The sequence below is a fragment of the Stenotrophomonas sp. TWI1151 genome (genome assembly GCF_039673135.1).
GTDB lineage: Bacteria > Pseudomonadota > Gammaproteobacteria > Xanthomonadales > Xanthomonadaceae > Stenotrophomonas.
Window position 1 is genome coordinate 56,263 of record NZ_JBDJLA010000004.1, and the last position, 57,671, is coordinate 113,933.

The following is a 57,671-nucleotide window of genomic DNA, read 5'->3' on the forward strand; positions in this document are numbered from 1 at the left end:
GCGCTGCTCGCCGCGGTATTCCTGGGTGGTGTTCTGCGGGCCATCGCTGGCGGTCAGGCCCCACACGTTCTGGCCGTAATCCTTCCAGTTCATCGGGTTGGCGATCGCGTACTCGCGCTGCGCCAGGGCAGCCGAACGGCTGTTGAGGAAGTAGGTGCTGCCCCGCTCGCGCATGTAGGCATCCTGGATGTCGCGGAAGTCCACCCAAACATGCGTGTACTGGTGCCCGAACAGCGGGCCGAAGGACAGGTATTCCTGGCCCTGGTAGACGCCCCAGTCGTTGTCGTAGGTACGCGTCCAGACCGTCCAGGCGTCCGGGCTGACCGGGTGGGTCGGCGAGCCGAGCGCGAGGATGTAGACCATCATCGCCTCGTTGTAGCCCATCCAGTCGTGGTCGATGAAGCCGCTCTCCGGGAACCAGCCCATCGAGATCAGCGGCGCGCGCTGCTGCAGCCACGGCCAGTCCACGCGCTTGTACAGCGTATCGGCGATCTCGCGGATCTCTTTTTCGCGTGCGTCGTCACCATCGTAATAGGACTGCGCGAACAGCACGCCCATCATCAGCAGCGCGGTATCCACGCTGGACAGTTCCACCCAGCTGTCGTAGCGGCGGCCTTCCTGCATGTCCAGGAAGTGGTAGTAGAAGCCTTTGTAGCCGCCTTTGCCGGTGCGCTGCGGGCCCATCGGCAGGTCGCGGAAGAACTTCAGCGTCAGCAGGGTGCGGTCGATCGCCTGGTTGCGGCTGACCCAGCCGTTCTCGATGCCGATCGGATAGGCGGTCAGCGCATAGCCCACCGAGGCGATGCTGGCGAACGGGCGCGACGGGTAACGGTCCGGGCTGAGCCCGTTGACCTCGTTGGTGGTATCCCAGAAGAACTGGAAGGTGCGGCGCTCGATATCGTCGAACAGCGGCGGCAGCTCCGGCTTCATCGGCCGCGGCGGCACATCCGCCTCGACCAGGATCACGGGCGGCTTGGGCTTGGCCGGCTCCTGCTGGGCCTGCGGCTGGCAGGCAGCGACGGCGAGACTGATCGTCGCAGCGGTCAACAGGTGGCGTGCCTGCATGGGCCAACTCCTTGTGCGTTGTTCGTGACTGGGAAGCATAACGTCCAATGACCTGAAATCGTTTACAGAACGCGTCCTTAAAAAACCACGCAGGCGTGGTCCAGAGCCGCGGGTCATTGCCCAGGCCGCTGCCACCCTCCGTGGCACCGGCCTGGACAATGGACTGGCCCGAAGGCCAGCCATTGCCATGAAACCGGCCCCGTCCGAAGACGGGGCCGTTGTTGCATCAGAAGCGGAAGCCGACTTCTGCCTTCACCTGACGCGGCGTACCGATGATGTCGCCGGTCTCGTTGTAGCTGGCCTGCAGCTTGCCGTTGGTCTTGACGTAGTTGTAGGTGGAGAAGTTGTCGAAGTTGAACACGTTGATGATGTCGATGCGCGCGTACAGCTCGGTCTCGCCCGGCATCTTGAACGTCTTCGTCGCCTGCAGATCGACCGAACGGTAGCCGAAGATCTTGCCACCCAGCAGGAACTTGCCATTGGCGTTGGGCACCGCGGCCTGCGGGGTCGGCAGGTTGTAGCCACTGGCCTGCGGCACGCCGTACCAGTCATTGACGGCAGTCGGGGTGGCCAGGGTGACCTTGCCACCGAAGGTGATGCCCCAGAAGCCCGCGTACGAACCGGTGACCACCAGGCGGTGGCGCGGCGCGCCGTTGGAACGGATGGTCGGGTAATCCTCGATCAGGCCGCGGTCGAACGCGTACTTCTCGTTGATGTCGCGGTTGTGGCGCGCGGTGGTCCAGGTGTAGGCCACCGAGGTACCCCAGCCGCTTTCCTGGGTGAACGGCTTCTGCGCCGACAGCAGGACCTGGGTCGCACGGGTCTTGATGCCCTGCTGACCGATGATCAGGCTGCCGAAGCCCGGCACGTTGCAGCTCCAGGCCTGGCTCAGGCCAGGGTCGGTGCCGCCGCACAGGCGCGGGTCATCGAAGAACTGGCCGGTCGGGTAACGGTTGCCCAGGGTGAAGGCGAAGCCGTCGTAGCTCAGGGTGCGGGAGATGGTGGCATCGGTCAGCCACTCACCCACCTGGTTGCTCATGCCGAAGCTGAACTGATCCGAGTACGGCACCTTGAGGTTGTTGTTCAGCAGATCGACTTCCAGACCGGCATTGCTGGTCGAGCCGACCAGGGTCTGCAGGTTGCCGATCCCGTTGAGCAGGTTCGGGTTCCAGTCGTAGCAGGCGGCCTGACCGTTGATGCAGGTGCCGGTCGACGGATTGCGGAAGTAGATGGTCGGCTGCGGCAGGGCCAGCTTGGTGGTTTCCAGCTGCAGGTTGTCGAACAGGTCGCGATCGTACGAACGACCGGCACCACCGTGGAACACGTGCTGCTCGTCGGCGTTGAGGTCATACGAGAAGCCCAGGCGCGGCTGCCAGGCATCCTTGAACGCCTTGCGGTTCTTGCCGGTGCTGATGTAATCGCCGATGTTCAGGCCACCCAGCGCCAGCGAATCGGCGTAGGTCTGGCCAGCGGCCGCACGCGGATCCTGCGAGTAGATCGCGTCGACCACCTGCTGCGGGGTGACGAAGTCCAGGTACGACGGGGTCTTCTCGTAGTCCCAGCGCAGGCCGAGGTTGAGCTGCAGGTGATCGTTGACCTGCCAGTCGTCCTGGATGAACAAGCCGATCTGCTTGGACTTCGAACGCACTTCGCCCGACACGCCCGACACGCCGGTCACCGGCTTGACGAACTGCGCCTTGTAGGGGATGGAATCCGGGAAGTCCGGATCGCCCAGGGTGTAGGTGAAGGTCGGGTTGATCTGCGCCGCGTCAGATGCGTACAGGTCGATCTGCTTGTACTTGGCGCCCATCTTGATGGTGTGATCGCCGGCCCACTGGATGCCATCCAGGGTCAGGTTGTCTTCGATCGACCAGCCCTTCTGGCCCTTCACCTGCGAATCCAGCGCCGATGCGCCACCGATCTTCACCACGGTGCGGTCTTCGGTGCCGTCCGGTGCGGTGTAGGTGATGCCGTTGGCCAGGGTCAGCGGGGTCGGGTTGTTGAACGAATCTTCATGGGTGACCATCAGTTCGTTGTAGTAACGCTCGCCGCTGTGGTTCCAGCGCAGGGCGTAACGACGGTCGGTGTTGACCACTTCACGGCCGGCTTCCGGCGCGGTCTGGCCGCTGAACTGCGACTGGGTTTCATCGCGATCCTGGAAGGTCAGCTCGATGCGATCGTTGTCGGTCGGCTCGAAGTCGACCTTGGCGAAGATCAGATCCTGCTGGAACGGCTGGCTGGCCGGGCCGAGACCGGCGGCGCCTTCCGGCGGCAGCAGGGCGGCAGCACGGCCGACCGCGCCGTCAGGCGCGATGGTGACCGGCAGGTCGAAGCGCTTGGCTTCATAGGTCACGAAGAAGTGAGCCTTGTCCTGGATGATCGGACCACCCAATGCAAACCCGTATTCCTTCTCGGCCGATGCCTCCTTCGTCTGGCCAGCCTGACGCTCGGCCGGGGTCTTGGCGCGCATGTCTTCGTTGGTGTAACGGTAGAAGGTTTCACCCTTGAACTCGTTGGTGCCGGACTTGGTGGCCGCGGTCACGGCCGCGCTCGACACCTGGCCGTATTCGGCCTTGTAGTTGCCGCTGATGACCTTGTATTCGCCGATCGCCAGCTGCGGGAACGGGTTGCCGGCGCTGCCGGACTGGCCGGCCACGCCGCCGCCCTTGACGTAGCTCTTCTGGCCCACGCCGTCGATGTAGACGTTGGTGCCGTCGGAGTTGGTGGCACCGCCACGCAGGGAGGTGTTGCCCTTGGCATCACGGGTGAAGATCAGGCCCGGCACCGCATCGGCGAATTCCAGGAAGTTGCGCGACACCTGCGGGGTGGTCTGGATCTGCTGCAGGCTGACGGTCTTGCCCACTTCGGAGGTACGCACTTCCTGCAGCAGGGTCGGTGCAATGACGTTGACCGTGTCCAGGTTGGTGGCGTTGGCGGTGCTGCCGTTGGCCGGCGCGCCGCTGAAGTTCAGGGTCGCGGTCGAGGCCACGGTGACGGTCACCTTCTGCGTCTGGCCATTGGCCACGACGTTGTAGGTGCCCGGGTCCAGGCCCATCAGCGAGTAGCTGCCATCGGCACGGGTGGTGGCGCGGCGCACGGTGCCGCTGGCCACGTTGGTGGCGGTGACTTCGGTGCCGGCGGCAGCCTCGGCGACCTGGCCGCGCAGCGACGAGGTGGCCGACTGCGCCATCACGCTCGGGGCGGCGCCCAGCATCAGGCAGGTGACCAGCGCGCTGGACAACAGACTGCGGGCGGGCGCGCGGTTGCGGTGATTGGAATACGTCATGTAACTCTCCGGGTGGTGGTGGCCGTCTTTGCGGCCCCTGTCGTTTTATGTGGTGCGTTGTTTTAGGGCGTCACGACCAACGGTCGTGACCTACTGCTAGGTTCTGGCTTTGCTCGAATCACGCACGATCAGGGTCGGCACGAGCGTCTGCTTGTCGCCGGCCCCTTCTGTGTTGTTGCCATCCATCAACTGCAACAGGCGCGTCGCGGCCTTATCGCCGAGGTCGGCGATACTCACCTGCATCGTTGTCAACGATGGGTGAACGAAACGTGCCAGCGGAATGTCATCGAAACCCGCCAAGGCGACATCGGTCGGCACACGGACACCTGCCTGCGCGAACGCATACAGACACCCCAGCGCCATCATGTCGTTGGCGGCGAACACCGCATCGGGCAGCGTGCCGGCTGCCAGCAACTCCTGTCCGGCGCGATGGCCGGAAGCTTCGTCAAAGTCACCGGGCAACTCGATCCCTTCGGCAGCATCGCCGAAGGCCGCCAGCGCATCGCGGAAACCGCGCAGGCGCTCACGGGCGTCGTAGTTGAGATCCGGACCGGAAATGAAGGCGATGCGCCGATGCCCGACGTCCAGCAGGTGACGGGTCATGGCCATCGCGCCGGCATGGTCATCGATGCTCAGCACCGGATGATCCTGCTCGGGCAGGTACGTGTTGATCAGCACCGTGGGCAACGACTGCGGCAGGTTGTCGGTCAGGAAGCCCGGGCTCTCGGCATACGGCGAAAGCACCAGCAACCCATCGACACGGCCGCGCATGGCCCGCAGGGCCGCGCCCTGCTGCTCCTGGTCACCGTGGTAACTGGACACGAGCAGATGCTGGCGACGCTCGCGGGCCACCCCGTCGATGCCACGCATCAGTTCGGAAAAGAATTCGCCATAGAGATCGGGCAACACCACGCCAATGGTGTTGGTCCGCCGGCTGCTCAGGCTCCGGGCCGCTGCATGCGGGGTGTAGCGCAGTCGCGCTGCCACCTCCAGCACCAGCTTGCGCACGGGCTCGGCAACATTTTCATGGCCATTGAGTGCGCGCGAGACCGTGGCAACAGAGACACGGGCCTCACGGGCGACATCTTTGATAGTGATCGCTGCCTTGTTCACTTCGCCGCCCTCCACGGCTTAGAGATCTGGGCTTGGCGCGGAATGTAAGCGTTTTCAAACCCGGATGTAAACACTACGTTAGCCTCATGTCGTACGGCGGTAACCAAAAGCTGTCCATGGCGGCCCCTTTCGGGACTGGCCAGGACAAGGCGGGACAAGGGTTTCAGCGGTTTTTGACCGGTGTCTCGGCTCGGATGGACAACGCATGGATATCGGTCTCCATCATCGTCCCCAGGGCCGCATAGACGGCCCGGTGGCGCGCCAGCGGGAGCTTTCCTTCGAAGGCGGCGCTGACCACGTGCACCTTGAAGTGCCCCCGGCCGTCACGCGCGCCCTCATGGCCGGCGTGGCGGTGGCTGTCGTCCTTGACCTCCAGCAGCTCCGGATCCAGTGCCTGCTGCAGCGCCTCGCGGATGCGCTCGACCCGGTTCACGGCAGGACCTTGCGGAACGGACGCACCTGGACACGAACATAGACGCCCGCCTCTACATAAGGATCGGCGGCGGCCCAGTCCTGGGCGTGGGTCAGCGAATCGAACGCGGCGATCACCACGCTGCCACTGAAGCCGGCCGGGCCGGGATCTTCGCTGTCGATGGCCGGGCACGGGCCGGCCAGCAGCAGCCGCCCCTCGTCCTGCAGGGCCTGCAGCCGGGCCAGGTGAGCCGGGCGCGACGCCAGACGGGCCGCCAGCACATCCGTGCCGTCATAGCCTTCAATCACATACCACACGGGCAACTCCGAGGTCTTGTTGAATCAATCCCGGGCATTCTAGCGGGCTGGCTGGACACTGGCGCGGCAACCCCGTAGTCTTATGTCCATTGCACGTGGCTGGATGCAGCGCCCCGTCGGCAACCGGCTCCACCGCCAGCCGACGACCGATCCACTGCCCCACACCAGCACACGTAGACGACCTCCCCGTAGTTCTGTCGCTGCCCATCGCGGCGCGCCTTGCTGTTTGAAGTGTGGAATCGCGCCGACCCAGGCGTGTCATGGCTTGCCATCCTGCCGCCCGGGACCGTTCCGGACGCTGGCATGGTGCGGCGACCGGTCCGTTGCAATACTGACGTCTATTTGATGACTGCCGAACTCGCGCCCGACGCGAACCCGCCAATCCGAGTGCCCGCCCCACAGCAGCAGGAAATGCCGCTGGCCGTGGTGCATGGACAGCCGGTCCTGCAGATTCCGCAGGACCTGTACATCCCGCCGGACGCGCTGGAAGTCATCCTGGATGCGTTCGAGGGTCCGCTGGACCTGCTGCTGTACCTGATCCGCCGGCAGAACCTGGACATCCTGGATATCCCGGTCGCCGAGATCACCCGCCAGTACGTCGAATACATCAACGTCATGCAGGAGCTGCGCTTCGAACTGGCGGCCGAGTACCTGGTGATGGCGGCGATCCTGGCCGAAGTGAAGTCGCGGATGCTGTTGCCGCGGCCGCCCAGCATCGAGGGCGAGGAAGCCGATCCGCGCGCCGAGCTGGTGCGCCGGCTGCAGGAGTACGAACGTTTCAAGCAGGCCGCCGAGGACATCGACAGCCTGCCCCGCCAGGACCGCGACACCACCGTGGTCCACGCCTTCGTCCCCGACCGCGCGGCCGTCAAGCTGCCGCCGCCGGTGGATCTGAAGGAAATGCTGATGGCGCTGCACGACGTGCTCAAGCGCGCCGAGCTGTTCACCGGCCACGCGATCAAACGCGAGGCACTGAGCGTGCGCCAGCGGATGGGCGACGTGCTGGGTCGTCTGGAAGACGGCAGGTTCTACCGGTTTGAAACGCTGTTCACCGCCGAAGAAGGCAAGCTGGGGGTGCTGGTCACCTTCCTCGCCCTGCTGGAACTGGCCAAGGAACAGCTGCTGGACATCGTCCAGGAAGCTCCGCTGGCGCCGATCTATGTCAAGTCCCTGGCCGCCGGCAACACCAACGAACCGCTGCAGTTCAACAGCGAGTTCGACGACAACGACGCCGCCAACGCATCCGACTGAGCACCCGACCCACGTATGGATCAACCGCTGATCAACCGTATTGTCGAAGGCGCCCTGCTGGCGGCCAGTGAGCCGTTGACGCTGGCGCAGCTGCAGGGCCTGTTCCCGGAAGAGGAGCCGGCACCGCCGGGCAGCATCGAACGCGCGCTGGAACTGCTGCGCGAGGGCTGTCAGGACCGTGGCGTGGAACTGGTCGAGGTGGCCTCCGGCTTCCGCTTCCAGGTCACCAGCGAAGTGCATGGTTACATCACCCGGCTGTGGACGGAGCGCAAGACCCGCTACACCCGTGCCACGCTGGAAACGCTGGCATTGATCGCCTACCGCCAGCCGATCACCCGCGGCGAGATCGAACAGGTCCGCGGCGTGGCGGTCAGCAGCAACATCATCCAGGCCCTGGAAGAGCGCGAATGGATCCGCGTGATCGGCCACCGCGACGTGCCCGGCAAGCCGGCGCTGTTCGGGACCACCAAGGGCTTCCTGGATTATTTCGGTCTCAAGCGCCTGGACGAACTGCCGCCGCTGTCCGAGCTGCGCGACCTGGGTGAGCTGGAACCGCAGCTGCCGCTGGACAGCGAAGGCCAGCCGGCTGGTCGCCTGCCCGCCGGCGCGGCGACCCCGGAGGCCGAGCGGGATACGGACGCGGCCAATGACGACGCCACTCCGGCGCCGTCAGGTCCGTCAGGTCCGTCAGGTCCGTCAGGTCCATCAGACCCGGCAGACCCGCCAGGCCCGATGGACCCTGTTGCCGCCCGGCTGGCCGCCCGCGTGGCGCTGGCCTCGGCGAGACTGGCGGAGCAACCGGCAGAACCGGACAATAGCGAGGCGGCCGATGCTTCGGACGCCTCCGACACCCCATCCCATGCGCCGTTGCCGCTTGCCGACGACGACGCGGATACGACCGCCAGCGATGGCGAACCCGATACCGCGCCGGGAGAGCGCGCGGCGCCCCAGAACGAAACCGAAAACAACGCCGTCGCGAAGACGACCGTGGCTGTTGACGAAGCCGATCCCGAACCAGAGGCCGACGCATCCGTTGCCGGCCGGAGCCAAGTAAATGAGTGACACCCCCCGCAAGCCATCGTTGAACAAGCTTTCGCTCAAGCGCGAAACCGCCTCCGAACAGCCCAAGCTCGAAGAGCGCCTGCACAAAGTGCTGGCGCAGGCCGGCCTGGGTTCGCGCCGCGCGCTGGAACAGCGCATCGCCGATGGCCTGGTCAAGGTCAACGGTGAAGTCGCGCAGACCGGCCAGTCGATCAAGAGCGGCGACAAAGTCGAACTGGACGGCCGTGGCTTCGTCGCCACCGCGCTGACCGAAACCTCCCGCGTGCTGGCCTACAACAAGCCGGAAGGCGAAGTGACCACGCGCGAAGATCCCGAAGGTCGCCCGACCGTGTTCGAAGCGCTGCCTGCCCTCAAGGGCGCGCGCTGGATCGCGATCGGCCGCCTGGACATCAACACCACCGGCCTGCTGCTGGCGACCACCGATGGTGAGCTGGCCAACGCGATGATGCACCCCTCCTACGAGGTCGAGCGCGAGTACGTGGTGCGCGTGCGCGCCCCGGAAGGCGAAGAGAAGGTGCCCGACAACATCGTTGACCGCCTCGCGCGTGGCGTGGCGCTGGAAGACGGCCCGGCCAAGTTCGACGAGATCGAACGCATCGGCGGCACCGATTCGCACGACTGGTTCCGCGTGGTGGTCAAGGAAGGCCGCAACCGCGAAGTGCGCCGCCTGTGGGAATCCCAGGGCTGCCAGGTCAGCCGACTGAAGCGCACCCGCTACGGCAAGGTCAGCCTGCCGCGCGAACTGCTGCGTGGCCAGTCGGTCGAACTGCCGGCCAAGCAGGTTGAAGCGCTGCGCGCCGAACTGAAGCTGGAAGAAGGTGCTCCGTCGGCACTGACCCTGCAGCCGGTGATCGGCCAGCGTCGTGCCGCCAAGACCACCGTGCGCGTGTCGCGCGACGGCGGCCGTGGCAACGCCTACGTCAACGGCCACAACTCGGCCGATGAAGGCCGCGAACTGCGTCGTTTCGACAATGTGCGCGAAGAGCGTGGCCGTGGCCGCGGTGGCAAGGGCGGCGGCTTCAAGGGTGGCCTGACGGTCAGCGGTGAAGCGGCGGCCAAGCAGTCGCAGCGCCCGTTCAAGGCGCGCCCGGACAAGGGCAACCGCGCGCTTCCGGAAGGCAACCCGGCTGCGTTCCGCAGCTGGTACGTGCCGGACGGTGTCAGCACCGGCCCGAGCGGCCACCGCAATGCCGGCCCGGGCGCAGCCCGCGGCCCGGGCGCGCGTGGTCCGGGCGCTGGCGCAGGCGCCGGTGGCCAGGGCCGTCCGTACGGCAAGCCGAAGGGTCCGGGTGGCGCAGGCGGCCCGGGGCGCGGCAGCTACGGCGGCGGTGCTGAAGGGCGTGGCGGTTACGCCGGCGGTGGCGGTGGTTACGGCGGCGAGAACCGCGGTGGCGAAAGCCGTGGCGGCTACGGCGGCCAGGGCCGTCCGGCCGGCGCCGGTGCCGGTGGCAACCGCGGTGGCCAGAGCGGCCAGGGTCCGTCGCGTCATCCGTACGGCCATCCGGGCAATGCCCCGAGCTTCCCGTCCGACCACGCCAATCCGGGCAGCAGCCCGTACGGCAGCGCGCGTCCGGCGGGTAACCGCGGTCCGGGTGGTCCGGGTGGCAATCGTGGTCCGGGTGGTCCCGGTGCGCGTGGCCCGGGCGCCAATGCGCGCGGCCCCGGCGGCCCCGGTGGCAACCGCGGTCCCGGTGGCCCGGGCGGCAACCGTGGCCCGGGTGGCCCCGGCGGTCGTGGTCCCGGCGGTCCGGGCGGTCGCCCGGGTGGCAACCGCGGCCCGGGTGGCGGCGGTCACCGTGGTGGCGGCCCGCGCGGCGGCTGATCAGTGAGATAAAAAAACCCCGGCTTCGGCCGGGGTTTTTTGTTGGGGCTGAGCGGTGCAGCCACGCAAGGCGTGGCCCTACCCCCTCAACGGCGTTCGATGGTGAACCGCCCCACGCCCACGCCCAGATCCCAGCCCTTGCCGGTTCCGGCCAGGGCCAGCGATACATCGCCCTTGGTCATCACCTGCGCATTGCTGGATTTGTCGGCGCCGGCGTGCGCTTCAACAGCCGCGTAGGAACCGATCAGGTCGTTGACCGAGTAGGCGCCGGAGAACTTGCCCTTGCCGTCGACGATCTTCGACTTGCCCACGGTGAGCCCGCCGCCCTTGGCGGTGATCTTGACCGGGATGCGGGTGCCGTTGTCGCACTGGATGGTGCCGGTACCCGAGGCGGTCTTGTACAGCACCGACCAGCCGGCCAGGTTGTAGTGCAGCTCGCAGTCAATGTTGCCGGCGGCCTGCGCGGCCGGGACGGCCGAGATGCCGGCCAGTGCGATCAATGCCAGGGAGAACTTCTTCATGCGGGTCCGCTCGTACTGAAGGGGTAACAAGCCAAATCTAGCAGCGCGCGCGTGTGGCGCGGATGATGCGCATCGCGCGCATCCGGCATCCGTTCAGCACGAGCGGCCCGGGTAGTAGTGCCGGCCGCTGGCCGGCTCCAGGCAATCCTGCAACGCCCATGAGGGCCGGCCGCTGGCCGGCTCCAGGCAATCCTGCAACGCCCATGAGTGCCGGCCGCTGGCCGGCTCCAGGCAATCCTGCAACGCCCATGAGCGCCGGCCGCTGGCCGGCGATGCGCACCGCCAGCAACGTGCAGAGCCGGCCAGCGGCCGGCACTACCGTTTCAGCTGCGTTCCTGCAGGCTGAAACTGTCGGCATCGAGCATCGCCGGGAAGCGCGCGCGGTGGGCGGCGAGTGCCGCGGCCGAGATCGTGGTGGTGACCACCTGCTCGGTTTCGCGCACTTCCACCTGCGGCTGGCCGAGGAAATCGATCACCGCACTGTCGCCGGCGTAATGCAGATCGTTGCCGTCCACACCGATCCGGTTCACCGCCGCCACAAAGCAGAGGTTCTCGATCGCACGCGCACGCAGCAGCGTCTTCCACGCATAGGCGCGGGCCGATGGCCAGTTCGCCACGAAAATCTGCAGATCGAAATCCAGCTGATCGGCGCGCTCGACGTTGTAGCGGTTGCGGCAGAACACCGGGAAACGCAGGTCGTAGCAGACCTGCGGATTGATCCGCCAGCCTTTCCACTCCACGCACAGGCGCTCGCGGCCGGCGGCGTAGCGCTCGTGCTCGCCGCCGTAACGGAACAGGTGGCGCTTGTCGTAGTACTGCAGCTCGCCCTCCGGCGTGGCCCACAGCAGGCGGTTGTAGACGCCCTCGCCCACCCGCAGCTGCACGCTGCCGGTGACCGCCGCGCCCAGCCGCGCGGCCTGCTCGCGGATCCAGGCGACGGTGGGGCCGTCCATGCCCTCTGCCTTGTCGATGGCATCGTTGGAGAAGCCGCTGGTGAAGGTCTCCGGCAGGATCACCAGATCGGTCTGCCCGGCCAGCGGCGCCAACAGCGCACCGTAATGCGCGCGGTTACCCGCCGGGTCGTGCCAGCGGGTGTCGCCCTGGATCAGGGAAATGCGCAGATCCTGCAGCTCGGTCACGGCACCCATCACAGTGCCCGCAGGCGGTCGATCGCCGCGTCCATCGTGGCGTCGTTCTTGGCAAAGCACAGGCGGACCAGACGCTGGCCGGCCGGGGCGGTCTCATAGAACGGCGACAGCGGGATCGCCGCCACGCCCTTCTCGATCGTCAGCCATTTCACGAATTCGTGGTCCGGCAGATCGCTGACGGCCGCGTAATCCACCAGCTGGAAGTAGCCACCCGGCACCGGCAGCGGTGTCAGGCGCGTGGTCAGCAGCTGCTCGCGGAAGCGGTCACGCTTGGCCTGGTAGAACGCACCGAGTTCCAGATGGTGCTCGGGCTCATCGCGGATCATCGCGGCGAAGCCGTACTGGGCCGGGCCGAAGCTGGTGAAGGTGTTGTACTGATGCACCTTGCGGAACTCGGCGGTCATCGCCGGCGGCGCAATGGCATAACCGATCTTCCAGCCGGTGCAGTGGTAGGTCTTGCCGAAGCTGGAAATCACGAACGCGCGCTCGCGCAGTTCCGGATGGCGCAGCGAAGATTCGTGGCGACGACCGTCGTAGATGATGTGCTCGTACACCTCATCGGAGATCAGGTAGATGTCGGTGCCGCGCAACACATCGGCCAGCGCCTGCATGTCCTCGGCGGTCAGCATCGCGCCGGACGGGTTGTGCGGGGTGTTGACCATCAGCAGGCGGGTGCGCGGGGTGATCGCGGCACGCACGCGGTCCCAGTCGACCGCGAAGGTCTGCGGGTCCAGCGGCACGTGCACGGCACGCGCGCCGGCCAGGTCGATCGCCGGCTCGTAGCAGTCGTAGGCCGGGTCGAGCACGATCACCTCCTCGCCGGGGCGGACCACGGCGTGGATGGCGTTGAAGATCGCCTCGGTGGCGCCGCTGGTGACGGTGATCTCGGTATCCGGGTCCACCTGGGCGCCGTACAGATCCAGCGACTTCTGCGCGATGGCGTGGCGCAGCGGCGCCACGCCGGTCATTGGCGGGTATTGATTCAGACCGCCCTGCATCGCGGCGACGGTTTCATCGATCAGCCGCTGCGGTGCGGAGAAATCCGGGAACCCCTGGCCCAGGTTGACCGCGCCGTGTTCGGCGGCGAGCTGGGACATCACGGTGAAGATGGTGGTGCCCACCTTGGGCAGCTTGGTTTGCGGTTGCATCGGCAGCAGGGAAAGAACCGGGGGAACTCCCAGTGTACGCAAATCATCCTGCCCGTTCCCCCGATACAATGGCGGCCCATTCCGGTGCAAAGATCCCGCCCCTTGAACGCCCCTCCGTTGCTGGCCGCGCATGGCCTTGGCTTCAGTCGCAACGACGAACCCGTCTTCGGCCCGCTGGACCTGCACGTGGATGCCGGCGAAGCCCTGCTGGTGCAGGGCGACAATGGCGCCGGCAAGACCACCCTGCTGCGGGTGCTGGCCGGCCTGCTGCGCGCCGGCAGCGGCCAGGTCGAGATCGATGGCAAGCGTGCCGGGCACAAGGAGCGCGCGAACTATGTGGCCTACCTGAGCCACCTGCCCGCACTGAAGCCGGACCTGGACACGCTGGAGAACCTGCATTTCCTGTGCGGACTGCACGGCCGCCGCGCCCGCCAGATGCCCGGCAACGCGCTGGCCATCGTCGGCCTGGCCGGCTATGAGGACACCTTGGTGCGACAGCTGTCGGCCGGGCAGAAGCGACGCCTGGCGCTGGCCCGCATCTGGCTCTCGCCCGCGCCGCTGTGGCTGCTTGACGAGCCGTACGCCAATCTCGATCTGGACGGCATCAACCTGGTGAACCGCATGATTTCCGCGCACCTGCGCAGCGGCGGTGCCGCCCTGGTCACCACCCACGGCGCGTACGCCGCGCCACCGGTGCGCACGCGCCTGCTGACCCTCGGAGCGGCGCCATGATCGCGCCGGGTACCGAACCGGGTCTATGGCAGACCGCGCGGGCGCTGGTCGCCCGCGACATGCGCCTGCTCTGGCGCCGCCGCGGCGATGCGCTGCAGCCCTTGCTGTTCGCGTTGCTGGTGGTGGTGCTGTTCGCATTGGCACTGGGCCGTGATCCCGAGGCGATGGCACGCGTGGCCGCAGCCGTGATGTGGCTGGCGGTGCTGCTGGCCGGCCAGCTGGCCCTGGATTCGCTGTTCCGCAGCGACGCCGAAGATGGCTCGCTGGAGCAATGGCTGCTGGCCCCCGTCCCGCTGGCCTGGCTGGTGCTGGTGCGGGTACTGGTGCACTGGGTCACCACCGCCCTGCCGCTGATCGTGATGTCGCCGTTGCTGGCGGAAATGCTGCATCTGCCGCATGACCAGCTGCCGATGTTGCTGGCATCGTTGCTGCTGGGAACGCCGCTGCTGAGCTTGATCGGCGGGGTGGTCGCCGCGCTGACGGTCGGCATCCGGCGCTCTGGTATTCTCGTGGCGCTGCTGGCCCTGCCGTTGTATGTGCCGGTGCTGGTGTTCGGTGCGGGCAGTGTGGCGGCGGTCGCCCGCGGCCAGGACCCGATCGGTGCGCTGCTGATGCTGGGCGCCGGGCTGGTGGTGGCGCTGGTGCTGGCCCCGCTGGCGACGGCCGCGGCGATCCGCATCTCGCTGAGTTGAGCGGTATGGCGTACTGTCGGTGGCGTGAACTGCGTTGTGAGCGTCACCTGCCTCCGCGTCAACCGTTGCCGAGCCACTCCACGTCCGTTCCATCGTCGCCCTTCGTTGGATAGCCACTGCCGCATGCACCCGATCGTCCGCTGGTTCCACCAACTCGGTTCGCCGCCCACCTTCGACCGCTTTGCCGCGCGCTGGTCGCGGGTGTTCTACCTGGCGGCGGTGCCGGTGCTGCTGGTCGGCATCTGGCAGGCGCTGGCGGTGGTGCCGGCCGACTCCAAGCAGCTGGACAGCTTCCGCATTCTCTATATCCACGTGCCGAGCGCGTGGATGAGCCTGTTCGTGTTCGCGCTGATGGCGCTGTACGCCGCGATCGCGCTGATCTGGCGGATCAAGACCTGCGAAATCCTGGCGATGGCCTGTGCCCCGCTCGGCGCCGGCTTCACCCTGATCACCCTGCTCACCGGCAGCATCTGGGGCAAGCCGACCTGGGGCACCTGGTGGGACTGGGACCCGCGCATGACCACCGAGCTGATCCTGCTGTTCCTGTACCTGGGCGTGATCGGCCTGTACCACGCCATCGAGGACCGTCGCAGCGCCGCGCGCGCAGCGGGCCTGCTGTCCATCGTCGGGGTGAGCCTGCTGCCGGTGATCCGCTATTCCGTGGAATGGTGGGGCAGCCTGCACCAGGGCCAGACCATCCGCCTGTTCGGCGAGTCGACGCTGGATGCCAGCATGGCGCTGCCACTGTGGCTGATGGTGATCGGCACCAAGCTGTGGTTCGCCGGCTCGCTGCTGGCCAAGGCCCGCGCCGACAACCTGCTGCGCGAAGCCGGCAAGGCCTGGGTCGCCGCCGGCCCCCGTGCCCCACGGGAGGACAGCCGCCCATGACCCACCTGCCCTATGTGATTGCCGCCTATGCCGTGTTCGTGCTGGTGCTGGGCAGCGATGCCATCGGCTCCTGGCTGCGCCTGCGCTGGGCGCGCCGCCTGGCCGCGCGCCGCCAGCAGCGCCAGCAGGCCCGCGCTGCCGCCGGCAGCGCACCGCCGCTGGCACCGGAGCTGACCCGATGAATCCGGTCCGGCGTCGCCGCCTGCTCTGGGTGATGCTGCTCGTGCTGGCCTCCGGCCTGGCGACCGCGCTGGTCGCGATGGCCCTGCAGCGCAATATCGCCTACCTCTACACCCCCTCCGAAGTGCTGCGTGGCGATGCCGGCGATCACGCCCGGTTCCGTCTGGGCGGCATGGTGGTCAAAGGCTCGCTGCAGCGCGCACCCGGTTCGCTGGATGCGCACTTCGTGGTCACCGATGGTGACGCGACATTGCCGGTGATCACCTCGCGGATCCTGCCGGACCTATTCGCCGAGGGCACCGCCGTGGTCGCCACCGGACGCCTGCAGGACGGCCGTTTCGTTGCCGAAGAAGTGCTGGCCAAGCACGACGAGACCTACATGCCCAAGGAAGTGGCCGACAAGATGGGTCAGGCACATATCAAACACGATGTGCCCGTGCCGGCGCCGGAGACGTACTGAGTGCTGCCGGAACTGGGGCAGATCCTGCTGGTCACCGCACTGTTGATGGCCGTGCTGCAGACCGTGCTGCCGCTGTGGGGCGCCCATCGCGGCCGCGCCACGTGGATGGCGGTGGCGCGACCGGCGGCGTACGCGCAGCTGGCGCTCCTGCTTGGGGCATTCGGCGTGCTGACAGCGGCGTTCGTCACCCAGGATTTCTCGGTGCGCTATGTGGCGGAGAACTCCAACTCGCTGCTACCGCTGGCCTACCGCTATTCGGCGGTGTGGGGCGCGCATGAAGGCTCCCTGCTGCTGTGGGCGCTGGTGCTGGCGCTGTGGTGCGGCGCCGTGGCGCTGTGGTCCAAACGCCTGCCGGCCGAGGTGTCCGCCCGCGTGCTGGGCGTGCTCGGCATCATCAGCATCGGCTTCCTCGCCTTCCTGATCTTCACCTCCAACCCGTTCGCGCGGCTGCTCCCGGCGCCGCTGGAAGGGCGCGACCTCAATCCGCTGCTGCAGGATCCCGGGCTGATCATCCACCCGCCGATGCTGTACATCGGGTACGTGGGCTTTGCGGTGCCGTTCGCATTCGCGATCGCCGCCCTGCTGGAAGGCCGCGTGGATGCGCGCTGGCTGCGCTGGACGCGACCGTGGACCAACGTGGCCTGGGGCTTCCTGACCATCGGCATCGCACTGGGCAGCTGGTGGGCGTATTACGAACTGGGCTGGGGCGGCTGGTGGTTCTGGGATCCGGTCGAAAACGCCAGCTTCATGCCGTGGCTGGCCGGTGCGGCGCTGATCCACTCGCAGGCGGTCACTGAAAAGCGCGGCAGCTTCGCCAGCTGGACGCTGCTGCTGGCCATCGCCGCATTCGCGCTGTCACTGCTCGGCACCTTCCTGGTGCGCTCGGGCGTGCTGACCAGCGTGCATTCGTTCGCGGCCGATCCTTCGCGCGGCACCTTCATCCTGATTTTCCTGGCCCTGGTGATCGGCGGCGCGCTGCTGCTGTACGCGCTGCGGGCCGGCGCGCTGACCAGCGAGGATCCGCGCCGCGGCTTCCTGCCGACCTCGCGCGAGACCCTGCTGCTGGCCAACAACCTGCTGCTCGCCGCCGCCTGCGGCATGGTTCTGCTGGGCACGCTGTACCCGCTGCTGGCCGATGCCTTGGGCCTGGGCAAGGTCTCGGTCGGGCCGCCCTACTTCGGCACGCTGTTCGTGGTGCTGATGGCACCGCTGGTAGCACTGCTGCCGTTCGGGCCGCTGGTCAACTGGCAGCGCGACCAGGCCTCGCGGCGGTTGGCGATGCTGGCACCGTGGGCCGGGCTGGCCCTGCTGCTGGGCGTGATCGCGTACTTCATGGCGCCGCAGGGCGCGTTGAAGACCGCCGCCGGCGTGACCGGTGCGGCCTGGGTCGCGTTCGGTACCGGGCGTTTCGTCTGGACCCGCCTGCGCGGCAATGGCAGGTTCACTGCCGAGATGGTCGGCATGCTGCTGGCCCATGGTGGGGTGGCCGTGTTCCTGGCCGGCGCGCTGCTGGTCGAAGCCTTGAACGTGCAGCGCGAAGTCGCGCTCGCCCCCGGGCAGTCGCTGGTGGTGGGCACCTATGAAGTGCGCTTCGAAGGCGTGGACCATCAACAGGGCCCGAATTACGTCGCCGATCGCGGGCACCTGCGCGTGCTTCAGCACGACCGCGAACTGGCCCTGCTGCATCCGGAAAAACGCCTGTACGCCAGTGGCGGACAGGTGATGACCGAGGCCGGCATCCACGCCCGCCTCAACGGCGATGTTTACGTGGCACTCGGCGAGTCGCTGGGCAACAATGCATGGGCCGTGCGCGTGCACATCAAACCGTTCGTCCGCTGGATCTGGCTGGGCGCGCTGCTGATGGCACTGGGTGGCTTCGTCACCGCCGCCGATCGTCGTTTCCGTCGTCCCTAGGAGTTTCCCGTGTCCGATCCCCGCCCCGCCTCCCGTCCGCTGCCGCCCGTGGCCATCGTCATCGGGGTGCTGTTCTTCTTCGGGCTGTTGGGGCTGATGATCTACGGGGTGATGAAATCCGGTGCGCCGGACCGCGATGTCCTGCCCTCGGCACTGATCGGCAAGCCCGCACCGGCCTTCGAACTGCCGGTGCTGCACGATCCGCACATCAAGGTCAGCAGCACCGAACTGCGCGGCGCCCCCTACGTGCTCAACGTCTGGGGCAGCTGGTGCGCGGCCTGCCGCGACGAACATCCGATCCTGACCAGATTCGCCGAAACCAAGCGCGTGCGCGTGATCGGCTACAACTGGAAGGACGAGCCGGCCGATGCCCTGCGTTGGCTGGAACAACTTGGCAATCCGTTCGTGCTGGTGCTGAGCGACATCGAAGGCCGCACCGCGATCGACTGGGGCGTCACCGCCGCGCCGGAGACCTTCCTGGTTGACGCCAGTGGCGTGGTGCGCTGGAAGTACAGTGGCGCGCTCAGCCAGCGCGTCATCGATACCCAGCTGATTCCGGAACTGGAAAAGGTGGAGCGTGCGAATGCCCAGCCGCAGCTGCCGGCCTCGCCGTAACCGGATGCTCCGCCAGGTCGGCGTGGCGCTGATCGCGCTGACGCTGTCCATGGCCTCGCCGGTGATGGCGCAGGCCGTCTCCGACCCGACCCCGTTGCAGTATCGCGATGCCGCCGAGGAAGCCCGCTTCCACGCGCTGGCCGCCGAGCTGCGCTGCGTGCAATGCCAGAACCAGTCGCTGGCCGATTCCAATGCGCAGATCGCACATGACCTGCGCCGCGAGGTGCTGGTGCTGATGCAGCAGGGCAACAGCGACGCACAGATCAAGCAGTTCCTGGTCGACCGTTATGGCGAGTTCGTGCTGTACCGGCCACCGATGGAGGCACGCAATGCGCTGCTCTGGTTCGGCCCACCGGTGGCGCTGCTGCTCGGCGCGGGCGTGCTGATCTGGGTGGTGCGTCGGCGCAGCCGCGGGATCGAACCGATGGACAAGAGCGAGGAGCGCTGGTGAGCCTTTGGATGGCCCTGAGTGCCGCGGTGGTCGCGGCGGCCGTTGCGGCATGCGTACTGTGGCCGCTGCGTGCGGGCGGCCAACACCGTCCCTTCGCGATCGCGATGCTGGCCCTTGGGTTGGCCGGTGGCGCGTTGTACCTGCTGGTCGGCACGCCGGATGCCGCCGAGCGGACGGCGGCCAGTAACGAACCCGCCACACTGGAAGATGGCGTGCAGGCGCTGGAAGAGGCGCTGGCGAAAGACCCGCAACGCGCCGATGGCTGGGCCCTGCTCGGCCGCTCGCAACTGGCGCTGGGCAAGCTCGCCGAGGCCACGGCCGCGTTCGACCGCGCGGTGCAACTCGCCCCGGACGACCCCGGCGTGCTGGTCGAAGCGGCACAGGCGCGCGCCCAGGCCGCACCCGGCAAACAGTTCGACGACCAGGCCCTGCAATGGCTGCGCCACGCCAACGCACTCGCGCCGGAGAGCGAACGCGCCGGCTGGCTGATCGGCATTGCCCTGCGCCAGCGCGGGCAGGACGCCGAGGCGGTAGCCGCCTGGGAAGCACTGCTGCCCCGCCTGGAGCCGGGTGCGGCGCGCGCGTTGCGCGAGCAGATCGCCATCGCCCGCGGCGCTGCCGGTCTGCCGCCGCTGGTGGAAACGCCTGCCCCTGCGGCGGCTGGCGACCACGCCCTCGCCGTGCAGGTGCGCTTCGCGCCCGGAACCGCAATGGATCCGGCCTGGGCCAACGCCACGGTCTTCGTGATCGCACGCGCGCCGGACGGCCCGCCGATGCCGGTCGCGGTGCAGAAGCATCCGGCCAGCCGGCTGCCGCTGCTGGTGACGCTCGGCGATGGCGACAGCCCGATGCCAACCAGCACGCTGTCCCAGCTGCAGGAGGTCGAGGTAGTGGCACGGCTGTCGCGCTCGGGCCAGGCCAACCGCCAGCCGGACGATGTGGAAACCGCGCCGGTACGGGTGCGCCTGCCCCACGCCGGGCCGGTGTCCCTGGTGTTTGATCGCCCCTGACCGATGCGCGGCCGCGACGCAGCGTGCCGCTCACCACTACGGCGCCATCGCGGCGCCCGGCTAAACTGCGTGCATGACTGAATTCATTCCCCCCGGCACCCGTTATCACGCCCTGCCCTCGCCGTTCGCGTTCAAGCGCGGCGGTGAACTGCACGATGCGCACGTTGCCTACGAAACCTGGGGCACGCTCGCTGCCGATGCCGGCAATGCGGTATTGATCGTCACCGGGCTCTCGCCCGATGCGCATGCCGCGGCCAACGCCAACAACCCGGCCGCCGGCTGGTGGGAGGCGATGGTCGGCCCGGGCAAGCCGATCGATACGGATCGCTGGTTCGTGATCTGCGTGAACTCGCTGGGCAGCTGCAAGGGCTCGACCGGTCCGGCCAGCATCGACCCGGCCACCGGGGAGCTGTACGGCCTGCGCTTCCCCGAACTGTCGATCGAAGATGGCGCACGCGCAGCGGTCGAGGTGGTGCGCGCATTGGGCGTGACCGAGCTGGCCTGCGTGATCGGCAACTCGATGGGCGGGATGACCGCGCTGGCGCTGCTGTTGCTGCACCCGGGCATCGCGCGCAGCCATATCAATATTTCCGGCAGTGCCCAGGCGTTGCCGTTCTCGATCGCGATCCGCTCGCTGCAACGCGAGGCGATCCGGCTTGATCCGCAGTGGAATGGCGGTCGCTACACCGACCAGGCCTATCCGGAATCGGGCATGCGCATGGCCCGCAAGCTCGGCGTGATCACCTATCGCTCCGCGTTGGAATGGGATGGCCGCTTTGGCCGCGTGCGCCTGGATTCGGATCAGGCCGATGACGATCCGTTCGGTCTGGAGTTCCAGGTCGAAAGCTATCTGGAAGGCCATGCCCGCCGCTTCGTGCGCTTCTTCGATCCCAACTGCTATCTGTACCTGAGCCGCTCGATGGACTGGTTCGACCTGGCCGAATATGCCGACGGCGACGTGATGGCCGGGCTGGCCCGCATCCAGGTGGGCAAGGCACTGGCGATCGGCGCCAACACCGACATCCTGTTCCCGGTGCAGCAGCAACAGCAGATCGCCGACGGTCTGCGCGCCGGCGGTGCCGATGCGCAGTTCATCGGGCTGGATTCACCGCAGGGGCACGATGCGTTCCTGGTGGATTTCGCACGGTTCGGGCCGGCGGTCAGCGGCTTCCTGTCCTCGCTCTGAGTTTACCCATGCGCCTTCAAGGAAAGATCAGCGAGTGGAACGACGCGCGCGGCTTCGGCTTCGTACAGCCTAATGGCGGTGGCGAGCGATGCTTCGTGCATATCCGCGCCTTCGCTGCACGTGATCGCCGCCCGGTGCTGGGCGATGTGATCACCTATGACGTGCAGGCGGATGCACAGGGACGCCGCAATGCGGTGGCGGTGCGGTTCGCGCTGGCTCGGGATGGTGGTCGTCCTGCTGCACGCACTGCGGTGCGTGGTGCGGGGCCGGATCGACTGCCGCGCACCGCCATCGCACTGGTGTTCCTCGCAGGCCTCATTGCCGTGGCGATGTGGCAGCACTGGCCGACGTGGGTACCGGGTGCGTACCTGGGCCTGAGCGTGGTGACCTTTGCCTGGTACTGGTATGACAAATCCGCCGCCCAGAATGATCGCCAGCGCACACCGGAAAGCACGCTGCAGGGCCTGGCCCTGCTCGGCGGTTGGCCGGGTGCGTTGATGGCACAGGCCATGCTGCGGCACAAGAACCGTAAAGCCGCCTTCCAGCAGGTGTTCTGGGCGGCCGTAGTGATCAACATCGTGGCGCTGGGAGGGTTGATCCGCGACGGCAGGTTCTTCGGGTAGATCCACGCCATGCGTGGATGCTGTGCACGTAGTGTGCGGATCGCCTTCGCCGCTACCCTTCCAACCTTCCATCCCGCAACCGGTAACTCCGATGCACGATGCCCTCGGGCAGTGCGTCGTGGGTGATCATCAACAGACTGCGATTGCCCAGCGCCGCCACCATGTCCTGCAGCAATGCATGCGCGGTATCCACATCCAGGCCTTCGGTGGGTTCATCCAGCAACAGGATCGGTGCGTCACGCAGCAGCGCGCGCGCCAGCGCCAGGCGCCGCGCCTGCCCGGCTGACATCGTGGCGCCGTTCTCGCCCACCCACGCCGCCAACCCGCCGATCTGCTCGGCCCAGGCATGCAGACGGACCTCCGCGAGCACCTGCCACAAGCGCGCATCGCTGGCCGCCATGTCGCCGAGCCGCAGGTTGTCCGCCACGGTGCCAGCAAACACCGGCGCATTCTGCGGCAGCCAGGCGATCTGACGGTGCCAGTCGGCCTGCGCGAAACTGCGGATATCGGCATCACCGTAACGCACGCTGCCGGCCTCCGGATCCCACAGCCGCAACAGCAGCGAGGACAGCGTGGTCTTGCCACTGCCGCTGTCACCGCGGATCGCAATCCGTTCGCCCGGCGCGAGTTCCAGTTGCACCTGGTCGAGCAACACACGGCCCTGGCCGGGCCAACGGAACACCACCTGATCGAACCGCAGCGTTGCAGGCACGGATGGCACGGTCACCGGCGCGGCGGCTTCCACCACGCCAGGCGCCTGGTCCACGATGGCCTCCAGCCGCACCGCGGCGACGCGGCCGGACAACCACGATTGCCAGGCCAAGCCGATCCCGGCCCACAGCTCCAGCAGTGCGACGGTCAGGAATACCAGTGCGGCCGCCAGCGCGGCATCCACGCTGCCGCGCTCAAAGGCATGCAGGGCCAGCCACAGCATCGCGACCAGGCCACCCGCGCCGCACAGACCGTGCAATGTATTGCCACTGATCAGCCGCCAGCGGCGACGCTTGTCACGCGACTTCAGCTGTTTGGCTGCCACCCGCACGCGCTGGTTCCAATGCTCACGTGCCTGCAGCGCGGCGAGGTCGGCCGCGCCTTCCAGCCCTTCGAAGGATTGGGTACGCAGCTGTGCCCGGTGCAGCGCGCGGTCGCGCTCCTGGTCGGCGGCGCCACGCACGGTCAGCCACGGTACCCCCAGCCCGATCAGCAAGGCGAGCACCGCCAGCAGAGCGGCCGCTGGCAGATAGATGATGCCCGCCGACACCACCGCGACCAGCGAGATGCCGCCCAGCGCCAACAGCGGGCCGATCGCGCGTACCAGCAGGCCATCGACCTCGCCGATATCCGACATCAGCCGCGCCAGCAGTTCACCGGTGCGTACACCGGCCAGACGGGCCGGTGCCAGCGGCAGCGCACGACGGAAGAACCACACGCGCAGGTCACGTGCGATGCGCAGGGTGACATCGTGGCCGACCAGCTTTTCGAAATAGCGCGACACGATGCGCGCCATGGTCAGCCCGCGGATGCCCGCCGAGGGCGAGAAAAAGTTGAACCCATTGCCGAGCCCGGCGGCACCGGCCAAGGCGGCGGCGGTGAGGAAACCACCGGACAAGCCGAGCAGCGCGGTGCCGGCCAGCATCGTCGTCCACAGCAGCAGCACGGTCAGCAGCAGCCGGCCACGGTGCCGGGCGAACACGCCCTTCAGCGAATCGATGTGCGCCGCCTTCATGGCGTTACCTCCGAGGCCAGGCGCGCACCACCGGCGGTCAGGGTCAGGCGGGTATCTGCCCAGCGCATCGCGGTCTCGCTGTGGGTGGCGATCACCACGCTGCGCCCGCGCGCGAATGCCGCCAGGGTACGCAGCAGATCGGCTTCGGTGTCCGGATCGAGGAAGGCGGTCGGCTCGTCGAGCAGCAGCAGCTGCGGATCGCGCAGCAGCAACCGGGCCAGGCCGATGCGGCGCGCTTCGCCACCGGACAATCCGAAGCCGCGCTCACCGATCACGGTGTCCAGCCCCTGTGGCAGTGCGGCAGCGAAGCGCATCACCTGGGCGGCCTCGGCCACGGCGCGCAGGTGCGCATCGGTCGCGCCCGGTGCGGCCAGGCGCAGGTTGTCGGCGATCGTGCCGTGGAACAGATAGGGGCGCTGCCCGGCGTAGCCCACGTCCAACCCCGGGCGCAGCACGATGCTGCCCTCGCGCGGGGGCAGCCACCCGGCCAGTGCTTCCAGCAACGTGCTTTTGCCACTGCCGCTGGGGCCGATCAGCGCCACGCGCTGCCCGGGCTCGATCTGGAATGAAAGCTGCTGCACCACATCGTGATGCGCACCCAGTGGTCGCAGGCTCACCCCACTTACGACGACCGGCGGGGCGTGCTGTTCGAGCAGTTCCGGAGCGCGCGCGGTGGCCGGCGATGCGTCCTCGGCCACGGGGGCGTCCGGCAACTCGCCAAGCAGGCGCTCCACTTCGGCCGCCGCGGCCAGCGCGTTGGCGCGGTCGTGGTAATGCGCGGCCAAGCGCCGCAGCGGTGCATAGAACTCCGGTGCCAGCAGCAGGCAGAACATGCCCACGCCGAGCGTCGGCACCTGTGCATGCAGCGACATCAGGCCGAGATAGCTCAGGCCCAGATAGAGCGCCACCATCGCCACGCTGACCGACGCGAAGAACTCCAGCACCGTCGAAGAGAGGAAGGCGATCCGCAGCACTTTCAAGGTGCGCTCGCGCACACCTTCTGCCGCCGTGGCCACACCGTCCAGCTCGGCCTCGCCTCGCCCGTACAGGCGCAGCAGGCCGAGCCCCTTGATGCGATCGGCGAAGTGGCCGCTCATCCGCGCCAGTTCGCCCAGCTGCGCACGGCCGGCGGCTTCCGCGCCCCAACCCACCAGCATCATGAAGAACGGCACCAGCGGCGCGGTGAACAAGAGAATCAGTGCGATCACCCAATCGGTCCAGGCCACGGCGATGGCGATCAGCAGCGGGACCACGACCACTTCGATGCGGACGGGCTGATAGCCGGCGTAATAATTCTCAATCGCATCGGCATGGGCGAGCATCAGTTCACCGAGTTCACCGGTGCGCTGCTGGCGCAGCCACAGCGGGCCACGCCCGAGCAGCCGCTGGTAAACCCGTTCACGCAGCGCCAGCCGCGCCGCATCGGCGACGTCACCGGCTGCCGCCTGGGTCGCGCTCCCCAGCAGGGTGCGGATGCCCAGCACCGCCAGCAAGCCCAGCAGCACGGGCGTGGCGTCGGCCAGTGGGCGGTGATCCACCAGCACCGCCTGGATCAACCAGGCGATGGCAGCCGCCTGCCCGATCAACAAGGCGCCGGACAGGCAGATGCAGATCGCCGCCAGCCGCTGCTTGCCGCGGGCGGCCGCCGCCAGCCCGCCCAGCCAGTGCAGGCGACGGCGGCGCAGGGCGGTTGTCTCAACAATGGACGCGTCGGGGGGTATGCTCAAAACAAGTCACTGGCGGCCACAGGGAGGTTCCGTCGATTGTAGTAGGTGCTGGCCCCGCCCCCGTGCGGCCAGCGGTCGCAGGGGTGGGATGCATACGATCCCCGCGCAGGTCTGTTTGTACATTGATCTGAATCAAGGCTGTTTGAAGTTGCTGGTCACAGAATTCACCCCGTAGACCCCCCTTCCCGCCACCTGAAACGGCAAAACCCAACGAGGTAGCCAGGCCATGATTGATCAGACAGTCGTAGAACTGTCGCGGCTGCAATTCGCTCTGACCGCGATGTACCACTTCCTTTTCGTTCCCCTCACGCTTGGCCTGTCCTTCATGGTGGCCATCATGGAGAGCGTCTACGTCATGACCCGCAAACAGGTCTGGCGCCAGATGACGCTGTTCTGGGGCACGTTGTTCGGCATCAACTTCGCCATCGGCGTCGCCACCGGCATCGTGATGGAATTCCAGTTCGGCATGAACTGGTCGTATTACAGCCACTACGTAGGGGACATCTTCGGCGCACCGCTGGCGATCGAAGGCCTGATGGCGTTCTTCCTGGAAGCGACCTTCATCGGTCTGTTCTTCTTCGGCTGGAAGCGCCTGAGCCCGGTCAAGCACCTCACCGTGACCTGGCTGATGGCCCTGGGCACCAACCTGTCGGCGGTGTGGATCCTGATCGCCAACGGCTGGATGCAGAATCCGACCGGCGCGATCTTCAACCCGGAAACGATGCGCATGGAGGTGGTGGATTTCGCCGCCGTGCTGTTCAACCCGGTGGCCCAGGCCAAGTTCGTGCATACGGTCAGTGCCGGTTACGTGACCGGTGCGGTGTTCGTGATGTCGATCAGCGCCCTGTTCCTGCTGCGCAACAAGCACAAGGACATGGCACGCCGTTCCTTCGCGGTGGCGGCCGCCTTCGGCCTGCTGTCCTCGCTGTCGGTGGTGGTGCTGGGTGATGAAAGCGGCTATGCCGCCAGCGAACACCAGAAGATGAAGCTGGCCGCGATCGAAGCGATGTGGGAAACCGAGCGTGCGCCGGCCGACTTCACCGCCTTCGGCATTCCCAACCAGACCACCCAGCAGAACGATTACGCGATCAAGATCCCGTACCTGATGGGCCTGATCGCCACCCGTTCGCTGGACCAGCCGATCCCGGGCATCCTGGAACTGGTGGGGCGCGCCGAGAACCGCATCCGCGGTGGCCAGCTGGCCTACGGTGCACTGGAACGCGTGCGCAAGGACAAGAACGACGTCGAAGCGCGCGAGATGTTCGACCGCCATTGGCAGGATCTGGGCCACGGCCTGCTGCTCAAGCGCTATCGCGAGGACATCCTCAACGCCACCCCGGAAGAAATCTCCAAGGCCGCGATGGATACCGTGCCGCGGGTCGCCCCGCTGTTCTGGACCTTCCGCATCATGGCCGGGCTGGGCTTCTACCTGATCGCCTTCTTCGCACTGGCCTTCTACTACTCGTGCCGCCACAACTTCCAGGACAAGCGCTGGTTCCTCAAGCTCGCCCTGTGGTCGCTGCCGGCGCCGTGGATCGCGATCGAATGCGGTTGGTTCGTGGCCGAGTACGGTCGCCAGCCGTGGGCGGTGGACGGCGTGCTGCCGACCTTCTACGCCGCCTCGGGCCTGGCCCTGCATGAAATCCTGACCACGCTGGCGGTATTTACCGCGCTGTACACGGTGCTGCTGGTCATCGAAGTGAAGCTGATGCTCAAGGCGATCCGCAAGGGCCCGGACGACATCCTGCCGTCGCTGCAGGCTGCAGCCACGTCCCTTTCCCCCAATGCCGCTGCGCCGACCCACGGTCGGGCGTAAGGCAGGAGAACCCAGATGGAATTCATTGGACTCGATTACACCACGCTCCGCGTGATCTGGTGGCTGCTGCTCGGCATCCTGCTGATCGCCTGGGCGGTGATGGACGGTTTCGACCTCGGCGTCGGCACGTTGCTGCCGTTCGTGGCCAGAACCGATGACGAACGCCGGCTGGTGATCAACACCGTCGGCCCGGTGTGGGAAGGCAACCAGGTGTGGCTGGTGCTCGGTGGCGGCGCGATCTTCGCCGCCTGGCCGCCGCTGTACGCGGTCAGCTTCTCCGGCTTCTACCTGGCGGTGTTCCTGATGCTGTTCGGGCTGATCCTGCGCCCGGTCGCCTTCAAGTACCGCAGCAAGATGCCCGGCAAGCGCTGGCGCGAGAACTGGGACCGTGCGCTGTTCGTCGGCGGCCTGCTGCCGGCACTGATCGCCGGCGTGGCGGTGGGCAACGTGCTGGTCGGCGTGCCGTTCCACTTCGATGACAGCATGCGCATCTTCTACACCGGCACCCTGATCGGCCTGCTCAACCCGTTCGCGCTGGTGGCTGGGTTGGTCAGCGTGGCGATGGTGGTCTCGCACGGTGCCGCGATGCTGGTGCTCAAGACCGATGGCCCGGTGGCCGAGCGCTCGGCCCGCTACGGCAGCGTCGCGGCAATGCTGACCTTCGTGCTGTTCGCCCTGGCCGGCGTCTGGGTGGCCTTTGGCCTGCCGGGCTACCAGATCACCTCCCAGGTGGTCACCGATGGCCCGACCAACCCGCTGCTCAAGACCGCTGCCGTCGGTGCGGTCGCCGGTGGCTGGCTGCGCAACTACCAGAGCATGCCGCTGACCCTGCTGGCCCCGATCCTCGGGCTGGTCGGTGCACTGGCCAGCGCGGTGCTGCTGCGGGCCCGCCGTGGTGGCCTGGCCTTCCTGGCCTCGGGGGCCTCGATCACCGGCATCATCCTGACCGTCGGCTTTGCGATCTTCCCGTTCCTGCTGCCCTCCTCCAGCCAGCCGGGCTCCAGCCTGACCGTCTGGGACAGCTCCTCCAGCCACCTGACCCTGGGGATCATGCTCATCGCCACGGCCATCTTCCTGCCGATCATCATCGCCTACACCTCCTGGGTCTACCGCGTGATGAAGGGCAAGACCACGGCCGAAGAGATGGGCGACAACCCCAACGCTTACTGACGCGCCCCACGGCGCCATAGGAGACTTACCATGTGGTACTTCGCTTGGATTCTGGGTGCAGGGCTGGCTTCGGTCGTGGCCATTCTCAACGGCATGTGGTTCGAAGCCCGCGAGCAGAGCCGTACGGATCACGAAGAAGGCTAAAAAAAGGTTGCCGATCGGGTCTTCACACCGTATCCTTGTCGGCTCCTTCGGGGTGTAGCTCAGTCTGGTAGAGCGCTACGTTCGGGACGTAGAGGTCGCAGGTTCGAATCCTGTCTCCCCGACCACTTCGGTGGTCGTATTGAAGCCTGGGAACACGTTTCCAGGCTTCTTTATCAAGGGCCGTGGCAACACGGCACCGAAGGTGAAAAACGCGATCCCCCCTTGCCGCCGACCGGCGGGATCGATACAATAGGCGGCTCCTTACGGGGTGTAGCTCAGTCTGGTAGAGCGCTACGTTCGGGACGTAGAGGTCGCAGGTTCGAATCCTGTCTCCCCGACCATTTAATGGTCACAATCAAGCCTGGAAGACGTCACTGTCCTCCGGGTTTTTTTGTGCCTGGCGATTGGCAGGCCGGGTAGCGGCTGCGGATCTCCCCTTCGCAGCTGCCGGTGTAGCGGTACCCGCTGCGCATCATGCAGTGCTGCAGATCATCGAACGTGCGGCCCAGGGCCTGCTGGATCACCGCCGCGCTGGACTTCTGAGGCGTGGAGACGTGGTAACCACCATTGGCGGCCCCACCACATTCGCGCCAGTCGGCATCGCGGGCCGCGCCGTCATCGCCCATCTTCTGCCAGGTGTCGCGTGGCGGCACGAGGGTACGGCTGACCGATGGATCGCCATTCATCCACATGCCGCCGATGCCGCAGGCGCCGAGGCTGAGGGCCAGGCACAGGGCGGTGACGGCGCGTGGGTGCAGCTCAATCACACACGCCCCGAAGATACGCATTCGCCCGTGCCTCGGGTGATGCGGCCGAGCGTTCAGGGGTCGCCGCGCGGAAAGTGATGCCAAGCTGCTCGGCGCTGCGTTGCAGCCCTTGCATCTTCGGCGACTGGCCTGCGACCGTGAGGGTCAGATAGGAAAGGCGCTGCTGCTTGAAGCTGCCGAGCGCCGACTGGACTGCTTTTCGTGTGACATCTTCGCTCTCACCGGCGACGACCAAGCGGGTCATCGGTGGCTCGGCACCCCGGGCCATGAGCGCCTTCAACTGATCCATCCATGCAGCCTTGCTCACCACCGAGCCCAGCATGAGGTTGGCCACGGGATTGCCTGCCGAGGGAACATCAATGTAGAAGGCCGCGCATCGCACCGCTTGTGCCGACTGCGGCGATTCGAGCAGCTCAGGATCAGCGCACGCTGCGCCGGCGATGCCCAGGAGAGTCAAACCAAGCGCGAGGCGGGCAGACGATCCAGATAGTGGACGAAAGAATGACTGCATGTTCTGGCTCCCGAGGATAGTGATACGCACTGGATGGAGGACCGCATACGCCTCGGCGCATCAGCGCTGCGACACGGACCCCTCCGCACGCTGGCATGCAGGGAAACGACTGGGAATCTCACCCTGGCAGGTACCGGTGTACTGATACTGTTTACCCATCATGCAACGTTGAATCTGATCGAATTTCGCACCGGAGCGCGCGGCCGTCTCAGCACCTGTAGTGCCTGGCAGCACCGCATAGTTCCCCTTCTCCGTACCCCCGCAGGACACCCAGTCGAGCTGACGCGCTTCAGGTGTATTGGACGGGTGCTGCCAGCTTTCCATCAATGAAGGTGGGTTGGCCAGCCGCTCATACGCCGCTTTATCGCAGTAGATCATCGGTGTCTGCGGCCCACAGATGCGGCCATTGCCAATCACGCAACCGGACAGCAACGCGACTGCCAATGCAGCTCCAGCCGCTCTGATCTGTCGTTGCGCAGACGGCTCAATCATGCAGCAATCTCCCCGAACCGGACTGGCAGGCGGGATAGCGGCCCGGAATATCGCCTTCGCAGGAACCGATGTAGTGATACTCCTTTCCCAACATGCAACGTTGCGCAGCGTAGAGTTTCTCGCGCGAAAGCTCGGCATCCTCTTGAGGAGTATCCCCTCGCCGGTCTGCCGAAATGTTCCCACTTCGTTGGCCACCGCACGCCTGCCAATCCAGGTCGCGTACCAGGACGCTCGCATCCGGCCGGGTCCACTCGTGGCCCGGCGGGCTGAGATGCCGGGTCGCAGCGGGATTGCCGTTCATCCACAACCCGCCTGCACCGCAAGCGGTCACGCCCGACAGCACGGCCAGCACGGTCATTGTGCGACAAATGCGCAACGCGAAATGATTGCGGGAGATGAACGGCCTGGGGTAAAGCAGCATCCTGGTCACCGCACTCAGTCCACCGGGAACCCACCAGGCACGAACTCGAATCCTTTCCCGGTCATGCACGCATCACTCAGCTGACTCAGCCGCGTACCAATTTCCTTGCGCCGCTTTTTCTGCGCAGCGGTACGATCAGCGTGCCAGATCTTGGTAATCACCGAGCTCTCCTTCAACAGCCCGGCGTACTCTTCATTGTTCCGCAATTCCTGACTGCATTGCTGCCGAGCCTGGTCCGCGTCGGCTTTGCTGGCACCTGCCTTACGCCAGTGCTGTTTGGTGGGCATGACGCGAACGGAACCGGCCGGAACGGGTCCAATGTCCGTTGTGGCCACCCGGCCCGGCGCCGCAGGTGCCGTGGCACATCCGGCAACAGTGATAAGCGCGGCCGCCGCCAGCATCGAGGTGTACTTCCTGATCATCGTTTTTCAGCCTCACGTTTGGGGACCTGCCTGACAGGTTGATTGATCTTACCGATGCCCCACACCTTGTCCGTGATGGACCGCAGCTCCGTACCGTCCGCGGGCAGGTAACCCACGTAGGCACTGTGCGACCCCGGGAAGCTGCCCTGATTCTTCTCGGAGGTCGCCGGGTTTCCGCCAAGAATGACGCGCCAGCTGCCTACGATGTCCGTCGGATGAGTGTTCTGCCATACCTCTCCCCTGGCGTCACCAATCAACCCGACCAACCCCAGCGCTTGTTGTGCATTGGCTGCAGCCCCGTTGTAGAGGATGTAGCCGATGGGGAACATCTTCTGGTCGTCGCCTCGAAGCTGCAACATCGCATTGGTGAAGGTCATGCTGCCGCGGCTGTGATTGACGGCATTGAACTCCCATCCCTCCTCCCTGGCACGCTCCAACAGCGCAATGTTGGCCTGCGATGCGGCCGTCACAGGCAGCATGACGCCCGTAAGGCTGCCCAGGATGCCATTGGCTTTGTCGTACATCGCATACAGCCCTTCGGCCACCTTGTTGCCGGTGTAAGGGTTCAGGATGTAATACACCCCGGACGCGTTGGCTTCATTGGTGTTCTGCTTCGCGCCTGTGGCAAGCGCGTAGGGCTCAGCGTTGAAAATGCCGTTGTTGAAGATGTACAGCTTGCCGTCAATGGCCTGGACATCCTCCAACGCCAGTTCGGTCTGACGGCAGTTGGTCCCGCCCGCTTCACAGGTCTGCAGGACAATGCGACTTTGCTCCGTCGCTGCTTTATGCACAAGATCCGTCGTCCAGGCAGTGCCTTGGCGGAAGGCTTCGCCGGTGATCGCGTGCTCCGCAGCGGCACGCTCTTCGAGACGCTCAAGATCGATCAGCGCGGCAGATTGATGGGCGTTCAGCGTGTCGCGATTCAGCCCGGCCACCTGTTCTTCTGCCCCCTTGCCAGTCAGCGCGCGCTGGAGCTCATCATCCGTGATCAACACAGCGCCATCGCTGATCGCCGCACGGGTTGTCCCCTGCGAGCCGTCACTGGCGTCGCCATGGATCAGCTTGTTGCCGATGATCGTCTTGGTGGCGCCGTACAAGCCGGAGAAGGTTTCATCGGTGACACCGATTCCGCCGCTACTGGCCTTCGCGCTCGAAGCGTTCTCTATGTCGCTGACCACCAGTGCAGCTGTCTGAAGTCGATTCCTGCCGGCATCAATTGCTGCATCGCTGGAGCTGATCGCACCACCGACAAGCTGTGTCGTCCCATCCACATTGATCTGGAAGCCGCCGTCACCCGCACGAATGGCCGACTGCTCGGTGACACTGGCAAATTCACTGTCGCTCTTCTGGTTGAGCATGTAGGCACTGCCACTGAAACCCGCACCGAAAGTGACGCTGCCCCCGACGGTTCTGTCCTTGCTGTGGAAGCTGTGGGTATCCTGCAGACTCTCCACCGCCAGGTTGCCACCGACGTTCATTGCCACCTGCTCACCTGAAACTACCGCGCCACGCAGCGTGGTGTCGCCGCCCGATTCGATGACCAACGACTCTCCTGCAGTCAGGTGCGTCGTGTTCCAGTAGACGTCCTCGCCCTTGCCGCTGCCCCGCGAAGCACTGGCATTGGCCGTGATGCCGGCGCTGGCACCGCCCGAGCCCACAGCGATGGCCACGCCTACGCCGCCACTGGCGCTGCTGCTCTTGCGCTCCATCTCGATCACGTCACGGGACGCAAGAAGCGCGACGTCTCCGTCCGCCTTGAGGCGGATGTTGCCGTCTGCCGTTACGTCACTGCCCTGAATCGTAATATCCGACGCGTTGCCAGCGCCCGTGGCACTGATCCGGACGTCGCCGCCGGCCCGGATCGATGACGCTGCCGCCGTGTCGCTCTGCGTTGTCGTCCGGCTGTCGCTCTTGCTGGCCCCCACGGTGATGGAAATGTTCAACCCGCCAGCCGCGCCTGGATCCGCGCCGACCGCATCGACGCCTTCCTTCACCGCACCCGCTGCTGTCGCAGCACCCATCGCCTGCTTACGCCAGTCAGAGGTCTTGCTGGTCGCACTTGCCATGTTGCCGGCGGTCTGCAGTGCAGTGATCACCGGCGCAGTGACCGCAACAGTGAGACCGGCCTGCCTGAACTTGCTCTCCTGCGCCGTCGTCTGCGTTTCGCGGGCCTCCAGAATCGCGACCTCACGCGCGTGGATGTCCACATCGCCCTCCGGCGCGAGGACGTCACTGCCAATCTGGCGATACGCCCCGCCCGCCAGCAGCACGACATCGCCTGCGAGCGAGCCGACGGTCGACCCCGCCGCGGTGTTGCGCGTGGCCTTGTTGTCGTCGCTCTGCATCTGCGTGCCGGCCGTGATCGCAGCGCCACCGTTGTAGATCAGGCCACTCTGCTCCTTCTTCTTGAAGTGGCTTTCCGTCGCCGATTCGCGAGCGGCCTGGATCACCAGATCCTGGTCGGCGGCAATCGTGGTGCCGACATCGGAGATCACGTCGCTGCCGGTGATGGTGACGTTGCGTCCTTGGATGGCCACTGTGTTCCCGCCAACCGTGCTGCCCTGGGCAACGGTTTCATCGAGGCTGTCGCGGGTGGTGCGGGTCGTGGTGTTGAGCAGGCCGCTATGCCGGTGCTTTCGACCCTCGCTCCAGTTGTAACTGTCTTCGGACACCCCGATGTTGAGGTTGCCGGTCGCCACCGCGACCAGGGCACCCTCGGCGCTGTTGACCGTCGCTGCCTGCAACTCCATGTCCCGACCTGCCTGCAGCTGGACATCGCCGACAGTCCGGACATTGGTACCAACGCCACGGCTGTACCCGCTGCGCAGATAGTTGTCGGCATTGCGCACGTTGTTCTCCTGCCGCGCCTCCCGTACGGTGCCCAGTGACAGGTCGCGGCCGGCGGCGATCACGGTTTGCCCACCGGAGCCCGCGTTGACGATCTCGGCTCCGTCAAGACGAACATCACGCACCGCGCTCGCCAGCAGCGTGCCCCCAGCCTCACTCACGAACAACCCGGCCACGCGGTCGATGTTGGTCCGGCTGAAGTCGCTCAACCCCGCGGTGTTCTGACCGCTGCGGGTGGTGGTGACCAGGTTCAGATCACGGCCGGCGCTGGCGACCAGCACGCTGCGCGCATCGATCAGGCCGCCGAGGTTGTCCAGATCGGTACGCGCGTTGGCACTGACCGTGTCACCGCTGATGCGGCCGTCCAGGTTGCGCAGGTTCTGCGCGTCAATCTTCACCGCGGTACGGCCGGCGATGGTCCCGCTGTTGACCAGGTCGCCGCGCAGGTTCAGCTCCACCGAGCGGCCGGCCAGCAGCGTGCCGGTGCCGTCGATATCACCGGGGCGCACGCGAACGTACACCTGCGGAACCAGTGCGGTGGTGGTGCTGCCATCGGCCAGGGTCACGCGCTGCTCGACCAGCCAGACGATGTCGCTGGTGAGCTGGGCCATCTGTGCCGGGGTCAGCGCCACGCCGGGGCGCAGGCCCCAGGCGTCGGCGATGGTGGCCGCGTTGTCGAGCAGCGCGCGGTATTGCGCTTCATCGTCGGCATAGCCATCCAGGAAGCGGCGGCCGGTGAGCTGGGCGACCTGATCGCGGACCAGCTTCTGTTCGTAGAACCCATCGCCCAACCGCTTCTGCACGTTGGCCGGGTCCACGCCCATCTTCTGCAGCAGGTACTCCGAACCGAGCCAGTTGCGGTAATCGGCAAAACGCGGATCGGTTTCGACCAGGTATTGGCCGGCATTCGGCCCGCTCTGGAACAGGCTGGTCTGCGGCAGTTCGGCATCCACGCCGATGGTGCGGATCACGGTCGGCTGGTTGCCCGCCGCGCCCTGTGCGCCGGTGCCCGCCGTGCTGCCGGGACCGGCCAGCGAGGCGACGCTGGCGCTGACTTCGGTCACCTGGCGCTGTCCACCGATGGCGCCGGCGTCGGCTGCGCCGCCGACCTGCCCACCGACGGTACCGGTACTGACCCCGCCCACCTGGTAGCCGCTGCCACCATCGCGCGTGTTCTGTTCGGTGCGGGTCACGCCCAGATTGATGGTGCGCACTTCATCGGCCGGGCGATAGGCGATCTTCCGGTCCCACTTGCGCTCGTGATAGCGCTTGAAACCACCGCGCCAGCGGCTGTAGGTGTATTGGCTGGTGCCTTCCTCGTGCACGCGGTACTCGCCGAATGCATCGATGTTGCGCAGGTTGCCGAGATCGCCCAGCAACGCGCCGCCAGCCAGGATCTGGCTCTTGTCGTTGATCAGCTCATCGCCACGCAGCGTCATGTTACCGCCGGAAATGATGCGACCCGGCGCGCTGGAGGTGACCTGGGTTTCGTACTCGGTGTGGGTGACGTCGTACTGCGTCCAATCCTTGACGTCGCCGCTGCCGTTCTTCCACCAGTACTTGCCGGCACGGCTCCAGCTGGACCAGGTGAACTCGCTGGCATCATGCATGCCGGGCGTGCCCTTGGGCTGGATGTACAGCTTCTTGGTCGGGCCCACCACCATCACTTCGGTGGTGGCGAAATGCTCGTTGCTGTTGAGCAGGCGCGTGGCATCGATACTCAAGCCACCCAGCGACTCGATGGTCGCGCTGGCGTTGTGCACCGAGCCGGCGCGACCGACTGCATGGCCCTGCGCATCCAGCGCACCGCCGATGTTGAGTGCGCTCTCGCCACCGCCAGCACTGAAGATCAGCGCCTGCTCGCGGTTGACCACGGTGCCGGCGCCGATGTCCAGGCGCTCACGCGCAGCAATGGTGGCCGCGCGGGTGACGCCCTCCAGCGTTTCATCACTGTTGACCAGGGTCGTGGCACCGATCGACAGGCGGTCGCCATAGATGCGGCCGGTGCCAACATTGAGGATCACATCGGCATCGATGCGGGTATCCACGCCGTCGATCAGCCCCCGGTTGCCAAGCACGCCATCGGCGCGCACCTGGGTGCGGAGGCCGCTGATCTCGCCGGTGGCGAGGTTGTCGATCTGGCGTGCATGCAGGTCCAGATCGCCGGCCTGCACTTTGCCTGCATTGGTCCACAGCCCCTGCGTGGAGACCGTGGCCTTGCCATTGGCGGTGATCTGGCCATCGTTGCGGTAATCCTGCTGCAAGGCCAGCACCAGGTCGCCCTGCGACAACACCCGGCCCGTGCCATTGAGTGCGTTGGCATGCAGCGTCTGGTTGCCCGCGGACAGCAGCGTGCCGTCGGTGTTGCCGACCTGGCCGGCACGCACGTCCAGACTGCCCGCCGAGGACACCAGGCCTTGCTGGTTGAACAGTGCATCGGTCGCCTGCAGCGCGATGCGCTGGTCGGCAGCGATCATGCCGCTGCTGTTGTCGATCTGCGCGGCGGTGAGGTCCACGTTGCGACCCTGCAGGCCGAGCGCGGTGCCGCCGCCGCTCGTGGCGCGGTTGTCGATGCGCGCGGCATGGGCGACCAGATCGCCACCGGCCACGGCCAGCCCGGCCTGGTTGACCAGCTCACCGCTCAGAGCGAGGGTCAGATTCTGGGCAGCCTGCAGGCGGCCGCTGCTGTTATCCACGTGCTGCGCCTGCAGCAGCAGCGAGGAGCCGCTGCCGACCTGCCCGCCGCTGCGGTTGTCCAGCGAGGCCAGCCGCGCGTCCAGCGCCGTCTGCGCCTGGACAAGGCCGGCACGGTTGTCCAGTCCACCGGCACGCAGGGTCAGCCCGGCACCGCTGACGATGCCGCCACGCGCGCCCGCGTCGGTATTGCCCAGCCGCTGGCCGTGCGTATCGATGCTCATCCCACCACTGGACTGCAGCAGGCCCGCGCGGTTCTCCAGCGCGCCACTTCGGAGATCCAGGGTGCCGGCGGTGGCGGCGATGATGCCTTCACTGTTGTCCACGCCGCCCAGACGCGTATCCAAGGCGACGGAGGCGCCGGCCAGCGTGCCACGCACGTTGGTCAGCCCTTGGCTGGTCACCGACAGCGCACGCTCGGCCTGGATCACGCCGGCGCTGTTGTCGATGTCCGTCGCGCTGGCGAGGGTGACATCGCCCTCGACCGACGCCAGCGTGCCGGCATCGCGGTTGACGATGCGGCCGGCCTGCACGCGCAGCGCATCATTGGCGGCGATCGTGCCGGCACTGTTGTCCAGGGTCTGCGCGATCTCCACGTCGAGCATGTCGCCCGCGTTGACCGTACCGCCGCGGTTGTCGACGCTGCCCGCACGCAGCTGCTGCGCGCCACCGGAGGCGATCAGGCCGCCCTGGCGGTTGTCGAGCAGGCTACCCACGCCGAGTTGAAGCGCACTGTCGCCCGCCGCCTGGACGGTACCGGCCTGGTTGTCCAGCTGGCCTGCCTGCAGGTCCAGATCGCCCGCGCTGGCCAGCGTGCCGCGCTGGTTGTCGATCGTGCCGGTCACCTGCAGCGCGGAGGCCGCATCACCTGCTGCCAGAATCTTGCCGTCGCGGTTGGAAAGGTTGCCTGCCTGCACGGCCAGCGCGCCGTTGCCGACGATGCTGCCAGTGTCGTTGTACAGCGCGTTGGCCACGCGCAGGCCCAGCGCGTCGGAACCGGTGGCGATCAGTTCGCCACGGCGGTTGTCCAATTGGCCCGCATCGATCTCCATGCGGACGGCGGACGTCACACCACCGGAGACATCGAGGTTCTGGCCCTGCAGGTGCAGGGCGCCATTGCTGAGCAGCTTGCCGCCCGCGCCGGCCAGCGTCGCCGCGTTGATGTCCAGCCGCCCGCTGCCGGCCTGCTGCACCTGCCCGCCCGCGTTGTTCAACAGCGCTGTGGCGATCGCCAGGTCACCGTTGCTGGCGAGCGTGCCGCCACTGTTGTCGAGCGCGGTTGCCGCCCCGATCCGGTTGGCCTGGTTGCCGGTGGCCAGCACTTGGCCACCGCGGTTGTCCATCGTATCCACCTGGAGGTCGAGCGTGCCCGCCTGCAGATCGGCCTGGCGATGATCGACCTGGCCGGCGCGCAGAGTGAGCGTACCGGCGGTGGCGATCTCGCCGCGCTGGCCCTCCAGCGTGCCGGTGGTGAGCTGCAGCCCATCGCTGCCGGCGTGCAGCAGCGCGCCATCGGTGTTGACCAGCACCGCGCTGGCCAGCGCCAGCGATGCCGCGTTGCTGGCAAGACTGCCGCCGGTGTTGTCGAGCGTGCCTGCCACCTGCAGCTGGGCCGGCGCGCTGCCGCTGTGGGCGATCCTGCCGCCGTGGTTGGACAGCTGCGCCGCGCGCACATCAAGCGCACCGCCGACATTCAGCACCCCAGTGTCGTTGCGCAGTGCCTCGCCCTGCACGCGCAGGTCACGCTGCGTGGTCAGCTCGCCCTGCCGGTTGGAGAGCGTGCCACCCTCCACGGCCAGATCGCGCACCCCGAGGCGACCGCCGTCGTTGTCCAGGTCGCTGGCACGCAGGTCGATGTCGCCCCCGGCCAGCACGGCGCCGCCATCATTGTCGAGCAGTCCCGCGATCACCACGCGGCCCTGCGCGAGCGGCGCGGTCGTCGGTGGAGTGATGACGGGCGTGCCGCCGTCGGTGCCCCCCGTGCCGGTCCCGGGCGTGCCGGGGCCGCCCGGGCCCGCCCCTTCGCCCGGCGTGGTCGGCGCGGTGCCGTCCTGTTGGGCCAGCGCCCCGATACTGCCCTTGTCACGGTTCTGCAGCCGCGCGCTCTGTACCGCCAGTGCCTGCACGCCCGCCTGTTCGATGCGCCCGTCGCGGTTGGCCAGCGAGGCGGCCTCCACATCCAGGCGGGTGCCGTTGAGCTGGCCGCCGCTGTTGTCCACGTCCTGGCCGGTGCGCAGGTTCAGTTCACGCCCGGCGCTGACCAGCCCTTCGTTGCGTACACCGCCGGTGGCAGCGATGCGCGTATCGTCGCGCGCCTGCAGTTTGCCGGTGTTTTCCAGCCGGCCATCGACAGTCACGACCAGCTCCCCGGTCTGCGCCCCGAGGTTGCCCGCATTGCGCACGCCCACGCCGTGCTCGGTGCCCATGAGCAGGATCTTGTTGGCGTACATGCCGCCCAGCTGGGCCACATCGAGCGCGTACTGCGGCGCATTGCCTTCGGCGGCCTGCGCCTGCACACGGCTCAGATCGGCGCTCACCGTATTGGCGCCGGTGGTGACCTGCAGCTGCTGTGCCCACAGGCCCGCGTTGAGCTGCACCGAGCGCGCGATCAGATCGGTGTAGTCGACCCGGCTGGCATCCATGCCGGCGCCGAAGATATGGATCGCACCGCCTTGCACGCGGTATCCCTCCAGCGCGCCGCCGTTGAACATCGGGGTGCCGGTGGTCAGGGTGATGCGGTTGGCGTTGATGAAGCCGCAGCCGTCGCAATCGATACCAGCGGGGTTGGCGATCACCACCTGCGCACGGTCGCCGGCCACTTCCACGTAGCCGCGCAGCTGGCTCGGGTTGGCGCCATTGACCTCGTTGAGGATCACCCGCGCAGTGCCGCCGGCCAGCCACGGATTGCCCTGCACCCAGCCGCCGAGCTGGGACTGCGTGTTGCCGCGCGAATTGTTGAGGATGACGCCCTGCTGGTCGACGTCGAAGCGCTGGTAGGAATTGCGCGAGACACCGGCCGCACTCGGGGTCTGGATGTTGATCTGCGGCGTGCCGTTGGCGGTTTCCAGCACGGTCGGGCGCTGGTTGCCGGGCGCATTCGGATCGGCCACCACCTGCGCCGCGGCCAGGCCGCTCACGCCGACCCAGCCCAGCATCACCCACAGCGCGAACGCCATCGGGCGCAGTGCCGCCGTGCGATCGCCATCCTGCCCGGTACCGGCGCCGCCGGGGCGCGGCGTGATTTCCGCGGCGACCTGCCAGAGCATGAGGGCGTGGTTGAACACGAGGCGGTACAGATGCTTGTTCATGACAATTCCTTTGTGTGCGTGCGGTCGGTGCGGCGCGAACGCGCCCGCACTGAAATCAGAACGACCAGCTCAGGGTGAATCCGGTGACGGTATAGGCGTTCTGGAAACCAGAGGGCTTGTTCAACGGGGCGCCGACGAAGCCGTCCCAGTACAGGCCGCGATACGACCCGCGCAGGCCGATCACGCTGCCCGCCAGGTCATTGCCTACCTGCCATTGCGTGGCGCTGCCGCCGACATGGCCGTAATCGGCGCCAACGTAGAATTCCTGCCCGCCGCCCAGGGCCAGGCCGATGTCGTTGCGGATGAGCCAGCCGCGCTCACCCATCAAGGACATCTCGCCATCGAAGCCGCGCACGGTGTAGCGCCCGCCGATCGCGAAGCGGTCCTGCGGCACCAGCCCGCCACGGTTCCATTGCGCTCGCCAGCTGCCGGTGTAACGCAGGCGCTGCTGGCCGAGCTGGAACGGGACGCTCAGCTGTGCGTCGGCGAAGTAGATCTTCGGGTGCGAGGTGGCTTCACCGAACAGCTCCTCGGGCGCTGCGATCGAACCGAACGCCCCGGTGCCGCGGCGGAAGCCGACGGTGCCATCGAGCGTGGCCTGGCCGATGAAATGACGGTGGTTCAGGCCGAGCTCCCAGCCGCCCATGCGCCGGCGCTGGACCAGGATTTCGGTGTCGTCGATGAAGTTGCGCGAATCGCGCTCCCACGCACGCAGGTACATGCTGGTCTTGCTGTCCGCATTGCGGAACAGCAGGCGCGTGGCGCGCACTTCGGCGTTGTAACTCTCGCCGCTGTAGAGATACGACTGCTGGTTGCCGGCCACGGTCTGCTCGTACTCGTAGCCACTGCGCGTCGCGCCGAACAGCCAGTAGCCGACGGGAATCGAGTAGTGGAAGGTGAAGCCCTTGGTACCGCGCTTGCCGCCACTGAACACGTCGTGGTTGAGGTTGACGTAGAACAGGTCGTTCTGGCGCAGCGCGTGGTCCAGCGACATCGTCGCACCGGCCTGGGTCTTGCCGGTGGCCTTGCTGCCGGAATCGTCCAGGCTGAGGTTGAAACGGACCAGCCGCTGCTGCGACCACTGCACCACCAGGTCACTCTGGCCAGGTGCGGCGTCGTCACCTTCGGCCGGGCTGATCTGGATGTCGGCCTCGGCGGTCGGCACGCGCTTGAAATTCTCCAGCCCCTGTTCGATATCGCGCAGGTTGAGCAGGTCGCCACTGCGTGCCGGGATCGCGTTCCACAGGGTGGCGTCACGATGGGTGCCCTCGGCGAAACGGATCTGGCGGAGCGTGCCGGGCACCACGGTCAGTGCCAGGGTGCCGGTGGTGAGGTCCTGCGGCTGGGCCAACACGCGCGTGGTGACGAAGCCGCGCTCGACGATCGCGTTCTGTACCCGCGACATCACCACGTTGATACCGGCGGTGCCCAGGCAGCGGCCGAGCGCCGGATCGCCTTTGACGTTGGCTGCGGGCAACGCCCACTGGAAACGGTCGGCCTGCTCGCCCTCCAGGGTGATGCGGTCGATCACGAAGCAGGGTGCTTCGTCCTGGGGCAGCCGCTCCGGTGCGGCCACCGGCGCGTCCTGCAGACGTGCATCGGGCCGGGTTTCAAGCTGCTCGCGCAGGGCGCGTTCGCGCTCCTGCTGGCGGAGCAGCTCCTGATCCGGGGCGGGCAGCTGCTGGGCACTGGCCGGCAGATAGACCAGGGCCAGCGCGGCCGCCAGCGGGGCCAGAAGGAGGGTGCGCCGGGAAGCGCCATGGGAACCGGCGCGAGCCGGGGTGGGTAGTACGTTGTTTGGCATGCAGGATCTCGAACGTGGGCTGGCACGAACCATCGTTCGCTATAGACCGCCCCTATGGAGGCCCGCCAATTTAAGAGCTATTCGCGACATGAGAACCGTCAAAAACCCCACCCTTCCGGTAGGGCAACCACCCGCTCGCTTGTAGGAATTTTCCTAAATAGTCATTTTTTTGACGCAGCGCACATGGAACGGGACCGCCTGGCCCTTGTTGTGAAGGCGTTTTCACACGTAGCACGACGCGCGGCGGGGCATCGTGCCCGTGGCCGGTCCCCTCGCCTCCGAGCCGCACCACCGCGCCCCACCCCGCGCGACCAGCCGGGGTCTAACCCGTACAATGGCCGGTCCTGGCCCCGCCTTCGGCGGCGGCCAGTCCCCTACCCCGCAGACGCCGGCCACTGGCCGGTCTCTGCCGTTGCACCCGCGCGCCCGCATGGCCGCGGTGCGCCACCTGTCAGGAAACATGCTGATGACTCACCCCACCCCACCGTCCCAGTCCCTGCTGCACGGGCGCCTTCTCGCCTTCGCTGCGATCCTGCTGGCCGCGTTGAACCTGCGCACCGCGGTCACCTCGCTGACCCCGCTGCTGGATGTGCTCGGCCAGACCTTCGGCTTCGGCACCACCATGACGGGCGTACTCGGCATGCTGCCGACGGCGGCCTTCGCGTTGTTCGGGGTGACCACCCCGGCCGTCGCGCGTCGCCTGGGCCTGGAGCGCACCGCGCTGCTGGCGATGAGCCTGGCCACCGTGGGCCTGCTGCTGCGCTCGATGGCCGGCGGCGTGGGCAGCCTGCTGTTCGGCTCGGTGGTGGCGCTGGCGGGTATGGGCATCGGCAACGTGGTGGTGCCACCGCTGGTGAAGCGTTACTTCGCCAACCGCGTGGGCACCATGAGCACGCTCTACATCACGGTGCTGCAGATCGGCACGATGATGCCGGCCCTGTTGGCGGTGCCGGTCGCGCAGCAGGCGGGCTGGCGCGTATCGCTGGGCATCTGGGCGCTGATGTCGCTGGCTGCGGCACTGCCGTGGCTGATGCTCTCGCGCGCACGTCCGCACCCGGACACGATCAGCGCCGCCAACGATCCCTCCAGCGCGCCGCACGGCAAGGTCTGGAAGACGCCGCTGGCGTGGGGCATGACCCTGATGTTCGGCATGACCTCGTTGATGACCTATTCGATGTTCACCTGGCTGCCGCGGATCGTGGTCGAGGCCGGTGCAACACCGGCGTTCGGCGGCATCATGGTGGCGATCTTCGCGGCCTGCGGCCTGCTGCCATCGCTGACCATGCCGGCCCTGGCCGTGCGCCTGCGCAATCCCTTCGGGCTGGTGTTGATCGGCTTCAGCGCGTTCCTGATCGCCTTCGCCGGCCTGTTGTTCGCCCCGATGAAGGCCCCGTGGCTGTGGGCGGTGCTGCTCGGCATCGGGCCGTCCACGTTCCCGCTGGCCCTGACCCTGATCAACCTGCGGACCCGCACCCCCGCCGGTTCGGCCGCGTTGTCCGGCTTCATGCAGGGCGTGGGCTATGCCTTCAGCTGCCTGGGCCCGTTCCTGTTCGGCTGGCTGCACGCGGTCAGCGGCGGCTGGCACCTGCCGTTCGGCTTCCTGGTCCTGTGCGCGGTGGTGCTGTTGTGCGCCTCGTGGGTCGCCTGCAAACCGCAGAAGCTCGAAGACCAGTGGTAGGCGCCCCGCCGCGTCCATCTACACGCGTTGTGCGCAACTGCTGACGTAGCGTGTCGCTAACTGACCCGGTGGGCTGCACCGGGCAGCGTTCGGAGCCTCTGGCGTCGCCAGCCGGCTGAACAGCTTCATCGCGATGGAGTGCGCCGTCCTTGGCTGCGACATGGCCTGAATCTGTAGCGATTCAATGACTTGCCCCTCCCCTCCGGGTTCCACCCGGGGGCTGATGGGTCGTACCCGCGTCTTAACGATTTGGCAACAACTGCGCAGTCAGGCACGATTGGCATGTGATGTGCGTCACACTTTTGACGCAACACACCTTTGAAAGGATGCTCCAAGGGGGGTTCCATGTACGACCATCGGCCGCTGGCGCTCTGCGTCGGCCTGGCATGCGCGACACTCGCTTTTTCCGCTCCGGCGGCTGCAGCCACTGCGCGGGACAACGCATTGGCCGAGATCGGCCAGTTCCGGGACCATGCCCAATGGTTGGACGCACTGGCGGCGATCGAGCGGGCACGGGTGCAGTCGCCCGACGACGCATTGCTGTATCGCCTGCAGGTGCTGACCCTGGCGGACATCGGCAACGCGCACCGCGCCTGGCAGCTGTACCTGGCGCGCCCCACCCTGTTCGATGCGGCACAGAAAGAACGGCTGGAAGGCAATTATCTGGCCAAGCTGGTGGGCTGGAGCCTGGCCTATGGCCCCAGCGAGGACACCCGCCTGGATGAAGCCGATGCCGCGCTGGTGCAGATGCAGCAGTACCTCGAACGCGATGGCACCACCGTGCAGCAGGCGCCGCTGCGGATCCGCCATGACCGGCTGATCCTGCTCAACCGGCTGGGCCGCCATGCGCAGGTTCGCGAGGAGTACCGCACGCTGCTCGCCGAGGGCCACCCGGTGCCGAACTATCTGCTGGCCGCCGTCGGCGATTCGCTGATGGCCACGCAGCATCCGGCCGAGGCGATCCCGGTGCTGGAAGCCGCACTCAAGGCTGACCCGTCGCTGCCGCAGGCGCGTTCGGAACTGGCCTATGCGTATCTGGAGGACGAGCAGGCCGACACCGCGATCGCCCTGCTGAAGAAGTGGCAGGCCGATGAGCCCGCGTGGCGCTGGGCCAACGGTGCCAAGGCACCCTATCCGAACTGGCCGCGCTACGAGGCCGACCTCAACCTGGCCATGGTGCGTGCCTACAGTGGCGACCTGCCCACTGCGCAGCGCGATCTGGAGAAGATGGTCGAGATCGGGCCAGGCAATACCGGCTCGCAATCCTCGCTGGGCAACATCTACCTGATGCGTGGCTGGCCACGGCGGGCGCTGGAGCGCTACAGCATGGCCAACACGCTGGACCCGCGCGACGTACCGGCGCGGCTGGGCCAGTACGACGCCTACGTGCAGGTGCAGCGCGATGACCTCGCGCGCCCCATCCACGACACGCTGCTCGCTGCCTACCCCAACCAGCCCTCCGTGCAGCGCATGGACCGCAGCTGGCGCGCGCATCGTGGCTGGCAGTGGCATGCCTACGCCGAAGGCGGGCGCAGCTCCGGCGGTGGCGGTGCGTCACCGCTGGGCAACGATGACGGCCGCTACGGCGTTGAAGTGCAGTCGCCGGTGCTGGACGACCGCTGGCGCCTGGTCGCGTTCGCCGATCGGCGCAGTGTGGATTTCCAGGACCAGACCATCGACCCGCTGCGGATCGGCGTGGGCACCCGTTACCGCTACGGGCGTGCCGATGCCGAAGCCTTCGTCAACCGCGCCAACGACCACATCGGCGATACCGGCCTCAGTGCCGGGTTCGGCTGGCAGTTCAGCGATCAATGGCATGCCGGCATCACCGCCGCACGCAATGATCCGGATGCCTCGATGCAGGCGCGCGTCTCAGGCATCACCGCCGACAGCATTGCGCTGGCAGCCGACTATCGCCGCGATGAACGTACTCACTGGAGCCTGGGCGCCAGTCAGTTCCGCTACGACGACGGTAATCGCCGCGATACCGTCAGCACCGCCATCGAACAACGCCTGATGACCCGGCCGACCGTGTTCGTGGATGGCCTGGGCAGCCTGTACGCCAGCCGCGGCAGCCGCGACGACGTGCCCTACTTCAACCCATCCGAGGACCACTCGGTGGAGATCGGGCTGCGCGTGGACCAACAACTGTGGCGTCACTACGAACGCCACTTCCGCCATCGCCTGACGGTCTCGGTGGGGCAGTACTGGCAGCAGGGCTATGGCAGCGCGATCGTGCCTTCGGCCGAGTACCGCCACGAGTGGCAGCTCGGCGAAGGCCGCATTTTCGAGTACGGCATCCGCTGGTCGCGACCGGTCTATGACGGACAGCGTGAACGACATATCGGCCTGGATGCCGGCCTGCGGTGGGGAGAATGACATGCGGCACATGGACTTGAAGCGTTGGACCCACTGGCTGTTGCTGGCCCTGCTCACCGTGGTCCTGCCGGCCCAGGCACAGCAACCGCCGGCCGTACTTGATGCGGCCGACAACGGGCTGCTGGTGCTCAGCTACCACGACATCCGCGACGAGGTGGCCGAACGCGGCGACCCGGATGCCTATGCCGTCAGCACGCAGAACTTCGCCGCGCATCTGGACTGGCTGTCGGCCCACGGGTATCACCCGGTCTCGCTGTCGCAGCTGATCACCGCCTCGCAGGGCGGCACGCCGCTGCCGCCCAAGCCGGTGCTGCTTACCTTCGATGATGGCCTGCGCAGCGTGTACAGCAAGGTGTTTCCGTTGCTGCGCGCCTACAACTATCCGGCGCTGGTGGCGGTGATCACCGACTACGTGGATATGCCGGCCGGGCGCCAGATCGATTACGGCTACCGCCCGTTCACCCGCGAGGATTTCCTCACCTGGGCGCAGCTGCGTGAGATGCAGAAAAGCGGACTGATCGAACTGGCCAGCCATACCGACAACCTGCACCACGGCGTACAGTCCAACCCACAGGGCAACTCGACGCCGGCGGTGATCACGCGCATCTACGATCCTGCCCGCAAGACCTATGAAACCGCAGGCGAGTACGAGGCCCGCCTGCGCGCCGATCTGGGCCGCAGCGTGGAGCGCATCCAGCGCAATGTCGGCGTCAGCCCCAAGGCGATCGTGTGGCCGTACGCCGCCTACAACGCGCTGAGCAACGACATCGCCGAGCAGCTGGGCATGCCGGTCTCGTTCGATCTGGAAGGCCGCAGCACGCCGGTCAAGCGTGATCTTCACGGCCTGGCGCGCCTGCTGGTGACCAACAACCCAACCGTGGTGCAGCTGGCCTACGAGCTGCGCCGCGATGTCGAGCGCGATGGCATGCGGGCGCTGCAGATCGACCTGGATGCGGTCTACGATGCCGACCCGGTGCAGCTGGCCAAGAACCTGGATGCGCTGATCGAGCGGGTCAAGAAGATCGGCCCCACCCACGTCTTCCTGCAGGCCTTCGCCGATCCGGACGGCAACGGCTCGGCCGACGCGCTGTACTTCCCCAACCGCCATCTGCCGATGCGTGCGGACCTGTTCAACCGGGTGGCGTGGCAGCTCAAGACGCGCGCCGGGGTGAAGGTGTTCGCGTGGCTGCCGGTGCTGGGCTACGAGCTCAAGGACCCGGCCATCCGCAAGGCGCTGGCCATCGAGAGCCCGGAAAGCGACGGCATCTTCCGGCTGGACTTCACCCGGCCGCAGGTCCGCAGGATCATCGATGACATCTACGAAGACCTGGCGATCAACGCGTACTTCGAGGGCCTGCTCTTCCACGATGACGCCTACCTGCGCGACACCGAGCTGACCCAGTTGCCGCCCGAAGACGATGACGGTGCACGCACCCAGGCGCTGATCGACTTCACCCTGGAGCTGCGCACCGCGGCGCAGCGCTGGCGGCCGAAGCTGGGCACCGTGCGCAACCTGTATGCCCAGCCCGTGCTGGAACCGCAGAGCGCGAGCTGGTTCGCCCAGCGTCTGGACCTGTTCAACAAGGCCTACGACCACACCGCCCTGATGGCGATGCCGTGGATGGAAGGCAGCCGCAGCCCGGAACGCTGGCTGGACCGGCTGGTGGTGGCAGTGAAGCAACACGATCCGCAGTTGTCGCAGACGATGTTCGAGCTGCAGACGCTGGACTGGCGCACCGGCAAGCCGATCCCCGGCGACCGCCTGCGCGCGCAGATCCGCCGTCTACAGGCGCAGGGCGTGCGTCATTTCGCCTGGTATCCGGATGACTTCATCGCCGGACGTCCCTCCACGTATGACGCGCGCGCGGCCATGTCGGCCCGCAGCTTCCCGTACGAGGAAAAGTGAGGTCGCCATGCATCCTCTTCTCTACACCTTGTTCCAGTTCGCCTTCTTCTACCCGATGGTGATGGCGTTCTTCTGGATGTCCGGCGGCCTGTATTACTTCTTCCGGCGCGAACGCAAGGCACGCGACCGCGATGATCCGCCGCCGATGGCTGAGTATCCGTTCGCGTCGATCCTGATCCCGTGCCACAACGAAGCGGAGAACCTGGAAGACACCCTCGGTTCGGCGCTGAAGCAGAACTACCCGGACTTCGAAGTCATCGCCATCAACGATGGCAGCAGCGACGATACCGGGGCACGGCTGGATGCCCTGGCCGCCCTGCACCCACGCCTGCGCGTGGTGCATCTGGACCGCAACCTGGGCAAGGCCAATGCGCTGCGCATGGGCGCGCTGGCGGCACGCTCGGAGTTCCTGGTGTGCATCGATGGCGATGCGATGCTGGAGGAGTACGCCACCCACTGGATGGTCTGGCACCTCACCTCGGGCCCGCGCGTGGGCGCGGTCACCGGCAACCCGCGCATCCGCAACCGTTCCACCCTGCTGGGCCGGCTGCAGGTCGCCGAGTTCTCTTCGATCATCGGCATGATCAAGCGCGCGCAGCGGGTGTATGGGCGCATCTTCACCATCTCCGGGGTGATCGCCGCGTTCCGCCGTACTGCGCTGCATCGGATCGGGTACTGGTCCGACGACATGGTCACCGAGGACATCGACATCAGCTGGCGCCTGCAGATGGATCATTGGGACATCCGCTACGAGCCCAATGCGCTGTGCTTCATCCTGATGCCGGAAACGCTGAAGGGGCTGTGGCGGCAGCGCCTGCGCTGGGCCCAAGGGGGCGTGGAAGTGCTGCTGCGGCACGGTGGCTCGCTGTTCCATTGGCGCAAGCGCCGCATGTGGGGCGTGCTGCTGGAGTACATCCTCAGCGTGCTGTGGGCGTACACGATGCTGGCCATCATCGTGCTGTGGGCACTGGGCAAATTCATGACACTGCCGCCCGAGCTGTACATCGCCACGCTGCTGCCGCAGTGGCATGGCGTGATCCTGGCGCTGGTCTGCCTGCTGCAGTTCGCCAGCAGCCTGATCATCGACCGCCGTTACGAAACGCATATTGGACGTAATTACTTCTGGGTGATCTGGTACCCGATGGCGTACTGGCTCATCAGTCTGTTCACGACCCTGGTGGCGTTCCCCAAGACGATCTTCAAGCGTCGTGGCAAGCGCGCGGTCTGGGTCAGTCCTGACCGGGGTATCCGATGAACACTGTCAAATCCACCCGCCGCTTCGACTCGCGGCTGATCCAGAAACCGCGCCAGCAGCCACGCCTGCAGCGTACTGCCTGGGGCTTTGTGACCATCGCCTTCTGGGCGTTCTACTTCTACCTGTGGGCACCGCTGGTCACGTTGGTTTCCTGGCTGCTGGGCGGGCAGATGGCCTGGACGCAGCTGTACGAACAGAAGCAGATGATCGACCCGTTCGTGGTGATCGCCCTGCCGGTCATGCTGCTCTGCTGCGCGGCGCTGCTGATCGCCTGGGCCGAGTACAACCGCATGCGCTTCACGGGCAAGGAGCGTCGGCTGCCGCATGACGATGTGACCCGCGAAGAGATGGCGCATGACCTCGGCGCGAGTGCCTCAGTGGCCGCGTCGCTGGCCGATGGCAAGTCGGTGACCCTGCACATGGATGAGCACGCGCGGCCGGTACGGGTCACCGCGCAGGCATTGGCGGGCGCGCACAGGTAATCGCGCGGGTGTTGCCAGACCGGTAGTGCCGGCCGCTGCCCGGCTCCACGGGTTGCCACGATGGGAAGGAGCCGGCCAGCGGTCGGCTCTACCGGGTCACGCGCGCGTCTGGCCTTCGCCGCGGACGACGAAGCGCTCGACCGTCAGTGCTTCCAGGCCCATCGGGCCATAGGCGTGCAGCCGGGTGGTGGAGATGCCGATCTCCGCGCCCAGGCCGAGCTCGCCACCATCGGAGAAGCGCGAGGAGGCGTTGACCATCACCACCGCCGAACGCAACGCGTGCACGAAGCGCTCTGCCGCTGCGGCATCGTCGGTAGCAATCACCTCGGTGTGGTCCGAGCTGTACTGCTGGATATGCGCCAGGGCCTGATCGAGGTCCTTCACCACGCGCACCGCGATGATCAGGTCCAGGTACTCGGCGGCATAATCGTCGTCGCTGGCCACGTCAGCATCGGGCAGCCACTGGCGTGCCACCGCATCGGCGCGTAGCTGCACACCACGTTCGGCCAGCGCCTTCGCCGCCAACGGCAGGAAGGTCGGCGCGAGGTCGGCATGGACCAGCAGTGTCTCCAGCGAGTTGCAGGCCGACGGCCGGCTGCACTTGCCGTCCACCAGCAGGCGCAACGCCAGCGCAGGATCGGCGGCGCGGTCCACGTACAGATGGCAGACCCCTTTGTAATGCTTGATCACCGGTACGCGGGCATGCTCGGCCACGAACCGGATCAGCCCTTCCCCGCCGCGCGGAATCGCCAGGTCGATCAGGTCGTTGAGCTGCAGCAGCGCCAGCATGGTCTCGCGGCGCAGATCCTCGACCAGGGTCAGCGCGGCATCGGCGACACCGGCCTCGCGCAGCGCGCGCTTGAGCGACGCCGCGATGGCGGTATTGGAGTGAATCGCCTCCGAACCACCGCGCAGGATCACGCCGTTGCCGGCCTTGATGCACAGCGCGGCCGCATCGGCGGTCACGTTCGGGCGCGCTTCGTAGATCATCGCGATGACGCCCAGCGGCACGCGCACCTTCTGCACCCGGATGCCATTGGGACGCACGTCATCGCGGGTCACCTGCCCGACCGGATCGGGCAACGCGGCCACCTCGCGCAGCGCGGCGGCGATACCGGCCAGGCGCTGTGGGTTCAAGGCCAGGCGATCCAGCATCGCCGTGCCGACGCCCTTCTCCGTGGCGGCGGCCAGGTCGCGTGCGTTGGCGGCGAGAATCGCATCGGTATCCGCGTCCAGCGCCGCGGCCATCGCTTCGAGCAGATCGGCCTTGGCGGCGGAGGACAGCTGAGCAAGTTGCTGGGCAGCCTCGCGGCAGGCCAGCGCCTGGGTGCGGATGTCGGTAGTGGAACTGGCGACCATCTCAATATCCTTGAAAAAACACGCTAGAGCCACGCCATGCGTGGCTGGGGGAGGTCGAACGGCCCAGGCTGCGCAGCCACGCATGGCGTGGCTCTCCCGTGGATGTTCTTACGCTTTACAGCAACACCAGATCGTCACGGTGGATGACGTTGCCACCGTAGTTGTAGCCGAGCACGCTTTCGATGTCGCGCGAGTGGCGACCGGCGACGCGGCGGATGTCGCTGGCCGAGTACTGGCTGACACCACGGGCCAGGCAGACCTCGCCGGCCTCGGTGCGTTGCCGGATCTCGACCATGTCACCGCGGCGGAAGTCCCCTTCCGCGCCGACCACGCCGCCGGGCAGCAGCGAGGCGCCCTTGCCACGCAGCGCATCGGCCGCACCGGTATCGACCAGGATCGCGCCCGGTTCCAGCGGCGCGTGCCGCAGCCAGTACTTGCGCGCGGCCACGCGGGTCTGCGCGGCGTGGATGCGGGTGCCGAAGAGGCGGCCTTGGCTGAGCGCGCGCACCACCTCGGCGCTGCGCCCGTTGAACAGGCAGGTCTCGATGCCGACACGCCCGGCCTTGGCCGCGGCCTCCAGCTTGGTATGCATGCCGCCGGTGCCCGCGCCGCTGCCGGCCCCCCCGGCCATCGCCAGCACCTCGACGGTCAGCTCGGGCACATCGTGGATTGGCCGTGCCTGTGGATCACGCCGCGGATCGGCGCTGTACAGGCCGTCGATGTCGGTGGCGATGAACAGCACGTCGGCGTCGATCAGCGCAGCGACGGTCGCAGCCAGATTGTCGTTGTCGCCGAGCTTGAGCTCATCCACCGAAACGGTGTCGTTCTCGTTGACCACCGGCAGCGCGCCCAGCCGCAGCAGTTCGTTGAGCGTGGCGCGGGCATTGAGATAGCGGCGACGGTTGCGCAGGTCGTCATGGGTCAGCAGCACCTGCGCCACCGGGCGTTCGAAGAAGCGCTGCCACAGCCCGATCAACTGCGCCTGGCCCAGCGCCGCCAGTGCCTGCCGTGCGGCCATCGCCGCCCCGGCTTCCAGCGCGCGCGGCACGATCGCCCGACCCGCGGCAACCGCGCCGGAGGACACGATCACCACTTCACGCCCGGCCAGGACATTGGCCGAGACGAACTGGGCCAGCCCCAGTGCGTGGCGGGGCGAGAGGCCGCCGCCATCGGCCGCCAGCAGGCTGCTGCCCACTTTGAGGACGGCGCGTTTCCACTGCGGAACGGCTTGTTCGGTGAACGGCGAAGGCACGGACTGGTTCATGGGGTCGGTGCGCTCAGCGCGTACTCCATTCGTGGATACGGGCGGTGGCACTGCCCTGCACCAGCAGTGGATCGGTGTCGACCAGCGCCTGTGCAGCGGCCAGATCGGCGATGTCCTGCAGCACGTAGGCGCCACCGCTCTTGTCGGTGAAGCCACCGGTCAGCAGCAGCTGCCCGCGGGCCCGCACCTCATCGAGAAAGCGCACGTGCTCGGCACCGACCTCATCGCGGAAGTCCGGCGTGCGGGTGACCATCACCAGATAACAGATTTTCATGTGAGTCCTTTTCCCGGGCGCGCCCGGCAAGACGTTACAAGAACGGCGGCCTTGCGGCCGCCGTCGTGATCACACCAGTGCGGCCCAGCGGGCGCGCAGCTCATCCAGCCGCAGGTCGGCGGCCGCGCCGGGCGACACGCGCGCGGCCAGGCTGCCTTCGGGGGTCCGCCCCTGCCCGGCCGTATCCGCCGCCGCGGCGGCGGCCTTGTAGGCCTCGCGGAACGGCACACCGGCCACCGCCGCTTCCACGGCGACATCGGTGGCGTACATGCCCGAATCGATCGCCGCACGCAGCTTGTCGTCGCGCCATTCCAGGTTGGCCAGCAGCGCCGGCAGCAGTTCCAGCGCGGCCAGACCGCGGCCGAAGCCATGGAAGATCGCGCCCTTGCTGCTCTGCAGATCGCGGTGATAGCCCGACGGCAGCGACAGCAGCTGCTCGATCTCGGTGCGGGCCGCGGCCACGCTGGCGTGGGTGGCCCGCATCAGTTCGATCACGTCCGGGTTGCGTTTGTTGGGCATGATCGAACTGCCGGTGGTGTACTGCGCCGGCAGCGCGACAAAGCCGAACTCGCCGCTGGTGAACAGCGACAGGTCCCAGGCGATGCGGCGCAGATCCAGCGTGGCGCCGCCAAGCGCTTCCAGGGCGGCCAGCTCGAACTTCCCGCGCGACAGCTGGGCATAGATCGGCGAGATCTGCATCCGCGCGAAACCGAGTGCCTCGGTGGTGTGCGCGCGGTCCAGCGGCAGGTTCACGCCATAACCGGCGGCCGTGCCGAGCGGATTGGCGTCGACCAGGTTGAAGGTGTCGTGCGCGCGGATCGCGTTGTCGATGAAGGCTTCGGCCCAGCCGGCCCACCACATGCCCGCCGAGGACACGACGGCGCGCTGGATGTGGGTATAGCCCGGCACCGGCAGGTCTTTTTCGGCCTCGGCACGATCCAGCGCCACCTTGGCGATCTCGCGGCTCAGCTCGGCCACGCGCAGCAGCTTGTCCTTCAGCCACAACCGGGTCGCCACCAGGATCTGGTCGTTGCGGCTGCGCCCGGTGTGGATCTTGCGACCGGCATCGCCGAGGCGCTCGGTCAGGCGCGCTTCGATCGCCGAGTGGCAATCCTCGAAGCGCTCATCCAGCACGAACGCACCACTGCGGAAATCCTCGGCCAGCACATCCAGCTCGCGCTGCAGGCCGACGCGTTCGTCGTTGCCGAGAATGCCGATGTTCTCCAGGCCCTGCGCATGCGCCTTGCTGGCTGCCACGTCGTACAGGAAGAACTCGCGGTCCAGGATCACATCATCGCCGGCCAGGAAGGTCTGGATCTTGGCGTCTACCGCCACGCCGGGCTTCTGCCACAGAAGGTCTGCCATGTCTTGCTCCGTAGGCGGATTCGCTCCGCCGGGTTGTCAGGGCGCGCGCAGGGGGCCGCGCGGCGCCGTGGGAATTCAGTGCGGGATCGAGGCCAGTTCGTCCAGGCCCAGTGCCAGGTTGAGGTTCTGCATCGCCTGGGTGGCCGCGCCCTTGAGCAGGTTGTCCAGGGTCACCACCACCACCACGCGCTTGCCGCCCGGGGCCACGTCGAAGCCGCCGATCTGCACGCCGTGCCGGCCCGCAATCTGGCTTACCCAGGGCGCTTCGTCGATCACGTCGATCAACGCTTCGTTGGCGTAGTACTTCTGATAGAGCGCGATCACGTCCTCGCGCTTGACCACCGTGTTGAGCCACAGGTTCACGGTCATGGTGATGCCGCGGAAGTGCGGCGCCACATGCGGCATGAACTCGACCGGCACGCGCAGGTGCGCAGTGACTTCGCGCTCGTGCACATGGTTGGTCAGCGCGTACGGCATGAGGTTGTCACGCAGCAGTTCCGGATTGTTCTTGTCCGAGGGCGTGGTGCCCGCGCCGGAGTAGCCGGACACACCAAAACACTGCGGCGGGCCGGCCAGCTGCTGCAGCAGCGGGCTGATCGCCAGCTGCATCGCGGTGGCGTAGCAGCCCGGATTGCTGATGTGCTTCTGGCCCAGGTAGTCGCCCCGGGTCAGCTCCGGCAGGCCGTAATACCAGCTCGGCTCGAAGCGGTGATCGGCCGATAGATCGACGATCACCGTGTCCGGCCTGGCCGCATCCAGCGCGGTGACGAACGGCGCGGACAGGCCATTGGGCAGTGCCAGGATCACCGCATCCATGCCCTTGGCGGCGACAGCGTCGGCGTCGAGGTTCTCGAACTGAAGTTCACCGTGCCAGTCGCTGTGGTGATCGCTCACGCGCTGCCCGGCCAGTTCGCGCGAAGACACGAAGCCCAGCTGAAGGTGCGGGTGGGCGGCGATCAGCTTGATCAGCTCGGCGCCGGTGTGCCCGCGGGCGCCGACGATGCCGACGGTGAAGGTCTTGGTGCTCATGCGTGTGCGTCCAGGCGGTGCTGCAGGTGGCGTTTCACCCCTTGCCATTCCGCATCGATGATGGAGAAGATGACGGTGTCGCGCGGGGTGCCATCCGGGTGACGTTTGTGGTTGCGCAGCACGCCGTCCTGCTTGGCCCCCAACCGCGCGATCGCGGTGCGCGAGGTGAGGTTGAACCAGCTGGTCTCGAACACCACGCTCAGGCATTCCAGCCGCTCGAAGGCATGCGTGAGCAGCATCAGCTTGGTTTCGGTATTGATGCCGGTGCGCTGGGCGGCCTCGCCGTACCAGGTGTAGCCGATGCTCAGGCGCGGCACCTCGGCGTCCAGATCGTAGTAGCGGGTGGTGCCGACCACTTCATCGGCCTCGTTGAGGACCGCGAACGGCAACACCTTACCCTCCGCCTGCGCCTGCAGCGCGGTCTGGACGTAGGCGGTCATGGTCTTCGCACTGGGCACCTGGGTGTACCAGAGCTTGGACAAGGTGCCATCCCCCAGTGCACCGCGCAGGCCATCGATATGCGCCATCTGCAGCGGCTCCAGCCGGGCGTGTGTGCCGGCCAGTGTGGGGACCTTGGTCCAATCGGCGAGATTCATGAGGTTCAGCCCTCCAGGCTGGGGGTGCGTGCGGCGCAATGCTCGACGTACGCTTTGATGCGGTCGAAGCCATCGGCGCCGAACCAGAACACCTTCCAGTGGCCCTGCTTGTAGCAGCCATCGGATTCGGCGTAGTAGAAGTGATTGATCGGGTTGCCGTTGCGTGAGCGCCAGAACAGCTGCGGGGTTTCGTCCAGCATGACATTCCAGACCGCGCGGCCCAGGCCCTCGCCCTGCGCATCGTCGAGCACCGCGAACTTGTCCAGGTAGACGCCTTCGGGCTCGTCGGTGAGGATCACCGCGGTGCGATAGTTCTCGCTCACATAGGCGCGCAGCAGCTTGGTTTTCTGGAAATAGTCCGGCACCAGGGTGCGGCCGAAGCTGGATTCGATCAGCTGCTTCAGGCGCGGCAGGTCCAGTTCGTCCCAGGCGGTGGCGCGCAGCACTTTCTCGCCCTTGCGCACCAGCGTGCCCGAACCCTTGTGGGTGAACAGCTCCTTGGCCAGGTCCGCCGGGCGCGTGATCGACACCGAGGACTCCAGTGGCAGGCGATCCAGCAGGTCCTTGATCTGTTCGATCTTGACCCGCATGCCGCCATGGATCCACGGCTGCTGCATCAGCTGGTCGTACTCGGTGGACAGGTTGATCGAGTCGATCACCTTGCCCTCTTCGTCGAGCAGGCCGCCGGTGCCGGTCAGGAAGATGATCTTGTACGGCTGCAGTTCCTGCACCAGCTCGTTGGCGGCGAAATCGGCGTTGACGTTGAGGATCTGCCCGCAGCGGGTTTCGCCCAGGCTGGTGATCACCGGGATCGAGCCGGCGCGCAGGCTGGCTTCGATCGGAGCCAGGTTGACCTTCTTGACCTCACCGACCAGGCCGTAGGTGGCCTGGTCCAGATACTCGGCTTCGAACACGCCGCCGGTGATCGAGGTTGCGCGCGCACCGTTCTGCTGCAAGGCTTCGACCAGTTGCAGATTGGAGGCCTGGAACACCCGGCGCACGATCGCCAGCCCTTCGGCCGAGGTCACGCGCAGGCCGTTGACGGTCTGCTTCTCGATGCCGGCCGCCGACAGTTCGGCATCCAACTGCGGACCGGCGCCATGCAGCACGATCGGGGTCAGGCCGACTTCCTGCAGGAACGACAGTGAGGAGGTCAGCGCCTCCAGGTCATCGCGCAGCACCGCGCCGCCGACTTTGACCACGGCGAAGCGTTTGGCGTCCAGCTGCGAGAAACGCTTGAGGTACTGGCTGATCTCCTTCGCGCTGGCCATGCTCGAGAGCAGGCGCACGATGGTCTGACGGGTCTGGCGGTGGGGCTGGGAAGAAGGCATTTCGATATCGTCGCAGGCGGCCGGGGCCGCGATGGGAGTTCCGTCAGTGGGGGACCACGACGGCGTCATTCGATCAGGCGCCGTGCGCGATGATGCGGTGCACGGATTCGGCGTAACGCTGCAACTGCTCCAGCTTCACGAACTCATCGGCGGTGTGGGCCTGGGCGATGTCGCCCGGGCCATACACCAGCGTGGTGTAGCCGCCGGCCGAGAACAGTGACGCCTCGGTCCAGAAGTCCACCGCGTTGCCGATCGGAATATCCAGCGCATCGGCCACGTCGCGCGCGGCCAGGCGGCGGTTTTCCGCTTCGGCGATGTCGCCGGCCGGGAAACTGGGGCCCCGGAAGGTCTCGGTGAACTGCGCCGCGGCCGGTTCGGCAAAACCGGCGAAGGTCGCCAGCAGCGCATCGATATCCATCGACGGCAGCGGACGGAAGCCGAACCGCACTTCAGCAGCGGGCGCGATCATGTTGGCCTTGATGCCGCCTTCCACGCGCCCGATGTTGAAGCGCAGGCCGGTCAGCCCGCCAAAGCGCGCATGCGACAACGACTCGACATGGTCCAACGCGCGGTTGCCCCAGCGCATCGCCTGATGCAGTGCACTGGCCGCCGCGTCCTGCTTGCCCGAGGCATGCCCGGCGCGGCCGGTGAACTGCATCAGCACCGAGCTGATGCCACGGTGGGCGAGCACCGCTTCGCTCATGGTCGGCTCGGCCACCAGCACCGCTTCATACGGAATGCCACGGGCCAGGAAGGCGGCGATGCAACGCGGATCGTTGGCTTCCTCGTCGCTGGAGAACAGGAACGCGGCATCGCCATCGCTGGCGTTGGCAGCAGCCACCAAGGCCGCCGCAGCGCCCTTGATGTCACACACGCCCAGCCCGATCACGCGGTCCTCGGCGCGCCGCATCACGTGTGGGTCGGCCGTCCAATGCGGCGAGTCCGGCACGGTATCCAGGTGCACGTTGAACAGGTACTTCGGGGTGCCACGCACCGCATACAGGCTGA

General features: G+C 67.0%; 47 protein-coding genes and 2 tRNA genes (2 of these 49 only partly in view). 24 read left to right on the forward strand and 25 right to left on the reverse strand.

The genetic code is table 11. From position 1 onward, the window contains the following. The 5 genes from ABE422_RS07200 to ABE422_RS07220 form a co-directional block, all read right to left on the reverse strand. Positions 1-1,065 carry the 5' portion of a glucoamylase family protein gene (locus ABE422_RS07200; protein ID WP_121038093.1) on the reverse strand. Its footprint begins 549 nt before the window's first position, so 1,065 of the gene's 1,614 nt are visible here — the first part of the coding sequence; the start codon lies at positions 1,063-1,065; the stop codon falls past the left edge of the window. A gap of 226 nt (positions 1,066-1,291) precedes the next feature. Further along, a complete protein-coding gene (locus ABE422_RS07205; RefSeq protein WP_346464530.1) occupies positions 1,292-4,351 on the reverse strand; it encodes a TonB-dependent receptor in 3,060 nt (1,019 codons plus the stop codon). A 96-nt stretch (positions 4,352-4,447) separates the two neighbouring features. Beyond that, positions 4,448-5,479 carry a LacI family DNA-binding transcriptional regulator gene (locus tag ABE422_RS07210; RefSeq protein WP_313218863.1) on the reverse strand — a complete coding sequence of 344 codons (1,032 nt, stop codon included), beginning with the start codon at positions 5,477-5,479 and terminating at the stop codon, positions 4,448-4,450. Positions 5,480-5,627: 148 nt separating this feature from the next. Continuing rightward, on the reverse strand, positions 5,628-5,897 hold the full coding sequence (locus ABE422_RS07215; protein WP_070470362.1) for a BolA family protein: 270 nt from the start codon (positions 5,895-5,897) through the stop codon (positions 5,628-5,630). Then, on the reverse strand, positions 5,894-6,193 hold the full coding sequence (locus ABE422_RS07220) for a YciI family protein (RefSeq protein ID WP_019182875.1): 300 nt from the start codon (positions 6,191-6,193) through the stop codon (positions 5,894-5,896). Before ABE422_RS07220 ends, ABE422_RS07215 begins: the two co-directional genes overlap by 4 nt. Positions 6,194-6,412: 219 nt before the next feature. On the opposite strand from ABE422_RS07220, the gene ABE422_RS07225 reads away from it, so the two are divergent. From ABE422_RS07225 to ABE422_RS07235, 3 genes are read left to right on the forward strand one after another with little or no spacing between them, the layout of a single operon-like run. Beyond that, positions 6,413-7,444, forward strand: a complete 1,032-nt coding sequence (locus ABE422_RS07225) for a ScpA family protein (RefSeq protein ID WP_313218865.1) — start codon at positions 6,413-6,415, stop codon at positions 7,442-7,444. 15 nt (positions 7,445-7,459) lie between these two features. Next, positions 7,460-8,506: an SMC-Scp complex subunit ScpB gene (gene scpB, locus ABE422_RS07230; RefSeq protein ID WP_346482737.1), complete on the forward strand. Its 1,047-nt coding sequence runs from the start codon at positions 7,460-7,462 to the stop codon at positions 8,504-8,506. Next, complete coding sequence (locus tag ABE422_RS07235; protein ID WP_313218869.1) at positions 8,499-10,328, forward strand: pseudouridine synthase; 1,830 nt, start codon at positions 8,499-8,501, stop codon at positions 10,326-10,328. The genes scpB and ABE422_RS07235 overlap by 8 nt, the downstream gene beginning before the upstream one ends. Positions 10,329-10,414: 86 nt before the next feature. Here the strand turns inward: ABE422_RS07235 and ABE422_RS07240 are convergent, their stop codons facing one another. The 3 genes from ABE422_RS07240 to ABE422_RS07250 form a co-directional block, all read right to left on the reverse strand. Then, entirely contained in the window at positions 10,415-10,849 is a 435-nt protein-coding gene (locus ABE422_RS07240; protein WP_123730749.1) for a hypothetical protein, read from the reverse strand. 323 nt (positions 10,850-11,172) lie between these two features. Continuing rightward, positions 11,173-11,979 carry an amidohydrolase gene (locus tag ABE422_RS07245; protein WP_346482779.1) on the reverse strand — a complete coding sequence of 269 codons (807 nt, stop codon included), beginning with the start codon at positions 11,977-11,979 and terminating at the stop codon, positions 11,173-11,175. 17 nt (positions 11,980-11,996) lie between these two features. Further along, complete coding sequence (locus tag ABE422_RS07250; RefSeq protein ID WP_346481726.1) at positions 11,997-13,145, reverse strand: pyridoxal phosphate-dependent aminotransferase; 1,149 nt, start codon at positions 13,143-13,145, stop codon at positions 11,997-11,999. A 102-nt stretch (positions 13,146-13,247) separates the two neighbouring features. Here ABE422_RS07250 and ccmA point away from each other — a divergent pair, with 102 nt between their 5' ends. The 11 genes from ccmA (at position 13,248) to ABE422_RS07305 (ending at position 21,896) form a co-directional block, all read left to right on the forward strand. Continuing rightward, positions 13,248-13,877 carry a heme ABC exporter ATP-binding protein CcmA gene (gene ccmA, locus ABE422_RS07255; RefSeq protein ID WP_313210380.1) on the forward strand — a complete coding sequence of 210 codons (630 nt, stop codon included), beginning with the start codon at positions 13,248-13,250 and terminating at the stop codon, positions 13,875-13,877. After that, entirely contained in the window at positions 13,874-14,569 is a 696-nt protein-coding gene (gene ccmB / locus ABE422_RS07260; protein ID WP_313210382.1) for a heme exporter protein CcmB, read from the forward strand. The genes ccmA and ccmB overlap by 4 nt, the downstream gene beginning before the upstream one ends. Before the next feature lie 123 nt (positions 14,570-14,692). Next, positions 14,693-15,457 (forward strand): heme ABC transporter permease CcmC, encoded by a 765-nt coding sequence (gene ccmC, locus ABE422_RS07265; RefSeq protein ID WP_346465968.1) that lies wholly within the window; start codon positions 14,693-14,695, stop codon positions 15,455-15,457. Next, a complete protein-coding gene (gene ccmD, locus ABE422_RS07270) occupies positions 15,454-15,639 on the forward strand; it encodes a heme exporter protein CcmD (RefSeq protein ID WP_313212254.1) in 186 nt (61 codons plus the stop codon). Before ccmC ends, ccmD begins: the two co-directional genes overlap by 4 nt. Next, positions 15,636-16,097 (forward strand): cytochrome c maturation protein CcmE, encoded by a 462-nt coding sequence (gene ccmE, locus ABE422_RS07275; RefSeq protein WP_121038127.1) that lies wholly within the window; start codon positions 15,636-15,638, stop codon positions 16,095-16,097. The genes ccmD and ccmE overlap by 4 nt, the downstream gene beginning before the upstream one ends. Next, positions 16,098-18,011 (forward strand): heme lyase CcmF/NrfE family subunit, encoded by a 1,914-nt coding sequence (locus ABE422_RS07280; protein ID WP_313212256.1) that lies wholly within the window; start codon positions 16,098-16,100, stop codon positions 18,009-18,011. Between the two features lie 9 nt (positions 18,012-18,020). Beyond that, positions 18,021-18,626: a DsbE family thiol:disulfide interchange protein gene (locus ABE422_RS07285; protein WP_313212257.1), complete on the forward strand. Its 606-nt coding sequence runs from the start codon at positions 18,021-18,023 to the stop codon at positions 18,624-18,626. Between the two features lie 49 nt (positions 18,627-18,675). After that, entirely contained in the window at positions 18,676-19,077 is a 402-nt protein-coding gene (locus ABE422_RS07290; RefSeq protein ID WP_313212282.1) for a cytochrome c-type biogenesis protein, read from the forward strand. Next, the gene (locus ABE422_RS07295) at positions 19,071-20,087 is read left to right on the forward strand and encodes a tetratricopeptide repeat protein (protein ID WP_346464561.1); all 1,017 of its coding nucleotides are present in this window, start codon (positions 19,071-19,073) and stop codon (positions 20,085-20,087) included. Before ABE422_RS07290 ends, ABE422_RS07295 begins: the two co-directional genes overlap by 7 nt. A gap of 73 nt (positions 20,088-20,160) precedes the next feature. Then, positions 20,161-21,273 carry a homoserine O-acetyltransferase gene (locus ABE422_RS07300; protein ID WP_346464551.1) on the forward strand — a complete coding sequence of 371 codons (1,113 nt, stop codon included), beginning with the start codon at positions 20,161-20,163 and terminating at the stop codon, positions 21,271-21,273. Between the two features lie 8 nt (positions 21,274-21,281). After that, entirely contained in the window at positions 21,282-21,896 is a 615-nt protein-coding gene (locus tag ABE422_RS07305; RefSeq protein WP_313212259.1) for a cold shock and DUF1294 domain-containing protein, read from the forward strand. Positions 21,897-21,948: 52 nt separating this feature from the next. Here the strand turns inward: ABE422_RS07305 and cydC are convergent, their stop codons facing one another. Together cydC and cydD are read right to left on the reverse strand one after the other, a co-directional pair. Next, complete coding sequence (gene cydC / locus ABE422_RS07310; RefSeq protein WP_346481725.1) at positions 21,949-23,622, reverse strand: thiol reductant ABC exporter subunit CydC; 1,674 nt, start codon at positions 23,620-23,622, stop codon at positions 21,949-21,951. Beyond that, entirely contained in the window at positions 23,619-25,349 is a 1,731-nt protein-coding gene (gene cydD, locus ABE422_RS07315; protein ID WP_313212261.1) for a thiol reductant ABC exporter subunit CydD, read from the reverse strand. The genes cydC and cydD overlap by 4 nt, the downstream gene beginning before the upstream one ends. A 226-nt stretch (positions 25,350-25,575) precedes the next feature. Here cydD and ABE422_RS07320 point away from each other — a divergent pair, with 226 nt between their 5' ends. The 5 genes from ABE422_RS07320 (at position 25,576) to ABE422_RS07340 (ending at position 28,820) form a co-directional block, all read left to right on the forward strand. Further along, positions 25,576-27,165 (forward strand): cytochrome ubiquinol oxidase subunit I, encoded by a 1,590-nt coding sequence (locus ABE422_RS07320; RefSeq protein WP_313212262.1) that lies wholly within the window; start codon positions 25,576-25,578, stop codon positions 27,163-27,165. 15 nt (positions 27,166-27,180) lie between these two features. Then, entirely contained in the window at positions 27,181-28,335 is a 1,155-nt protein-coding gene (gene cydB / locus ABE422_RS07325) for a cytochrome d ubiquinol oxidase subunit II (RefSeq protein ID WP_313212263.1), read from the forward strand. A gap of 30 nt (positions 28,336-28,365) precedes the next feature. After that, a complete protein-coding gene (gene cydX / locus ABE422_RS07330; protein ID WP_019182852.1) occupies positions 28,366-28,479 on the forward strand; it encodes a cytochrome bd-I oxidase subunit CydX in 114 nt (37 codons plus the stop codon). Between the two features lie 48 nt (positions 28,480-28,527). Beyond that, positions 28,528-28,604: transfer RNA gene (locus tag ABE422_RS07335), tRNA-Pro, on the forward strand. Positions 28,605-28,743: 139 nt separating this feature from the next. Beyond that, positions 28,744-28,820, forward strand: a tRNA-Pro gene (locus ABE422_RS07340). A 30-nt stretch (positions 28,821-28,850) separates the two neighbouring features. Here the strand turns inward: ABE422_RS07340 and ABE422_RS07345 are convergent. Genes ABE422_RS07345 through ABE422_RS07375 form a run of 7 tightly spaced genes read right to left on the reverse strand, consistent with a single transcriptional unit; the run spans position 28,851 to position 41,745 of the window. Then, positions 28,851-29,246 (reverse strand): hypothetical protein, encoded by a 396-nt coding sequence (locus ABE422_RS07345; protein ID WP_346481724.1) that lies wholly within the window; start codon positions 29,244-29,246, stop codon positions 28,851-28,853. Beyond that, on the reverse strand, positions 29,239-29,757 hold the full coding sequence (locus tag ABE422_RS07350; RefSeq protein ID WP_346481723.1) for a hypothetical protein: 519 nt from the start codon (positions 29,755-29,757) through the stop codon (positions 29,239-29,241). The genes ABE422_RS07345 and ABE422_RS07350 overlap by 8 nt, the downstream gene beginning before the upstream one ends. A gap of 60 nt (positions 29,758-29,817) precedes the next feature. Then, positions 29,818-30,249, reverse strand: coding sequence for a hypothetical protein (locus ABE422_RS07355; protein ID WP_313218882.1), 432 nt, complete (start codon positions 30,247-30,249; stop codon positions 29,818-29,820). Continuing rightward, on the reverse strand, positions 30,242-30,670 hold the full coding sequence (locus ABE422_RS07360; RefSeq protein ID WP_346481722.1) for a hypothetical protein: 429 nt from the start codon (positions 30,668-30,670) through the stop codon (positions 30,242-30,244). Before ABE422_RS07360 ends, ABE422_RS07355 begins: the two co-directional genes overlap by 8 nt. Positions 30,671-30,684: 14 nt before the next feature. After that, complete coding sequence (locus tag ABE422_RS07365) at positions 30,685-31,092, reverse strand: hypothetical protein (RefSeq protein WP_019182850.1); 408 nt, start codon at positions 31,090-31,092, stop codon at positions 30,685-30,687. Next, the gene (locus tag ABE422_RS07370; RefSeq protein ID WP_346482738.1) at positions 31,089-39,941 is read right to left on the reverse strand and encodes a hemagglutinin repeat-containing protein; all 8,853 of its coding nucleotides are present in this window, start codon (positions 39,939-39,941) and stop codon (positions 31,089-31,091) included. The genes ABE422_RS07365 and ABE422_RS07370 overlap by 4 nt, the downstream gene beginning before the upstream one ends. A 55-nt stretch (positions 39,942-39,996) precedes the next feature. Next, positions 39,997-41,745, reverse strand: coding sequence for a ShlB/FhaC/HecB family hemolysin secretion/activation protein (locus ABE422_RS07375; protein ID WP_346481720.1), 1,749 nt, complete (start codon positions 41,743-41,745; stop codon positions 39,997-39,999). A 466-nt stretch (positions 41,746-42,211) separates the two neighbouring features. Here ABE422_RS07375 and ABE422_RS07380 point away from each other — a divergent pair, with 466 nt between their 5' ends. The 5 genes from ABE422_RS07380 (at position 42,212) to pgaD (ending at position 49,445) form a co-directional block, all read left to right on the forward strand. After that, positions 42,212-43,423, forward strand: coding sequence for an MFS transporter (locus ABE422_RS07380; RefSeq protein WP_070470219.1), 1,212 nt, complete (start codon positions 42,212-42,214; stop codon positions 43,421-43,423). A gap of 345 nt (positions 43,424-43,768) precedes the next feature. Then, positions 43,769-45,802 carry a poly-beta-1,6 N-acetyl-D-glucosamine export porin PgaA gene (gene pgaA, locus ABE422_RS07385; RefSeq protein WP_346482739.1) on the forward strand — a complete coding sequence of 678 codons (2,034 nt, stop codon included), beginning with the start codon at positions 43,769-43,771 and terminating at the stop codon, positions 45,800-45,802. Between the two features lie 10 nt (positions 45,803-45,812). Further along, the gene (gene pgaB / locus ABE422_RS07390; protein WP_313212275.1) at positions 45,813-47,708 is read left to right on the forward strand and encodes a poly-beta-1,6-N-acetyl-D-glucosamine N-deacetylase PgaB; all 1,896 of its coding nucleotides are present in this window, start codon (positions 45,813-45,815) and stop codon (positions 47,706-47,708) included. Positions 47,709-47,715: 7 nt separating this feature from the next. Next, the gene (gene pgaC, locus ABE422_RS07395) at positions 47,716-48,963 is read left to right on the forward strand and encodes a poly-beta-1,6-N-acetyl-D-glucosamine synthase (protein WP_313212276.1); all 1,248 of its coding nucleotides are present in this window, start codon (positions 47,716-47,718) and stop codon (positions 48,961-48,963) included. After that, a complete protein-coding gene (gene pgaD / locus ABE422_RS07400; protein ID WP_346482740.1) occupies positions 48,960-49,445 on the forward strand; it encodes a poly-beta-1,6-N-acetyl-D-glucosamine biosynthesis protein PgaD in 486 nt (161 codons plus the stop codon). The genes pgaC and pgaD overlap by 4 nt, the downstream gene beginning before the upstream one ends. Before the next feature lie 96 nt (positions 49,446-49,541). On the opposite strand, the gene ABE422_RS07405 is transcribed toward pgaD, so the two are convergent. The 8 genes from ABE422_RS07405 to ABE422_RS07440 form a co-directional block, all read right to left on the reverse strand. After that, on the reverse strand, positions 49,542-50,804 hold the full coding sequence (locus tag ABE422_RS07405) for a glutamate-5-semialdehyde dehydrogenase (RefSeq protein WP_346482741.1): 1,263 nt from the start codon (positions 50,802-50,804) through the stop codon (positions 49,542-49,544). A gap of 115 nt (positions 50,805-50,919) precedes the next feature. Continuing rightward, positions 50,920-52,068, reverse strand: coding sequence for a glutamate 5-kinase (gene proB / locus ABE422_RS07410; protein WP_121038175.1), 1,149 nt, complete (start codon positions 52,066-52,068; stop codon positions 50,920-50,922). A 13-nt stretch (positions 52,069-52,081) separates the two neighbouring features. Then, positions 52,082-52,342, reverse strand: coding sequence for a YciI family protein (locus ABE422_RS07415; RefSeq protein WP_313218896.1), 261 nt, complete (start codon positions 52,340-52,342; stop codon positions 52,082-52,084). 69 nt (positions 52,343-52,411) lie between these two features. Continuing rightward, on the reverse strand, positions 52,412-53,707 hold the full coding sequence (gene argH / locus ABE422_RS07420; RefSeq protein ID WP_293981763.1) for an argininosuccinate lyase: 1,296 nt from the start codon (positions 53,705-53,707) through the stop codon (positions 52,412-52,414). Positions 53,708-53,782: 75 nt separating this feature from the next. After that, positions 53,783-54,736: an N-acetyl-gamma-glutamyl-phosphate reductase gene (gene argC, locus ABE422_RS07425; protein ID WP_313218898.1), complete on the reverse strand. Its 954-nt coding sequence runs from the start codon at positions 54,734-54,736 to the stop codon at positions 53,783-53,785. Next, on the reverse strand, positions 54,733-55,332 hold the full coding sequence (locus ABE422_RS07430; protein WP_313212350.1) for a GNAT family protein: 600 nt from the start codon (positions 55,330-55,332) through the stop codon (positions 54,733-54,735). The genes argC and ABE422_RS07430 overlap by 4 nt, the downstream gene beginning before the upstream one ends. A gap of 5 nt (positions 55,333-55,337) precedes the next feature. Continuing rightward, a complete protein-coding gene (locus tag ABE422_RS07435) occupies positions 55,338-56,663 on the reverse strand; it encodes an acetylglutamate kinase (RefSeq protein ID WP_313212351.1) in 1,326 nt (441 codons plus the stop codon). Between the two features lie 73 nt (positions 56,664-56,736). After that, a protein-coding gene (locus ABE422_RS07440) for an acetylornithine deacetylase (RefSeq protein WP_346482742.1) crosses the window boundary here: on the reverse strand, positions 56,737-57,671 show its 3' portion. Its footprint extends 154 nt past the window's final position; only the last 935 of its 1,089 coding nucleotides appear in the window; its start codon lies off the right edge, out of view — the gene reads right to left on this strand; it ends in the stop codon at positions 56,737-56,739.

Coding starts and splice junctions, on each gene's coding strand:
- ABE422_RS07365 (WP_019182850.1), bottom strand. CDS start 31,092: ATGATCAGGAAGTACACCTCGATGCTGGCGGCGGCCGCGCTTATCACT.
- ABE422_RS07235 (WP_313218869.1), top strand. CDS start 8,499: ATGAGTGACACCCCCCGCAAGCCATCGTTGAACAAGCTTTCGCTCAAG.
- ABE422_RS07290 (WP_313212282.1), top strand. CDS start 18,676: ATGGCCTCGCCGGTGATGGCGCAGGCCGTCTCCGACCCGACCCCGTTG.
- pgaB (WP_313212275.1), top strand. CDS start 45,813: ATGGACTTGAAGCGTTGGACCCACTGGCTGTTGCTGGCCCTGCTCACC.
- cydX (WP_019182852.1), top strand. CDS start 28,366: ATGTGGTACTTCGCTTGGATTCTGGGTGCAGGGCTGGCTTCGGTCGTG.
- ABE422_RS07355 (WP_313218882.1), bottom strand. CDS start 30,249: ATGATTGAGCCGTCTGCGCAACGACAGATCAGAGCGGCTGGAGCTGCA.
- ABE422_RS07300 (WP_346464551.1), top strand. CDS start 20,161: ATGACTGAATTCATTCCCCCCGGCACCCGTTATCACGCCCTGCCCTCG.
- ABE422_RS07305 (WP_313212259.1), top strand. CDS start 21,282: ATGCGCCTTCAAGGAAAGATCAGCGAGTGGAACGACGCGCGCGGCTTC.
- scpB (WP_346482737.1), top strand. CDS start 7,460: ATGGATCAACCGCTGATCAACCGTATTGTCGAAGGCGCCCTGCTGGCG.
- pgaC (WP_313212276.1), top strand. CDS start 47,716: ATGCATCCTCTTCTCTACACCTTGTTCCAGTTCGCCTTCTTCTACCCG.
- ABE422_RS07360 (WP_346481722.1), bottom strand. CDS start 30,670: ATGCTGCTTTACCCCAGGCCGTTCATCTCCCGCAATCATTTCGCGTTG.
- ABE422_RS07320 (WP_313212262.1), top strand. CDS start 25,576: ATGATTGATCAGACAGTCGTAGAACTGTCGCGGCTGCAATTCGCTCTG.
- proB (WP_121038175.1), bottom strand. CDS start 52,068: ATGAACCAGTCCGTGCCTTCGCCGTTCACCGAACAAGCCGTTCCGCAG.
- pgaD (WP_346482740.1), top strand. CDS start 48,960: ATGAACACTGTCAAATCCACCCGCCGCTTCGACTCGCGGCTGATCCAG.
- argC (WP_313218898.1), bottom strand. CDS start 54,736: ATGAGCACCAAGACCTTCACCGTCGGCATCGTCGGCGCCCGCGGGCAC.
- ABE422_RS07370 (WP_346482738.1), bottom strand. CDS start 39,941: ATGAACAAGCATCTGTACCGCCTCGTGTTCAACCACGCCCTCATGCTC.
- ABE422_RS07430 (WP_313212350.1), bottom strand. CDS start 55,332: ATGAATCTCGCCGATTGGACCAAGGTCCCCACACTGGCCGGCACACAC.
- ccmD (WP_313212254.1), top strand. CDS start 15,454: ATGACCCACCTGCCCTATGTGATTGCCGCCTATGCCGTGTTCGTGCTG.
- ABE422_RS07435 (WP_313212351.1), bottom strand. CDS start 56,663: ATGCCTTCTTCCCAGCCCCACCGCCAGACCCGTCAGACCATCGTGCGC.
- ABE422_RS07405 (WP_346482741.1), bottom strand. CDS start 50,804: ATGGTCGCCAGTTCCACTACCGACATCCGCACCCAGGCGCTGGCCTGC.
- ABE422_RS07375 (WP_346481720.1), bottom strand. CDS start 41,745: ATGCCAAACAACGTACTACCCACCCCGGCTCGCGCCGGTTCCCATGGC.
- ABE422_RS07415 (WP_313218896.1), bottom strand. CDS start 52,342: ATGAAAATCTGTTATCTGGTGATGGTCACCCGCACGCCGGACTTCCGC.
- ABE422_RS07350 (WP_346481723.1), bottom strand. CDS start 29,757: ATGCAGTCATTCTTTCGTCCACTATCTGGATCGTCTGCCCGCCTCGCG.
- ABE422_RS07205 (WP_346464530.1), bottom strand. CDS start 4,351: ATGACGTATTCCAATCACCGCAACCGCGCGCCCGCCCGCAGTCTGTTG.
- ccmE (WP_121038127.1), top strand. CDS start 15,636: ATGAATCCGGTCCGGCGTCGCCGCCTGCTCTGGGTGATGCTGCTCGTG.
- ABE422_RS07250 (WP_346481726.1), bottom strand. CDS start 13,145: ATGCAACCGCAAACCAAGCTGCCCAAGGTGGGCACCACCATCTTCACC.
- ABE422_RS07240 (WP_123730749.1), bottom strand. CDS start 10,849: ATGAAGAAGTTCTCCCTGGCATTGATCGCACTGGCCGGCATCTCGGCC.
- cydC (WP_346481725.1), bottom strand. CDS start 23,622: ATGAAGGCGGCGCACATCGATTCGCTGAAGGGCGTGTTCGCCCGGCAC.
- ccmC (WP_346465968.1), top strand. CDS start 14,693: ATGCACCCGATCGTCCGCTGGTTCCACCAACTCGGTTCGCCGCCCACC.
- argH (WP_293981763.1), bottom strand. CDS start 53,707: ATGGCAGACCTTCTGTGGCAGAAGCCCGGCGTGGCGGTAGACGCCAAG.
- ABE422_RS07380 (WP_070470219.1), top strand. CDS start 42,212: ATGACTCACCCCACCCCACCGTCCCAGTCCCTGCTGCACGGGCGCCTT.
- ccmB (WP_313210382.1), top strand. CDS start 13,874: ATGATCGCGCCGGGTACCGAACCGGGTCTATGGCAGACCGCGCGGGCG.
- pgaA (WP_346482739.1), top strand. CDS start 43,769: ATGTACGACCATCGGCCGCTGGCGCTCTGCGTCGGCCTGGCATGCGCG.
- cydB (WP_313212263.1), top strand. CDS start 27,181: ATGGAATTCATTGGACTCGATTACACCACGCTCCGCGTGATCTGGTGG.